Genomic DNA, 49,331 nt, shown 5'->3' on the forward strand with positions numbered 1-49,331 from the left:
CCCCAACGCCGCCGCGGCATCCTTCACCGACACACCGGAATCAACCAAACCCACCAACCGATCACCGAACCGAGCACAGTCCTCCGAAAACGACACGGTCGCCGCAACCCCTCACATCGAGAGTGTTGCGACGACCGCGTGAACCCAAGCTTGGGTACCGGGGGCCTTTCTCCGTGTCCGGGTCTCAGGCGTCGCGCGAGGTGCGCGCGGCCCGTGTCGGTGCGCTGGCATGACTGTCGAGGATCAGTACGGCGGTGTGCAGCGACGTTCGGGACTCGGCGTCGTCGAGGTCCACGCCGAGGAGTCGTTCGACGGTCGCGAGCTTGGCGTACAGGGTGGGGCGCGAAATCCGCAGTCGCTTGGCGAGTTCGGCCTTGTTGCCGCCGAGTTCGAGGTAGGCGCGCAACACGTCCAACAGGTCGTCGTCGTGCCGTGCGCGGTGCTCGAGCAGTCCGCGCAGTTCGGCCTCGGCGAAGGCCTGCACGCGCTGATCCGTGCGGATCAGGGCGATCAGCCCGCGTAGTCGGATGTCCGCGGAGCGGTGACAGACCTTGCCGTCCTGCGGCAGCGACTGCGCGACGTCGGCGATGTGCGCCGACTCGGCGAGGCCCCCTGCCGCGTCCAGCAGGCGCGTCGAGTCCGGGCCGACGCCGACGGTGCACCGCACGACGCCGTCGATCCGGCCGAGCGCGGCGTGGATCTCGGTGCACAAGGAGTGCAGGGCGTCGGGGCCGGAGCCGCTCGGGGGTTGCGAGACCAGGAGGTCGAACCATCCGGTCCGGGGATTGGTCGTGAGCGCCGTCAGCCGTGACGTCCGCACGGCGTGACGGATGGCGTCGAGCATCCGAACCCGCCGGCGCTGTGTGAAAACCTGGTCGGCGCTGGGTGTTTCACTGACGCGGATGGTCACGGGCAGATATGTCAGCGCGGGGCGCAGCCCCAGGGCATGCGCGCGGGCGGTGGCCTCGGCTTCGTCCTGGATGCGACCGCGGCGCAGTTCATCGACCAGGCCGCTCTGCGCCTGCTGCTCGAGTGCGGTGCCCTCGCGTTCGACCATCCGGCCGAGTGCGAGTGCCTGCGCCGCGCGTTCGAGGGTCATCCGGGTGCGTGCGTCGTTCCCGATCGGGCGGGGAGCGACCAGTCGGCCCCACTCCTGGCGATGGGCGCCCACCGGGGTGGTGATCCAGGATTCCGGACCGCAGACCTCGGTCTCGTGCGAGACGGGCGTCAGTCGCGACCGGCGTTCCCAATCCGACAGCAGTTCCGCGGTCTCGACGTCCTGCGCGGCGAAGGCGAGGACCTGCCGTGCGAGGTCCTCGAGGACAACCGGTGCATCGAGGATGTCGGCGGCGGCATCGACGATCTCGCCGGGCGACGCCCGCTTCATGCTCAGGTCGGTGAACGCCTCGTGCGTGTTGCGGGCGAAGGCCACCTCCGCGTACTGGTCGGCCACGATCGAGCGATGCACCTCCTCGGTGACCTCGACGAATCGGACCTCCCGGTGCAGTGCGACGACGGGCAGAGCGAGTCGGTCGGCGGCCTCGGCGGCCTCCGGCGGGATTGCGTCGACGTGCAGACCGAGCTCGACGACCAGGCCGATCGCGTTGGCGGCGGCCAGGCCTTCGAGGTAACCGACGGGGTCGTCGACGAGCGCGCGCCCCGTGGTGAGGACCAGTTCACCGCCCTGGAGCAGGTTCGAAAGGTCGTACAGATCGCTGACGTGTACCCATCGGACCCGGCGGTCGAGGGAGCCGCCCCCGACCACCTCCGGTTCGCCCCGCTGGAGGACGGGGAGGTCGAGAATGTCGCGGACCGTCGGCTGCATTTACGAAGTGTAAAGCGCAAGTCGGATTCTCTTACAGAGTGCAGGCCTGCGGGAGGCGGTGAAGCGCAGACAGTGGAAGCAGCACGCGTGATCGCGCGTGTCGATCCACTCAGACAGGACTCCATTCATGACCCACAGCGACGGCGCGGCACGGACGATCGCGCACTGGTCCGACGGCAAGAGCTTCGCCGGTACGAGCGGCGACACCGCCCCGGTCACGAATCCGGCGACCGGCGCCGTGACGGGCCGGGTCGCGCTCGCGAGTGTGGCGGACGCGCGCACGGTGATCGCGGCGGCGTCGGCGGCGTTCCCGGCGTGGCGGGACAGTTCGCTCGCCAAGCGCACCGCTGTGCTGTTCAGGTTCCGGGAGCTGCTCAACGAGCGCAAGCACGAGCTCGCCGAGATCATCACGGCCGAGCACGGCAAGGTGGTCTCCGACGCGCTGGGTGAGGTGACTCGCGGCCAGGAGGTCGTCGAATTCGCCTGCGGCATTGCGCATCTTCTCAAGGGTGGGATGACCGAGAACGCGTCCACGTCGGTGGACGTGGCGTCGATCCGTCAGCCGGTGGGCCCGGTCGCGATCATCTCCCCGTTCAACTTCCCGGCGATGGTCCCGATGTGGTTCTTCCCGATCGCCGTCGCGACCGGCAACACGGTGGTCCTCAAGCCGTCCGAGAAGGATCCGACCGCATCGATCTGGATGGCCGAGCTGTGGGCCGAGGCAGGTCTGCCCGCCGGTGTCTTCAACGTCTTGCAGGGCGACAAGACCGCGGTCGACGAGCTGCTCACCTCCCCGGACATCAAGGCGATCTCGTTCGTCGGCTCGACCCCGATCGCGCAGTACGTCTACGCCACCGGCACCGCGCACGGCAAGCGGGTGCAGGCGCTCGGCGGCGCGAAGAACCACGCGATCGTGCTGCCCGACGCCGACCTCGACCTGGCGGCGGACGCGATGGTGAACGCCGGCTTCGGGTCTGCTGGTGAGCGCTGCATGGCCATCTCCGTGATGGTCGCGGTCGGTGACGTAGCCGACGAGTTGGTCGGCAAGATCGCCGAGCGCACGCGGGCCCTCCAGACCGGTGACGGCACCCGTGCGGTGGACATGGGTCCCCTGGTGACCAAGGCGCACCGCGACCGCGTCGCGTCGTACGTCGACGCCGGGGAAGCGGCCGGCGCGGCCGTCGTCGTGGACGGTCGCGGCATCGAGGCGAACGGGGGAGCGGACGGCTTCTGGCTCGGCCCCACGCTGCTCGACCACGTCACCCCCGACATGAGCGTCTACACCGACGAGATCTTCGGCCCGGTGCTCTCGGTGGTCCGCGTCGAGTCCTACGACGAGGCCCTCGCTCTGGTGAACTCGAACCAGTACGGCAACGGCACCGCGATCTTCACCAACGACGGTGGTGCGGCACGCCGCTTCCAGAACGAGGTCGAGGTCGGCATGGTCGGCATCAACGTCCCGATCCCGGTTCCGATGGCGTACTACAGCTTCGGCGGCTGGAAGAGTTCGCTGTTCGGCGACACCCACGCCCACGGCGCCGAAGGCGTCCACTTCTTCACTCGCGGCAAGGTCGTCACCACCCGTTGGCTCGACCCCAGCCACGGTGGCATCAACCTCGGCTTCCCGCAGAACAACTGAGCCGGAAAGGGACACCCGACATGACGATGACAACCGACGGCCCCGTCGTTCTTCCGTCCGGCCAGGATCTGTCCGCCGCGCGCGCCGACGGCGAGCGTGCCTACGCGCTCGACCGCGCGCACGTCTTCCACTCGTGGTCCGCGCAGGCGCAGATCGCGCCGATGACCATCCTCGCCGCCGAGGGCTCGTACGTGTGGGACGGCGCCGGAAACCGACTGCTGGACTTCTCCTCCCAGTTGGTCAACACCAACATCGGGCATCAGCACCCCCGGGTGGTCGAGGCGGTGCAGCGCCAGGCTGCGAAGCTGTGCACCATCGCTCCGCAGTACGTCAACGACGCGCGTTCGGAGGCCGCCCGGTTGATCGCCGAGCGCACCCCCGGCGACCTGGACAAGGTGTTCTTCACCAACGGCGGCGCCGATGCGAACGAGCACGCGGTGCGGATGGCGCGGCTGCACACAGGCCGCTACAAGGTGCTGTCGCGGTACCGCTCGTACCACGGCGGCACCGACACCGCGATCAACCTCACCGGAGATCCCCGCCGCTGGCCCAACGACTACGGCAACAGCGGTGTCGTGCACTTCGACGGCCCGTTCCTCTACCGGTCGGCGTTCCACTCGGAGAACGAGGCGCAGGAGACCGAGCGCGCCCTCGAGCACCTCGATCGTGTCGTCCGACTGGAGGGCCCCGACACGATCGCGGCGATCGTCCTCGAGTCGGTCCCCGGCACGGCCGGGATCATGGTCCCGCCGCCGGGCTACATGGCCGGGGTCCGGGAGATCTGTGACCGCTACGGGATCGTCTTCATTGCGGACGAGGTGATGGCCGGATTCGGGCGGACCGGAAAGTGGTTCGCCATCGATCATTTCGACGTGGTGCCGGACCTCATCACCTTCGCCAAGGGTGTCAACTCGGGGTACGTCCCGCTCGGTGGCGTGGCGATCAGCGCGAAGATCGCCGCCACGTTCGCCGATCGTGCGTACCCCGGCGGCCTGACGTACTCGGGTCACCCGCTGGCGACGGCAGCGGCCGTCGCGACGATCGAGGCGATGGAGGACGAGGGCGTCGTCGACAACGCCGCCCGGATCGGCGCCGAGATCCTCGGCCCGGGTCTGCGCGCACTCGCGGAGCGGCACCCGTCGATCGGTGAGGTGCGCGGGCTCGGTGTGTTCTGGGCGATCGAACTGGTCGCCGACCGCGCCACCAGGGAACCGCTGGCACCGTACGGCGGGTCGAGTCCGGCGATGAACGAGGTCATCGCGGCGTGCAAGTCCGGCGGACTGCTGCCGTTCGCCAACTTCAACCGGATCCACGCGGTACCACCGTGCACCGTCACCGAGACCGAGGTGCGCGAGGGGCTCGCGATCCTCGACGCCGCGTTCGATATCGCGGACAACCACGCCGGTCGGTGATCCGACCGGATCAGTGATCCAGCCGATCCGCCCCTGGAGTCCATGGCGTCTCCAGGGGCGGATCGGCCTGTCGCCCGGGCTATCCGGTGGAAGGAGGAAGGCAGACACGGCACATCGGTGCAGGGCAGCCTGCCGGGCTGCCCCAGGAAGTTCTGAACAAGATCGAAGACAGAAGGAGTAATTCCATGGGTTCGTCCACCACTCAGCTCGGTCAGATCGGCGCTGTCGCCGGCCTCGTCTCGGCGATCGCTGCCCTCGTGGGAGCTGCCATCGGCGCCGCGACTCTGTTCATGTAGTCCGGGCACACAACGAAGAAGGCCGGAGGCAGAGCCTCCGGCCTTCTTCGTTGCGTTGTCGGGTCAGGCCGTGAACCCGATGTACTTGGTGTCGAGGTACTCGTCGATGCCTTCGACGCCACCCTCGCTGCCCAGCCCGGACTGCTTGACTCCGCCGAACGGTGCGGCGACGTCGGAGACGACGCCGCGGTTGACTCCCACCATGCCCGACTCGAGCGCGTCGGCCACCCGCAGGGCCCGGTCGAGGTTCTGCGTGAAAATGTATGCGGCGAGACCGTATTCGGTTTCGTTGGCCGCGGCGATCGCCTCCTCTTCGGTGTCGAACCCGGTGATCGCGGCGACCGGACCGAAGATCTCGTCGCGGACGATGCGCGAGTCGGTCGGCACCTGGTCGAGGACGGTCGGCTCGAAGAAGAAGCCGGGGCCGTCGACGGTCCGGCCGCCGGTGCGCACCCGGGCGCCCGCCGCGACCGCCTCGTCGACGAGTGCCGCCACGCTCGCGCGCTGCTTGGCGCTCACGAGCGGTCCGACGTCGACGCCGGGCTCGTGCCCGGGGCCGAGCTTCAGTGCGGCGATCCGCTCGGTGAGCCTCGCGGTGAACTCCTCACGGACCGAGTTGGCCACCATGATTCGGTTCGCCGCGGTGCACGCCTCGCCGCCGTTGCGCATCTTGGCGGCCATCGCCCCGTCGAGCGCCGCGTCCAGGTCCGCGTCGTCGAACACGATGAACGGCGCGTTCCCGCCCAGCTCCATCGACGTGCGCAGGACGTTGCGGGCGGACTGCTCGATGAGCACGCGGCCCACGGGGGTGGAGCCGGTGAAGGTGACCTTGCGCAGGCGGGGATCGGCGAGCAGCGGCCCGGACACCGCGGCGGCGTCCGACGTCGGCAGCACCGAGACCACACCGGCCGGCAGACCCGCTTCGGCGAGGATCTCCGCGAACGCCAGCATCGTCAGCGGCGTCTCCGCGGCGGGCTTGACGATCATCGTGCAGCCCGCGGCGAGCGCGGGGCCGATCTTGCGGGTGCCCATGGCGAGCGGGAAGTTCCACGGGGTGATCGCCAGGCAGGGGCCCACCGGCACCTTGTTGACGAGGATTCGGCCGGCGCCGCCCGGCGATCGCGTCGAGCGGCCCTGGATTCGAACCGCCTCCTCGCTGAACCAGCGCAGGAACTCGGCCCCGTACGCGACCTCACTGCGGCTCTCCGGCAGGGCCTTTCCCATCTCGGCCGTCATCAGCAGTGCCAGTTCCTCGGTCCGCTCGACGACGAGTTCCCAGGCCCGGCGGAGGATCACGGATCGCTCGCGCGGGGAGGTGGCCGCCCACTCGGCCTGGACGCGGCACGCCACGTCGAGTGCGCGGATGGCGTCGTCGGCGCCGGCATCGGCAACCGTCGTCAGTGCCTCACCGGTGGCCGGATCGAACACCGGGAACGTGCCGCCGCCGACCGGCGCGGTGGACTCGCCGTCGATCCACAGCCCGGTCGGGACGCGGGAGACGAGGGTGGAGACATCAATCATCGTTCTGCTTCCGGTAGGTCCAAAGTGGAGTGAGCGTCAATGACGTTCGGTGATCACACCGAGGCGCGGACGGCGTCCTCGATCACGTCGAGCGCGTCGGTGAGCAGATCGTCGCCGATGACGAGCGGCGGCAGCAGGCGCACCACGTTGCCGTACGTGCCGCAGGTCAGCAGGATGACGCCCTGTTCGAGCGCGTACGCGACGACCTTGCGCGTCAACTCGGCATCCGGCTCGGTGGTGCCCGGCACCACGAACTCCATCGCCAGCATGGCGCCGCGGCCGCGGACCTCGCCGATCGCGGGGATCTCCTCGGCCAGCTTCCGCAGGCGGGTCGTCACGACCTCCTCGATGTGGCGGGCCCGCGCGGGAAGGTCGAGTTCGCGCATCGTGTCGATCGCCGCGAGCGCCGCGGCACACGCGATCGGGTTGCCGCCGTAGGTGCCACCGAGGCCGCCGGCGTGCACCTTGTCGAGCAGTTCGGCGCGGCCCGTGATCGCGGACAGCGGAAGTCCGCCGGCGATGCCCTTGGCCATGGTGATGATGTCCGGCACCACCTCTTCGTGGTCGCACGCGAACCACGACCCCGTGCGGGCGAACCCGGTCTGGACCTCGTCGGCGATGAAGACGACTCCGTTGGCGCGCGCCCACGTGGCGAGCGTCGGCAGGAATCCCTCTGCGGGAACGATGAACCCGCCCTCGCCCTGGATCGGTTCGATGATGATCGCGGCGAGCGAATCAGCACCGATCTGCTTCTCGATCTGGGTGATCGCACGCTGCGCCGCCTCCGGGCCCGTCAGTCCGCGCTCGTCCCGGAACGGGTACGACATCGGCATCCGGTACACCTCGGGGGCGAACGGACCGAAGTGTGCCTTGTACGGCATCGACTTCGCGGTCAGCGCCATCGTCAGGTTGGTGCGGCCGTGGTAGGCGTGGTCGAACGCGACGACGGCGGTGCGCCCGGTCGCCAGACGCGCGACCTTGATCGCGTTCTCCACGGCCTCGGCGCCGGAGTTGAACAGCACGGTGCGCTTCTCGTGGTCGCCCGGCGTGAGCGCCGCAAGCTCCTCGGCAACCTGCACGTATCCCTCGTAGGGCGTGACCATGAAGCACGTGTGGGTGAAGCGTCCGGCCTGGTCGCGCACGGCATCGACGACGGCGGGATTCGACGCGCCGACATTTGTGACCGCGATGCCCGAGCCCAGGTCGACGAGCGAGTTTCCGTCGACGTCGACGATCACACCGCCGTCGGCGTCGGCGGTGTAGACCGGGACGCTGGACCCGACCCCTGCCGCGACGCTGGCGCGGCGGCGCTCCGTGAGTGCTCGCGAGTTCGGACCGGGCAGTTCGGTGACGAGGTTGCGCTTCTGCGGAAGCCGGTAAGCGATGGTGGTGGTGTTCATATCGTGGAGGACCCCTGTCGTGAAGATCTGACTGGTTCTATTCTGGGTCGCCGTGGAGCGCGGATCACCTGCCAGAATGGAGTGGGGGACTGCCCACGATTCACCATTTCGGACCGCACTCGGGCCGGGTCAGGAGTTGAGATGAGCGTGACCGTCCGGTGGGTGCTGGCGCAGCCGGAGTTGTCCCTGCGCCTGCGCGGTGGTGCTTCCGGACTCGACCGCGACATCGAGTTCGCGATCACGACCGAACTGTCGGACCCGTCGCCGTGGCTCTCGGGTGGCGAATTGCTGCTGACGACGGGGCTCGGGGCTCCGTCCGCGGTGGACGGCTACCGGGACTACCTGCGCCGTCTGTTCGACGCCGGGGTTGCGGCGGTCGGCTTCGGGGTGGGACTGACTCACTCCGAGATCCCGGAGGCGCTGATCGCGGCGGCCGACGAGACCGGACTGCCGCTGCTGGAGGTGCCGCTGCCCACTCCGTTCGCGGCCGTCACGAAGCGGGTCATGGACTGCCTGGCCGAGCAGCGTTACGACGCACTCCTGCGAGCGTCCCGCGCCCAGCCGCGGATGACGCGGGCCGTGGTCCAGGGCGGCGCCCGTGCCATCGTGCGGGAGCTCGCCGTGGCGACCGATGCGACGGCCCTGCTCTTCGACCGCCGCGGTCGGCTCCTCGAGCGCCATCCGACGAACGTGGACGGTGAGACGGTGACGGAGGTGTCCGACCTGATCGACTCGGTGTCGGAGGCTGCGTCGAGCATTGTCGCCCAAGCACATTCGGGCCACTCGATGACCGTTCAACGGATCGGGCTGGGCAACAGCCTCCACGGCTGTCTCGCGGTGGTGAGCCCCAAGCCGCTCGGCTCCGTCGACCAGGTTCTGCTGGGCCACGCCAACTCGTTGCTGGCGCTCGACTTCGAGAAGCCGGTGCGGCTGCGGGCTGCCCAGAACCAGCTCAACAGTCAGATCCTCGGGCTGCTGCTCTCGGAGGACATCGATCTGGAGCCGGCCCGTGAACAACTCGCGCCGGCCGCGGACGACCGTGGCTTCGTCCGCGCCCTGGCCGGGGTCTGCCCGTCGTCGGGGGACGCCGAGGCGGTCGCGTCCTCGATCGCCTCGGCCATGAACGAGGCGGGTCGACCGCTGTTCCTGCGGCGGACCGAGGGACGAATGACGGTGCTGCTGCGCGGAACCGACGACGTCGCGTTCGCGAGGACACTGCTCGCCGGCGCGGGGGAGTCCGTCCGCCGGTCCGCGCGGATCGGTCTGAGCGGTCCGCTGCCCGTCGAGCGCTTCGCGGAGGCGATCGACCAGGCGCAGCTGGCGGCATCGGCGGCCGGAGCCGGCGCCGCACCGCTCGAGTTCTCGGCACTGACGGGCAGCGCGCTGCTCACGTTCGACTCGACCCGTCAGGTACTGCGGTCGGTCGCCGACACGATGATCACTCCGCTCGCCGACCACGATCGTGACCACGGAACCGAACTGGTCGCCTCGCTGCGTGCGTTCCTCGAGGCGAACGGGCACTGGGAGTCGGCGGCAAACGTGCTGGGCGTCCATCGGCACACCCTGCGGAGCCGGATCGCGAAGATCGAGTCCCTGCTGGACTGCCGACTCGACGTCGCCCGGGTGCGCGCGGAGTTGCTCCTGGCGATCATCGCGTCCCAGGCGTAGCGCCCGGACCGAGGTTCCGGGCGCCACGCGGGCAGTGGACTACTGCGCTACCGCGGCGAGCGCGGTCGCGAGCTCCGCGCTGATCGTGCACGCCCGCGCCAGGTCGATGTCGCCGTCGGCCTGGGCCTCGACCACGATCCGGCGCAGCCGGGCGACCACCGGCTCGTGCTGTGCGCGCCACCGCGCCGTCCGGTCGCCGGGGGACTCGCCGTCGCATCCGTGCGTCGCGACGGAGCCGGCCAGTGCGTGCAGTCGCCCGGAGATCTCGTCCCGCAGCGCCGCCGTTGCGAGCGTGTCCCAGTACGCCCGCCGGGGCCAGTGCTCCAGGCGATCGACGACACGGAAGATGCCCAGGTCGTCTCCCAGCGTCAGGTAGGCGTCTGCCACCCGGTCGATCGGAACCCCCAGTGCGAGAGAGCTCTCCGCGAACGGGAGCGCCTCGGCGAGCAGCGGCAGCGAGGTGCCGGCGATCGTGCCGTCGACGACGGTCGCGGGCAGGGACTTCGCGAGCAGTTGACGGACGCCCTCGCGGTACCGCCGTACCTCCGACTGCGGGTCGAGAGGCACGGGCCGGTTGCGCAGCAGCCACGAACACGCGCGCTCGATGAGCGCCTGCACCGCGTGCAGCGGACCCCACGCGTCGCGGTCGGCGGGGTCGACGACAGAGGTGGCGCGGGCCCACATCGCGTCCACCTCGAACAGCTCCGCCACCACCGCGTACGCCAGCGCGACCTGGGGTGTGCTCACCCCGAGTCGCTCCTCGAGCCGGTAGATCAGACCCGGCCCGACGTGATTGATCAACTGGTCCGCGATCTGCGTCGCGATGATCTCTCGGCGCAATCGGTGCTCGTGGATGTGACCGGGAACCCGGTCACGGAACGACGGCGGGAAGTAGTCGACGAGCAGGTGGGCGAAGATCGGTTCGTCGGGGACCTCGGAGCGGAGCAGGTCGTCGCGCACGGTGTTCTTCGAATGTGCCAGCAACGTAGCGATTTCGGGTCGGGTCAGGCCGAGTCCGGCTTCGGTGCGCAGCCGCAGTTCCTGCTTGCTCGGCAGCACCGCGCGGGTTCTGTCCAGCCCGCCGACCGCCTCCAGGTTGACGATCAGGCGATCGTGCCGTCCGAGCAGCGACACGGCCTGCGACTCGGCGAGGCTGATTGCCAGTGTCTGGCTCGCGCAGTCGTCGAGGACAGCGCCCGCCACGTCGGCGGTGCACTCGGCCAGCAGTGCGTGGCGCTCGTCCTCGCTCACCTCACCCKCCGCGACGGCGCCGTCCAGCGCGATCTTGAGATTCACCTCCCGGTCGGAAGTGGCCACGCCGGCGGCGTTGTCGATGAAGTCCGCGTTGATGCGGCCGCCGTGGACGGCGAACTCGATCCGAGCCCGCTGGGTGAAGCCGAGGTTGCCTCCTTCACCCACCACCCGGCAGCGCATGTCGGCTGCATCGACGCGGACGGTGTCGTTCGCGGGATCGGCTGCATCCCCATCGGTTTCGGTCGAACACTTGACGTATGTTCCGACCCCGCCGTTCCACAGCAGATCCACYGGCGCTCGGAGGATCGCCCGGATCAGCTCGGCCGGCGCGAGTGCGTCGGCGTCGATGCCGAGTCGCGCCCGAACGGCCGGCGACAGCGGTACCTGCTTGGCGGATCTCGGCCAGACGCCGCCGCCCTCGGAGATGGCGTCGCGCGGGTAGTCGTCCCAACTCGAGCCCGGCGTCTCGAACAGTGTGCGGCGCTGCTCGAATGAGGCGCCCGGGTCCGGATCGGGGTCCAGGAAGATGTGCCGGTGGTCGAAGGCCGCGATTAGTCGCAGTGTGCGCGAGAGCAGCATCCCGTTGCCGAACACGTCGCCGGACATGTCGCCGATGCCCGCGACGGTGACCGGGTCCGTCTGGGTGTCGACACCCAGTTCGGCGAAGTGCCGACGGACCGACAGCCAGGCGCCCCGGGCGGTGATGCCCATCGCCTTGTGGTCGTAGCCGCGGGAGCCGCCGGAGGCGAACGCGTCACCTAGCCAGAAGTCGTACTCGGCGGCAACCGCATTCGCGACGTCCGAGAACCGGGCCGTGCCCTTGTCGGCCGCGACCACCAGGTAGGGGTCGGCGTCGTCGTACATGACGGTATCGGCGGGCGGGACGACGCGGCCGTCCACCAGGTTGTCCGTGACGTCCATCAGCCCGCGGATGAACGCGGCGTACCCCTCGGCGGGTGCGACGCCGCCGAGCAGCACGTACGACCCCTTGGCTCCGGTCGGGACGATCGGCGAGTTCTTCACGGTCTGGGTGGTCATCAGCCCCAACACCTCGGTGCGGTAGCTCTCCGGTCGGTCCGACCAGCGCAGTCCACCGCGGGCGACCTCACCGGCCCGGACGTGGACACCCTCGACGCCACCGCCGCGGACGAAGATCTCGCGGTGCGGAACGATGCGACCGGGCTGCGTCAGCCGCGACGGGTCGAGCTTGAACGAGGCGTGCTCCTTCACCCGGCCGTCCGCGGTGCGCTGGTACCAGTTGGTCCGCAGCACCGCCCCGACGAAACCCGTCAGCGCGCGCAGGATCCGGTCCTCGTCGAGGGTCGCCGCCTCCTCGACGAGCGTGCCCAGTCGTGTCCGCAACTCGGTGACCCCGCGGTCGCGATCGGCCAGTGCAGGGTCGAACCGGGCGTGGAACAGTGCCACGACACTGTGGGTGAAGGCGTTGTGGCGCAACAGGGTGTCGACGAGGTAGGTGTCGGAGAACCCGAGACCGACCTGCTGGAGGTAGCGGACCATGCAGCGAACCAGCACGACGTCGCGCCAGCTGAGGCCGGCGACGGGGGTGAGCATGCAGAACCGGTCGATCTCGAGGCCGTCGGCGGTCGCGGTCTCGAACGCGTCGACGAGCAGTGCGGTGGCGTCGACCGCCCACGTCCGGTCGGGGCTGCTGAAGCGGAATCGGTCCGCGGGGGCATGCTCGCCGCTCGGCCGCGGGGCGGCGATCGGTTCGTGTTCCTCGATGCGAAGGCCGAAGCACTCGAAGTCCCTCGCGACGTCGGACAACGGCGGTCGTGCGCCCGGCCACACCACGATCGCGTCCATGGTGTCGGGGGCGTCGGGGGCGTCGGGAGCGTCGCGGGGAGCGACCAGTTTCATGCGGGGGCGGTTGTCGGCGTTCGGAGCGGAGGGGAGCGTCATCGATCCCTTGCTGATGGTCATCACACACCTTGTTCGGTCGGCGGAGTCTGAGTCGTCGGGCCTGGACGCTCTGAGTGTGCCGTGCTCGCAAGGATTTTCGACTGGACAGTTTGTCGAGGCTGGAGGCTGCGATCCACCGAAACGCACATCCGCGTTCCGATGGTTCGGCAGGTACGGCCGGTCCCGGACGCGCCGTCCGGCCACCGGAGATAAACAAGCATGAGTGCTTGCTTTCTCGGGTGTCGAGTGAAATGCTGGCCCGCAGCCCATCGGAAGTGATCTATCTCACGCCCTGTTCGGTGTCGTGGATCGGGTCGTTTGTTCGTGGGTTTGCTCGGGTCCGCTTCTGCCGAAGAAAGGTCGCGTCAGTGAAATCCAATCTGTCCGGTATCGATTCGTTGGAGTTGAATCTCGCAGCCCGGGTATGTGTGGGGGATGCGTTGACGCGGGTCGCGCGCGTGCTCGGAAGCCGTGAGGCGGTCATCGATCGTGGGCGGCCGGTCACCTACCGCGAACTCGACGATGCCGCGGAGGCCCTGGGACGCGCATTTCTCGACGCCGGGATCGAACGGCAGCAGCCGGTGGCGATGCTGATGGCCGACGGCTGGAAGCTCCTGGCCACGTATTTCGCGTGCGCGAAGTCGGCGCTGGTCGCGATGCCCGTGAGCATCGCACTGACGGCCGAGGACATCGAATGGATCCTGTGCGACGCGGGCGCCGCCGTCGTCGTGGCCGACGCCGCGTTCGTTCCGCTGCTCGAAGCGGCGCTGCCCCGACTCGACTCGGTGCGCACGGTGGTGGTCGTCGATGCGGCGGTCGACGAGATCGCGGGCCGCGCCGTCCAGCGTTGGGAAACAGTGGTCGACCGCGGTGCCGACGGCCGCCTCGAGGTGATCGTCGAGGATCGGGACCTGGTCCAGTGCCTCTACACTTCCGGTACCACATCCCATCCGAAAGGTGTTCTCACCAGCCATGTCTCGGTGATGGTTGCCGGCCTGACGAACGCGCTRATGCAGGGTAGTTCGTGGGGGAACTCGCCGTCGACCCTGCTGAACGTGCTGCCGCTGTTCCACACCACTGGACTCAACACCCTCGTGCTCCCGATGCTCATGACCGGCGGGCGGGTCGTTCTCCCGGGACGGTTCGATCCAGCCGTGGTACTCGACGCGATCGAGAAGCACGATGTCACGCACGCGATGCTGCTACCGATCATGTGGAAGGCGCTGGTCGACGTGAACGCCGCCGCTCCGAGGAACCTCGAGTCGGTCCGACTGTGCATCTACGCGATGGCGCAGATGCCGGCCGAGGTCCTCGACCGAGTGGACGCCGCCTTCCCGAACGCGGCGGTGATCCTCGGGTCGGGGCAGACCGAGGTGGTGCCGGCGACGGTGCTGCAGTGGCCCGAACATCGGACCACCAAGCCCGGCTCGTGGGGGCCGCCGGTACCGACGGTAGAGGTGGCGATCATGGACGCCGACGGAACCCTGCTGGCGTCCGGGGAGACCGGCGAGATCGTCTACCGCGGACCGCACGTGTGCAGCGGCTACTGGAACAACATGGAGGCGAACACGAAGGCATTCGCCCACGGGTGGTTCCACAGCGGCGACATAGGCCATATCGACGAGGAGGGCGTCGTGTGGTTCACCGACCGACTCAAGGACATCATCAAGTCCGGCGGCGAGAACGTCTCGTCGCTCGAGGTCGAACGCGTCGTCGCCAATGTGCCCGGAGTGCTGGAATGTTCGGTGATCGGGGTGCCGGACGAGCGGTGGGGAGAGGCGGTGTGTGTGGCCGTAGTCCCGGTACCCGATACCGGCGAGGACGGACTCGAGGCCCGGATCCTCGACCACGCGCGGCAGCAGTTGGCGGGCTTCCAGGTACCGAAGCGTGTCATCGTCGTCGAGGCGCTGCCCAAGACCGCGACCGGCAAGACCCGCAAGCACGAACTACGGACCGCGGTGCAGTCCCGGGTGTGACATCAGACCGCGACGAAGCGGACCGCGGTACCCGGCTGCAGCAGTGCGGGCGGGTCGCGGTCCACGTCCCACATCCGTTCGGGGGTGGTTCCGATCAGTTGCCAGCCACCCGGTGACGAACGCGGATAGATCCCCGTGAACTCGCCGGCCAACCCGACGGCGCCGGCGGGGACCTCGGTGCGGGGCGACGAGCGGCGGGGGACGTGCAGGCCGGTGTCCTCGCCGCCGACGAGATAGCCGAAGCCGGGGCTGAAACCGACGAAGGCCACCGTCCAGGTCCGCTCGGTGTGGGCGGCGATCACCCCGTCGACACTGAGACCGGTGCGATCGCCGACCTCGGCCAGGTCGGGCCCGTCGTAGCAGACGGGGACCGCGACTGGATCGGCCGCGGACATCGCGTCGTCCGCGATCGGCGCGGTCGAGCGCACCCAGGTCGCGATGCTGTCGGGGCGCGCATCGCGGAACCGCACCAGGATCGTGCGGGCCGCCGGAACCAGATCGGTGACGGCGGGGTGGCGGTGCGCCTCGAGTCCACAGAAGTGCGCGACCGCCGCGTCGAGTCCGTCGTACTCGACCAGCAGCGCCCGGTCGCCCATGCCGAGGATCCGCATCAGATGAACGGTTTCACATGGATCTGTTCGGTATCGAGGCGGGCGCGGATGGCCGCTGCCATCGCGACTGCCTCCGGTGTGTCGCCGTGCACGCACACGGTTTCCGCCGCGATCGACACCTGCGAGCCGTCGACGGCGTGCACCCTGCCGCTCGTGACGAGCTGGACCACTCGGTCGGCCACAACATCCGGGTCGTGCAGCACGGCACCGGCCTCGGTCCGGGGAACCAGGATGCCGGCGGGCGTGTAGGCGCGGTCGGCGAAAGCCTCGGTGACGGTGCGCAGCCCGGCCTTCTCGGCCTCCTCCAGGAAGACGGAGCCGGGCAGTCCGAGTACCGGCAACGACGCATCGACCGCGCGGACTGCAGCCACCACGGCACGCGCCTGTTCGCGGTGGTGGACGATCGCGTTGTACAGCGCGCCGTGCGGTTTGACATAGGTGACCGACGAGCCGACAGTACGGGCCAACGCGTCGAGAGCCCCGATCTGGTAGATCACCTCGGCGGTGAGGTCGACGGGTGCGATGTCGATGAAGCGGCGTCCGAAGCCGGCGAGGTCACGGTAGCCAACCTGCGCGCCGATCCTCACACCCTGCGCGACGGCCTCGCGGCATGTGCGGAGCAGCGTCGCGGGATCGCCGGCGTGGAACCCGCTCGCGATGTTGGCGCTCGTGACGAGGCCCAGCATCGCCGCGTCGTCGCCGAGCGTCCACGCGCCGTAACTCTCGCCGAGATCGCTGTTGAGGTCGATGTATGCCACAACTCGATCCTAGTTCCGCGGCCGACGCGCGGCGGACCTGCTTCTACCGTGCGGTCGGCCGGACGGTGAGGATCTGCGACGACGTCCCGATCGGGCCGCGGACGTCACTGACGACGCTGTGCGTGAGTCCGATGCCGGTTGCGCCGAAGCTCACGTTCGTGTCGAAACCGACCCATTCCCCGTGTGGTTCGGCGAACAGGTGGAAGGTGAGGTCCAGATTGGGGAAGGCCACGTCGGTCGGGCTGATACGCGTGGTCATGCCGTTGGCGATGTCGAGCAGGCCGGCGGTCCGCGCGACGGAACTGACCTGCTCGTTCGCGACGAGGTCCGCCGGGGTCCGCACCCAGAACGACGCGCGACCGGGTTCGATCTGGTCCCGCCGTACGTCCGCGGACTCGATGAATCCTCCCGGCCAGACCGTCGTCGCGTCCCACGACGGCATGTCCTCGGGCGCGGCGATGACGGGGAACGGACTCGCGTGGAACGGCTGCGTCTCGAAGGCCTGCATCAGCCACGCCCGCGCGACGACGGCGGCGCGGCCGTCGTGGCCGAGCGTCGCCTCGACCAGTTCGATCGTGCGCCCGGCACGGATCGTGCGGACGGACGTCTCCACGACGCCGATCGGGAGGGTGCCGAGGATGTCGTAGGACAGTCGGCCGATGGCAGGGCGGTCGTCGCGGCGCCGATCGCGATCGGTCTCGATTGCGTGCGCCAGCAACCCCAGGGCAGGTGCGATGTGCTGTTCCTCGGTGTTCCAGGCGCCGCCGGTGTGGCTGGTTGCGAGGAAGGCCGTCTCGGACAGTCGCTCGAAGTAGTGAATCGGTCTCTCCCTACGGGTTCGGGGTCGCGGCGGATCGGTACTGAATCTAGGACTGCAGTACCGATCCGGGCACCCCCGATCGGGGGTGAGGCGGAGAACGTCGCGTCGGCCCGGCCGGATCCGACTACCCGGGTCGGGCTCAGGGGCGGTAGAACGCAGCCGGGTTGTCGTGCAAGACGAGATCGAGACTAGTTCCAGTTGTCGATCTTGACGTCCCGAGGATCTGGTGCGCCCGTGCCGGTTTCGACCATCGCCTTCAGGCTCATCAGGAAGAGTGCCCATTTGGTGCTGCAATGGTGCATGAACTCCACGGGTTCCTTCCACCCTTCGTGTGTGAAGAGGACGACCGTGTAGTCGCCGTCGCGTCGGAGGTCCCACACCACTCGGGTGCCGACCCATTCCTCGGGCCCTTCGATCACCTCCCAGAGCACTCGCTTCGCGGGCTGGAGCTCGATCACCTTCATATCGAAACCGTCTGCTCCGAAGCGGAACTGGAGTGTCCCTCCGACGTTCGCGTCTCCGTCTGTGTCGCTGGCCCACCAGCCGGCAAGCCCGTCGACCGTCGTCAACGCCGCGTAGACATCGTCGACGGAAGGCGACTTGATCCCGACCCTGTGCAGAATGTCAACCATCTCGAGTCCCTCTCTCTTCTCACTTTTGTCTGTTGCGTTGGATTGCTTCTGCGATCCGCTTGATGCGCTGCAGCCTGGCGTCCCATGTCGACCCGACGGCATTGAGCTGCTCTACGGCGCGGGCGAGTTGTGCGTCATCGACCCGGTAGAGCCGCTCCCGGCCCGCGGGCGTCACATGCACCAAACCGACGCGGTCGAGAACACCGAGGTGTTTCGCGACAGCTTGACGGGTCACGGGTAGCTGCTCACTGAGACTGGTCGCCGTCCCCTCGCCGTCTGCCAGCAGCAGGTCGAGCATTCGTCGCCGTGTCGGGTCCCCGATCGCGGACCAGAGCCCGTCGTCGACAACGGAGTTCATCGGCTCGCACCCAGTCGGCTGATGTACTCGACGAGGCGCGGCAGATGCTGGTCCCATCCCTCGATGTGCGAGTTGTACTGCTCCTCGAGAACAGCGATCTCCCAACCCATCTCACGGAAGCCGGTTTCCGTCATGCGGACCGTCGTGCCCTCTCCCGAGGGGATGAGCTCGAATGTCACCAACAGGGAGTTGCCGGGGGCCGCTGCCTCGTCGGCCGGGTGAACCCAGCGGAAGGAGAACAATCGGGGTGGCTGAGCGTCGATCACCGTGATCGGGGCGACATGTCCGTCGGGGGAGGTCCTGTCGCCCCACACGAGTTCGCCGACGGAGCCCGGGACCGGTTCCAGGTCGACGACCTCGTCGGGCCACCACTCCTTCAGGTGCTCGGGACTGCTGATGACCTCGTAGACCACGTCGGGCTCGGCTTCGACGTATATCGAGCGCTCGATTCGTCCGTACTCCATGCCGGCTCCTCTATCGCAACGTTTGGTTGCACATGAGGGTATCCGGCCGCGGGCCGTATGCGCAACCAATCATTGCGCTTTGTTCTGGTGGTCGGATGGTTTACCGCAGGGCCGGATCGCCGAGGTGGAGTACACGTGCCCCGGATGACTCGGTCATCCGGGGCAACTGCAACACCCGGCACTACGGGAACGTCGCACCCGCGATCACGCAGTGACGAGTACCCGCCCGGCGGATCGGCGCCGTGACGCACCGATCGCCCGGCACGCCAGGTAGATCACGAACGAGATCGCGGTGACGAACGTCGAGACGGGCACGCCGGGTGCGAGCGAGAGCAGGATGCCGCCGACTGCGGCCAGTTCGGCGAACAGGACCGCCAGCACCGTGGCCCGCAGTGGGCTCGCCGTGACGTGTCCGGCTGCGGCGGCCGGGGTGATCAGCAGCGCCATGACGAGCAGTGCGCCGACGATCTGGACACCGAGGGCGGCGGTGATGCCGACCAGGACGGCGAACACGATCGACAGGCCGCGCACCGGGACACCGCGCGCGGCGGCCACATCGGAGTCGGTGCTCGCGAACAGCAGGGGACGGTAGATCACGGCGAGCGTGCCGATCACCACGACCGCGCAGCCCAGGAGCAGCGCCAGGCCGGAGTTGCCGGGGGCCACGATCTGTCCGACCAGCAGCGAGAAGCTGGTGCCGGTGCGGCCGTCGTATGCCCACAGGAACAGCACCGACAGGCCCAGTCCGAAGGCCATGATGACGCCGATCACCGAATCGCGTTCACGCGCTTTCGTTCCCAACAGCCCGAACAGCACTGCGGCGACGACGGATCCGACGACGGCGCCGATACCGACACCGACTCCGATCAGGAGGGCGGCCGACGCGCCGGTCAGCGACAGTTCCGACGTCCCGTGCACCGCGAACGACATCTGCCGGCTCACGATCAGCGGACCGATCACGCCGGCGAGCAGGCCGAGGATCGCGCCCGCGATGAGCGCCTGCTGGACGAAGTCGTACCGCAGCAGATCCGCGGTGGCGGAGAAGTCGAACATGTGCGACATCGCCTCAGTGAACTTGTTGCTCATGCGTGGTCCTCGGTGTGGTGGACGCCCTCGCCGGGGCGGGGTCCGCCGCCGCTGCCGAGCGCGTCGATCGCGTCGCCGGTGCCGACGACCACCAGGCGGCCGCGCACGTGCAGCACCTCGACGTCGGTGCGGTACAACTCGGACAGGACCTCGGAGGTCATGACCTCGGCGGGGGTGCCGATCCGGAACTGGCCGTCGACGAGGTACAGCACGCGGTCGACGAGGGGCAGGATCGGGTTGATCTCGTGGGTCACGAACAGCACCGCGGTGTCGTGTTCGCGGCGACGCCGATCGATCAGTTCGGAGACGCGGTGCTGGTTGGCGAGGTCCAGGCTCAGCAACGGTTCGTCGCACAGCAGCACCTTGGGGTCGCCGACGAGGGCCTGCGCGATCCGCAGCCGTTGCTGCTCGCCGCCGGACATCGACCCGATCGGGGCGTCCGCATAGGACTGGGCACCCACCTGCGCGATCGCGGAGTCCACGACCTTGCGCCGCTCGGCCCGGCCGAACAGCCCGGTACCCCAGCGGTGCCCGTCGTAGCCGAGGCCGACGAGGTCGCGACCGCGCAGGGGCAGTCCCTCGTCGAGCGACTTCTGCTGCGGGACGTAGCCGACGTGCGAGTTACCGGTCCTCGCCGTGGTCCCGGCGATCCGCACGGTGCCGGAGGTGGGGGCGAGCTGGCCCAGCAGGATCTTCATGAGCGAGGTCTTGCCGGAGCCGTTGGGGCCGAGGACAGCGACGAACTCGCCCTGCTCGATCGTCAGGTCCAGGCCCGACCACAGCGTGCGCTCACCGAACGACAACCGCGCGTCGCGCAGTTCGACGGCGGGTGCGGCGACCGCGCCGGTCGCGGTGCTCACCGTGCTCATGATCCGGAGTTCAGGGCGTCGGCCAGCGACTGCGCGGTCTGTGCCTGCCACTGCACGAAGTCCGTGCCCTCGGGCAGGGTCTCGGTGATCTCGACGACGGGGATGCCGGCGCTCTCGGCTGTCTCGCGCATGTTGCGGGTGACCTTGTCCTCGGTCTGCGAGTTGTAGACCAGCACGCGGACCTTCTTGTCGGTGAACAGCTGTCGTGTCTCGGCGATCGCGGCCGGCGCCGGATCGGTGCCGTTCTCGACGGCGCTCGTGAAGGCCTCCGGCGTGAGGTCCTTCAGCTCGGCGGCCTGCAGCAGGTAGTGGGCGATCGGCTCGGTCTGCGCGACGGGAGCGTCGCGGTGTGCGGCCGCGATGCCGGCGGACGTCTCGGACACCTGGCGCAGCTGCGCACGGAACGCCTCGGCGTTGCCGGTGTAGACGTCGGCGCCCTCGGGATCGAGCTTGCCCAACTCCGCGGCGATCGCGTTGGCAGTCGCGGAGACCGTGGGGATGTCGTACCAGACGTGCTCGTTGACCGAGCCGTGCGAATGGCCCGCGTGCTCGGAGTCGGACTCGGTCGCGTGCGTGCCGGTGCGCTCCTCGTAGAGGTCGAACGCGTCGACGGTGGGCTTGGAGCCGGTGGACTCGATGATGTCTTCGACGAACTGGTCGTAGCCGCCGCCGTTGAGGATCACCAGCGACGCATCGCTGATCTTGGCGGCGTCGGCCGGGCTGGCCTCGTACGAGTGCGGATCGGCCGAGGGTTCGGTGACGATCGAGGTGACCTCGAGGCGGTCGCCGGCGACGGCCTGCGCCACGCTGCCCCACACGTTGGTGGAGGCGACGACGCGGATCTGGCCGTCGGACCCGGGGGAGCTGCCGCACGCCGTCAGTGTCACCGCGGCGAGGGCCACCCCGATGGCCGCCGCGGCGGAACGTAAGGCATTGGACATGCCGGACATGCGCACAACTACTCCTGGTCACGAATCGGATGATCGGGTGGCCCGGTGGCGGGCCCTTAACGTTATTGGTAACCGTTTCCGTTTACACTTTAGCGGAAGTTTGCAGGTCGCGTCCCTCCAGGTGGTATGTGAGGTGCGTCCGAGTTCGCCGTGTGGCCTCCGAACCGCTACCGTCCCGTTATGCCAAGGTCTCGACAGCCACGCCGCCAAGCCACTCTGGCGTCGCTCGCCGCCGAGCTGAAGGTCTCGCGGACGACCGTCTCCAATGCCTACAACCGTCCCGACCAGCTTTCGGCCGAACTCCGCGAACGTGTGCTGCTCGCGGCCAAGCGTCGCGGATACCCGGGCCCCGACCCGGTGGCCCGCTCGTTGCGGACCCGCCGCGCCGGCGCTGTCGGCCTCCTTCTCACCGAGGCGCTCAGCTACTCCTTCCGGGATCCTGCGGCGATGAGCTTCCTCGCGGGACTCACCGAGTCGTGCGAGGAGGCGGGCTACGGCCTGCTGCTCATCCCGGCCGGCCCCGGCCGCGACGAGGTGGAAGCCGCGGCGGTGGTCCAGCAGGCCGGCGTCGACGGATTCGTCGTGTACTCGGTCGCCGCCGACGACCCCTACCTGGCAGCGGTGCGGGAACGGCATCTGCCCACCGTCATCTGTGATCAGCCGCGCGAGATGCCGGGCGCATCGCTCATCGGCATCGACGACCGTGGTGCCATGCGTAAGGTCGCTGATTATCTGATCTCATTGGGCCACAAGGAGATCGGTGTGCTCTGCATGCGTCTGGGGCGGGACCGCTCGGACGAGGTCGTGGACAGTGGACGCCTGCAGGCGTCGAACTTCCACGTCCAGCGCGAGCGTATCCTCGGCATCCACGACGCCATGCAGGCGGCGGGACTCGATCCGGAGGGGCTCACGGTCGTCGAACGCTACGAACACACGGCTCAGGACGGATATTCCGCTGCCGCACAGGCTTTGGCGGTCAATCCGCGCATCACCGCGCTGGTGTGCACCACCGACGTCCTCGCCCTCGGCGCACTCGACTGGGCGCGCTGCGAGGGTGTGGACGTCCCCGGACACCTGTCGATCACCGGATTCGACGGTGTCGAGGATGCACTCCGGGAGGGTCTGACGACGGTGCGCCAGCCGGGTGAGGACAAGGGCAGGCGCGCGGGAGCGCTGCTGCTGTCCGGCTCGGACTCGGGCGTCACCACGGTCGAGATGCTCGAGACGGAGCTGTTGCGCGGCCACACCGCGGCCTCCCCGCCCGAGCCCTGACCGGTGCTCAGCCCGTGATGTCCGCGCTGAGCAGCTGCGCGCACCGCAGCAGCCCCAGGTGGCTGTACGCCTGCGGATGGTTGCCCAGTGAGCGTTCGGCGACGGGGTCGTACTCCTCGGCCAGCAGTCCGGTCGGTCCCGCGGCGTTCACCAACTGCTTGAACAGGGCCTCGGCGTCCGACCGCTGACCGATCAGCAGGTACGCCTCCACCAGCCACGCGGCGCACAGGTGGAAGCCGCCCTCGGTGCCGGGCAGCCCGTCGTCGTGGTGGTAGCGGTACACGGTCGAGCCGCTGCGCAGTTCGGCCTCCGTCGCGACGACCGTCGCGGCGAACCGCTCGTCCTTCGGGTCGATCAGCCCGGACAGTCCGATGAACAACGTGGCCGCATCCAGGTCGGTGCCGTCGTAGGCGGCGGTGTACGACTCGACGTCCGCGTTCCACCCCTTCTCGGTCACTTCCTCGCAGATTTCGCTGCGCAGCGCCGCCCAGTTCTTGCCGGGTTCCCGGCCGAAGTTCTCGGCCAGCGTGAGCGCGCGGTCGATGGTGAGCCAGCCCATCACCTTCGAGTACACGTGGTGCCGGGGGTTGTCGCGGATCTCCCAGATGCCGTGGTCGGGTTCGCTCCAGCGCCGCTCGACCGCCTCGACCATCGCGGACACGAGTTCCCAGTCGCGGTCGGTGAGTGCGTCGGCCCCGGTGATGCCCTTCCTCTGCCGGGCCAGTGCCAGGTTGGAGACCAGGTCGACGATCGGGCCGAACACGTCCAGTTGCACTTGCTGATTCGCGGCGTTGCCGACGCGCACCGGACGGGATCCGGCATAGCCGGGCAGTGAGTCGATGACCGCCTCCGGCGGCAGGCCGGTTCCGTACAGCGTGTAGAGCGGGTGCAGCCGCTCCGGGCCGTGCAGCGTCTCGAGCACGCCGTGCACCCACTCGAGATAGTTCTCGGCCTCCTCGAGCGACCCGAGGCTCACCAGCGCAGACGCGGTCAGCGCCGCGTCGCGCAGCCAGCAGTAGCGGTAGTCCCAGTTGCGGACGCCGCCGATCTCCTCGGGCAACGACGTTGTCGCGGCGGCGAGGATCGACCCGCTCGGCGCGTGCACCAGCCCGCGGAGGGTGAGCGCCGATCGCTTCATCAGATCCGGCTTGAGCGGCGGCAGGTCGAGCGTTTTCACCCAGTCTCGCCAGTACGATTCGGCGATCTCCCGGCGCTCCGGCTCCGAAAGCTGTGAGGGTCCCAGATCTTCGGTGCCGCAACGTAATTCGAGAACGATGGGGCCCTGCGACGGGTCGACGACCGCGAGCGCGGTCTGCTGGGTGCCGTCGGTGGTGATGTCCCAGTGCACGCCGGGGGAACGCAGCACCATCGGCTCGCTCGTGCCGGAGACCCGGAGCCCGTCGGCGTCCGGCTCCAGCTGCACGGGAACCTGACCGAACTCCGGCCGGGGTGCGAAGCTGACGACCGCCTTCGCGCGGCCCGTGATGACGCGGGTGAGGTCGGTGCGGCTCGGCTGGACGTCGTGCGGCAGGTAGTCGGTGACCGTGAGGCTGGCCCAGCGGGTCTGCACGGTCATGGTGCCGTCGAGGTACTGCTGGCTCAGCGGCAGCGCCTCGCGCTGGGGGCCCACGCTGAAGTGGCCGGCCTCGGTGCCGCCGAGCAGGTGTGCGAACACCGCGGCCGAATCCGGTTCGGGGTGGCACAGCCACGTCATGTTGGCGTCGGGCGTGATGAGCGCAACCGAGCGGGGGCTCGCCAGCATCGTCAGCCGCTCGATGGGCGGCGCGTCCGCGCCCGACAGCCACGTCCGGCGCTCCTCGAGCAGGAACGCCAGCGCCGCGGCCACGTCCTCGGTGGAGTCGACGCGGTATTCGGCGAGCGTGTCGCCCTCGCCGACCTTGATGCCGATGTCGGGACCCTGCAGGCGGTCGAACGCCTTCTCGTCGGTGACGTCGTCGCCGAAGAACACGGCGGCCGTCGCCGCCTCCTGGTGACGCAGGATGTCGAGCGCGTTGCCCTTGTCGGTCGCGACGACGGCGAGTTCGATGACGGCTTTGCCCTCGGTGACCTGTACGCCGGTCCACAGGGCGGCCTCGGCGTGCACGGCCGCGAGCGCCTTGGCACCCGCCTCGGGGCTGGCGTTGCGTACGTGCAGGGCGGCGCTGGCCGGCTTGGTCTCGATGGTGACGCCGGGGTGCAGGTCCGCGATGCGGGACAGCTCGGACGTGACCTCGCCCAGGAGCTTGCGGGCATTCGCGTCGATCGCGTGCACGAACCCGACGTCGAACTCGGAGCCGTGGCTGCCGACCAGCTGGACCTCGGCGGGCAGCCGGGACAGCGTCGCGAGGTCCTTGAGCGCGCGACCCGAGATCACGGCGGCCGTGGTGGCGGCCAGTCCGGCCAGCGCACGCAGGGCCCGGACGGACTCGGCGTGGGGGTACGCCTTCTCCGGATCCGAGACGATGGGCGCCATCGTGCCGTCGTAGTCGGACGCCACCAACAGGCGGGGTGTCCGTGCCACGGTGGCCAGGGCTCGGCGGAGTTCGATCGGCAGATCCAGAGCGCTCACAGGTTCAAACCTAAGCGATTACGGGCGCGCTGGCGCGCCGCCCTCGAAGTGCCGGCTGCCACACCGGGTCACACGGGTGTCCGGGACCCGTCGCCGAGGAGCAGTTCGACGGTCAGTTCCAGGCGCTTCGCGACGTCGGTGGCCGACGAGCGACGGGTGAGCCAGGCCACCAGATTCGACAGCCACACGTCGCTTATGACGCGGGAGATTGCGAGCTCGTCCTCGGTGGGTTCGCCGTCGGTCATGGCCCGCGCGAACAGCGTGTCCATGAGCTTGCCGACCTGGTCCACCTCGGCGGCCGCCGAGGCGTCGGCGAACATGAACGCCCGGGTCATGGCCTCGGTGAGGAGGGGGTCGCGCTGCATCGCCTTGGTGATCTGGCCGAGAATGAGCTGCATCCGCTCGAGCGGGCTGCGGCCCGGGGGGATCTTGCCCTTGGACTCGATCCGCTCGAACTCACGCGCGAGGGCGGACACCAGCAGGTGCACCTTCGACGGGAAGTATCGGTAAAGGGTGCCCACCGCGACGTCGGCGCGTTCGGCGACGGCACGCATCTGCACGGCCTCGTAGCCACCCTTGGAAGCGAGTGCGAGGGTCGCATCGAGGATCCTCTTGCGGCGCTCGCGCTGAGCGTTGGAGCTGAGATCGTCCTCGCTGAGGGTCGTGACCGTGCCCCCTGTAGAACGGGATCGGGATGAGGTGGTCATCGACAGTTTCCTTCACGCCTTGACTCTTGACGGCCGAGCATATTAGAACACGTTCTAGATGAAAATGTCATCTATGAGAGGCGGGTAGACGTTGTGACAATCGCCACCACCGACGAGCAGAGGGCCGTCCAGGAGTCGATTCAGGCGTGGGCCCGCTCCGCGGCCCCACTGACCATTTTACGTGAAGGACCTGCGGATTTCTGGCGTCGTACGTGGCCCTCGGTGGCATCCCTGGGGCTGTTCGCCGTGGGTGTTCCGGAGTCCGTCGGTGGGGTCGGCGGACAGGTGGTCGACCTGGCCGCGATGTTGGAGCAGGCGGCCACGGAACTGGTGGGCGGTCCTGTTCTACCGACCGCGCTCGCGGGGCTGGTCCTCGGGCGCGCCGACGGCGCCGTGGCGAAGCAGTGGGCCGCGCAGATCGCCGAGGGCGAGTTGCCGTGTGCGGTCGTCGTCGACGGTCCCGCGGTCTCCGCGGTCCCGGACGCCGACGGCGGTCTGGTCCTGACCGGCGACGCCGGGAACGCGCTGGGCGGCGAGCCGGGTGTCGCGGTGCTGGTGTCGGCGCGTTCCGGCGACTCCGCCGACGGCACCGTGTGGTGCCTCGTCGACGGCGAGGCGCCGGGACTGACCGTCGAGCCGCTCGACATCCTCGACAAGAGCCGCGGCACCGCCCGGGTCCGTTGTGAGGGTGTGGCTGTCTCCGCCGATCGCATCGTCAGCGGTGTCGCTCCGGGACTGGTGCGCGACCTCGCCGCGACCCTCGCGGCCGCCGAGGCCGCCGGCGTCGCGGGCTGGAGCCTGCGGACCGCGGTCGACTACGCGAAGATCCGCGAACAGTTCGGCAAGCCGATCGGCTCCTTCCAGGCGATCAAGCACCTGTGCGCCGAGATGCTGTGCCGTGTCGAGCAGGCGCGCGCGGTCGCGTGGGACGCGGCCGTCGCCGCCGAGGACGCCCTGCCGGACCCGGACACGGGCGGCGCCGGAACCTCGGAACTGCCGATCGCGGCCGCGGTCGCGGCGTCGATCGCGCTCGACGCCGCGGTGCAGACGGCCAAGGACTGCATCCAGGTCCTCGGCGGCATCGGGTTCACGTGGGAGCACGACGCGCACTTCTACCTGCGGCGTGCGGTCTCGCTCAAGCAGATCCTCGGCGGCAGCAACGTGTGGCGCGCGCGGGTCGCGGTCCTGACGCGGGAGGGCGCCCGCCGGCACCTCACGATCGACCTGTCCGAGCTCGATCCGCAGGCCGAGTCGGGGCGCGCCGCGATCCGCGACGAGGTGACCGCGCTGGCCGCCGTCCCGGAGTCGGAGCGTCGGGTGGCGCTCGCCGAGTCGGGCTACGCGGCACCGCACTGGCCGCGCCCGTACGGACGCGGCGCGTCGGCGGCCCAGCAGATCCTCATCGGCGAGGAGATGGCCGCGGCCGGCATCGAACGCCCCGACCTCGTGATCGGCTGGTGGGCCGTGCCGACGGTTCTCGAGCACGGGAGCCCCGAGCAGATCGAGCGGTTCGCACTGCCGACGTTGCGCGGTGAGATCACGTGGTGCCAGCTGTTCAGCGAGCCCGGTGCGGGATCGGACCTGGCGTCACTGCGGACGACGGCCGAGAAGGTCGACGGCGGCTGGAAGCTCAACGGCCAGAAGGTGTGGACGTCGCTGGCCCGCGAGGCGGACTGGGCGATCTGCCTGGCCCGAACCGACAAGGACGCGCCCAAGCACAAGGGCATCACGTACTTCGTGCTCGACATGCGTACCGCCGGGATCAACATCTCGCCGTTGCGAGAGATCACCGGTGACGCGCTGTTCAACGAGGTGTTCCTCGACGACGTCTTCGTCCCGGACGACTGCGTCGTGGGGCAGGTGAACGGCGGTTGGAAGCTGGCCCGCACGACGCTCGCGAACGAGCGGGTCGCGATGAGTGGTGGGTCGTCGCTCGGCAAGGCCGTCGAGGAACTGCTCGAGCTGGCCGGCGATCCCGATCCGGTGACCGCCGACCATCTGGGTGCGCTGATCGCCGAGGCGCTCGTCGGGTCCCTGCTGGAGCTGCGTACCACGCTGCGCCAGCTCGACGGCCAGGATCCGGGGCCCGCGTCGAGCGTCCGCAAGCTCGTCGGTGTCCGCAACCGTCAGGCGGTCGCGGAGTTCGCCGTCGAGCTCGCCGGTGAGGCCGGGTGGGTCGAGGGGCCGCTCACCCGCGAGTTCCTGAACACGCGGTGCCTGTCCATTGCGGGCGGGACGACGCAGATCCTGCTCACGGTGGCTGCCGAACGCCTGCTGGGGCTGCCGCGCGACTGACGGTTTCCCGTCCGGGCCCGGCGTGGCGAGAACGTGATGAACGTGTTCTCGCCACGCCGGGCCTTTCGTCATTCACCTGCAGGTGATAGAACAGGAACACGTTCTAGATCACAGGCGGGATTGGCAGCGTGGACTTCTCTCAGGATCAGACTCAGGAAACGGTGGCGGAGATAGTCGTGGGCCTGTTGGCTCGCGAGCACTCCGATCCCGCCGACACCGGTGGTTTCAACGCCGAGTTGTGGCAGGCGCTCGCGAAGGCGGACCTGCTTTCGCTCGCGGTGCCGGAACGGCTCGGCGGTGACGGGTTGGGCGTCGCCGAGGTGGCGACCATGCTCACCGAGATCGGCCGCGGCGCGGCGCCGGTTCCGGCGCTCGCCACGTTGGGCTTCGGCCTCCTCCCGGTTCTCGCATTGGGGACCACCGAGCAGCAGGACGCCCTGCTCGACGGAATCGCGGGCGGACGGATCCTCACCGCGGCCGTCGCGGAACAGGGTTCGGCGTTCCCGGCGAAGCCGTCCACCATCGCGGTCGCGGACGGCGACCACGTCGTCGTGACCGGGCACAAGGTCGCGGTGCCGTTCGCGGACATCGCACACCGGATCCTGGTGCCCACCGACGCCGGCGTTGTCGTGGTGGCCCCGGACGCTCCCGGCGTCACGCTCACCAAGAGCGCGACTTCCGCGGGCGGACCGGAGTTCTCGGTCCGGCTCGACGGGGTGCGGGTGCTGTCCGCCGACGTCCTGGGTGACGGACTCGACGGTGTCGCGAGCCTCAACCGGATCGCGCTCGCGAGCCTCGGCGCGTACGCCGACGGACTGCTCGCCGGCGCCACCGGCCTGGCGGCCGACCACCTGACCACCCGCGAGCAGTTCGGCAAGCCGCTCGCCGCGTTCCAGGCGGTGGCCCAGCAGATCGCCGATGTGTACGTCACGTCCCGTACGCTGCACGTCTCGGCGCTGGCGTCCACGTGGCGGGTGTCCGAGGGCCTGGACTCCGAGGACGATCTCGACGTGATGGCGTACTGGATCGCGGCCGAGGTGCCCGCCGCGATGCGCACGTTGCACCACCTGCACGGTGGGCTCGGCGTCGACGTCACCTATCCAATGCACCGCTACTTCTCCATTGCCAAGGATCTGGCCCGTCTCGTCGGCGGCGCCTCGTACCGACTCGACCTCGTGGGGGCCCGGTGTTCATCGATCTGACACCCGAACAGCGTGAGCTGCAGGCGGAACTGCGCCGCTACTTCTCCGGACTGATCTCGCCGGCCGAGGCCGAGATCATGCTCACCGAACGCCACGGCCCCACCTACCGGGACGTGATCCGCCGCATGGGCAAGGACGGCTGGCTGGGCGTCGGCTGGCCCGTGGAGTTCGGCGGCCGCGGCTTCGGTGAGATCGAGCAGCAGATCTTCGTCAATGAGGCTGTGCGAGCAGATGTTCCGTTGCCGTCGGTGACGTTGCAGACCGTCGGACCGACGCTGATGACGTACGGCACCGAGGAGCAGAAGCGCAAGTTCCTGCCGGCGATCCTGGCCGGCGAGGTGCACTTCGCGATCGGCTACTCGGAGCCCGACGCCGGCACCGACCTTGCGGCCCTGCGCACCACCGCCGTCCGCGACGGCGACGACTATGTCGTCAACGGGCAGAAGATCTTCACGACCGGTGGCCACGACGCCGACTACATCTGGCTCGCGGTCCGCACCGGCGACGCYGAATCGCGGCACCGGGGTATCTCGATCCTCATCGTGGACACCAAGGACCCCGGGTTCACCTGGACGCCGATCATCACCGCCGACGGCGCGCACCACGTCAACGCCACGTACTACTCCGACGTCCGGGTGCCGGCGAGCATGCTTGTCGGCGAGGAGAACAAGGGCTGGAAGCTCATCACGACCCAGCTCAATCACGAGCGCGTCATGCTCGGGCCGGCCGGCCGCGTCGCCGGGCTGTACGAGAAGGTGTACGAGTGGGCCGCGAAGCGGGATCTGTTGTCGCTGCCGGACGTCCGACGTGGGCTCGGCGAGATCCACGCGACGTACCGCCTCAACGAGCTGCTGAACTGGCAGGTCGCTGCCGCGACCGGTGACGTCGACATCGCCGACGCGTCGGCCACCAAGGTCTTCGCCACCGAGCGCATTCAGCGGGTGGGTCGGATCGCCGACGAGATCGTCGGCGCGCACGGCGACCCGGGTGATCCCGAGACCGCCGCGCTGATGCGCTGGCTGGACGTCCAGATCAAGCGCAATGTCGTCATCACGTTCGGTGGCGGTGTCAACGAGGTCATGCGCGAGTTGATCGCGGTGGCCGGTCTGGGACTGCCGAGGGTGCCGCGATGACCGATACGACAGATTCGACCGCACAGATTCTGGCCGGGGCCGAGCAGGTCAACGCCGGGGGTGCCAGTAAGCCCCGCGCCGGGCGCGATCCGGTGAACATGCCGATGATCCGCAACTGGCTCGAGGCGATCGGCGACGAGAACCCGATCTATGTCGACGAGAATGCGGCTGTCGCAGCGGGTTACGACGGAATCGTCGCGCCTCCGGCGATGGCGCAGGTATGGACCATGCGCGGCCTCGGAGCGGTGCGCGAGGAGGACGACCCGCTGGGTCGGATGACGCAGATCCTCGACGACGCCGGTTTCACGTCGGTGGTCGCGACCAACTGTGATCAGATCTACCACCGCTATCTCCGTCCCGGCGAGGAGGTGACGATCGAGTCGAACCTCGAGGACGTGGTCGGGCCCAAGAAGACCGGGCTCGGCGAGGGCTGGTTCTTCACCACCCGCAACTTCTGGAAGGTCGGCGACGAGATCGTCGCCGAGATGCTCTTCCGCATCCTCAAGTTCGCGCCGCCCGCCAAGGCGCCGCAGGCGCCGGAATCATCTTCCGTTCCCGAGGATCTCGATCCCTCGCGGATGCTGCGCCCCACGCCGTCGCGCGACACCCAGTTCTTCTGGGACGGTGTCGCCGCGCACGAGTTGAGGATCCAGCAGCGCCCCGACGGCAGTCTGCAGCATCCGCCGGTGCCGGCGCTGTGGAAGGACAAGACCGAGACCACCGACTATGTCGTCGCGTCCGGCCGCGGAACCGTGTTCAGCTTCGTCGTCCACCACGCGCCCAAGGTGCCCGGTCGGTCGCTGCCGTTCGTGGTGGCCCTGGTCGAACTCGACGAGGGCGTGCGCATGCTCGGTGAGTTGCGCGACGTCGACCCGTCGGAGGTCGCGGTCGGCATGCCGGTGCAGGCCCAGTTCCTCGACTTCCCGGGCGATGACGAGACCGGGAACGAACCCTGGACGCTGTACGCGTGGCGTCCGGTGAAGGAGTCGTAAATGACCAGCGCACTCGACATCTCCGTCGGCGACACGCTGCCGGGTCTCTCGATCCATGGTGATCCCACGTTCATCGTCTCGACGGCGTTGGCCACCAGGGACTTCCAGGACGTCCACCACGACCGGGACAAGGCGCAGCAGCGCGGGTCGAAGGACATCTTCGTCAACATCCTCACCGACACCGGCCTGGTGCAGCGCTTCGTCACGGACTGGGCCGGTCCGCGGGCGCGGATCACGTCGATCAAGCTGCGACTCGGGGTGCCGTGGTACGCGTACGACACGCTGAATCTCTCGGGTGAGGTGGTGGCCGCCGAGGACGGGCTGATCACCGTCAAGGTGGTCGGCAAGGACAGCCTCGGCGACCACATCACGTCCACGGTCACCCTGGTGATGAACGACGACTCGGATGGAGCACGGGCATGAGCGGGTTGTCCGGGAAGGCCGCGATCGTCGGCATCGGCGCCACCGACTTCTCCAAGGACTCGGGCCGCAGCGAGCTCCGGCTCGCGGCGGAGGCGGTGCAGGCCGCACTCGACGACGCGGGTCTGAAGCCGTCCGACGTGGACGGCCTGACGTCGTTCACGATGGACACCAACACCGAAGCGGCGGTCGCCCGTTCGGTCGGTATCCCGAACCTGAAGTTCTTCAGCCGCATCCACTACGGCGGCGGCGCGGCGTGCGCCACCATCCAGCAGGCGGCCATGGCCGTCGCCACCGGTGTCGCCGACGTCGTGGTGGCGTACCGCGCGTTCAACGAGCGCTCGGGCGCACGCTTCGGGCAGGTCAACGCCGGCCTGGTGCAGCAGGTGAACTCGTCGGGCACCGACAACGCCTTCTCGTACCCGCACGGGCTGGGGACGCCGGCGTCGTTCGTCGCGATGGTCGCGCAGCGGTACATGCACGTGTACGGCGCCACCAGTGAGGATTTCGGCCGTATCGCGGTCGCGGACCGCAAGCACGCGGCGGTCAACCCCGCCGCGTTCTTCTACGGCAAGCCGATCACGCTCGAGGACCATCAGAACTCGCGGTTCATCGCGGAGCCGCTGCACCTGCTGGACTGCTGCCAGGAGACCGACGGCGGCATCGCGATCGTCGTGACGTCGCCCGAGCGAGCGAAGGACCTGCCGAACAAGCCGGCGATCGTCGCGGCGGCCGCACAGGGCAGTGGGCCGGACCAGTACATCATGACCAGCTACTACCGCGACGGGCTGACGGGTCTGCCCGAGATGGGCCTGGTCGCCGACCAGTTGTGGGAGCAGTCCGGGCTGCGGCCGTCGGACATGCAGACCGCGGTGCTGTACGACCACTTCACGCCATACGTGCTGATGCAGCTCGAGGAACTCGGCTTCTGCGGGCGCGGCGAGGCCCGGGACTTCATCGCCGACGGCGCGATCGAGCTGGGCGGGCGCCTGCCGATCAACACCCACGGAGGCCAGCTGGGTGAGGCGTACATCCACGGTATGAACGGCATCGCGGAGGGCGTGCGGCAGATCCGCGGCACCTCGGTGAACCAGGTTCCGGACGTCGAGAACGTGCTCGTGACCGCCGGCACCGGTGTTCCCACCTCGGGACTCGTGCTCACGGCGTAGGCGCCTGCGGCGCCCGTGCGCTTTTCCGGTAGTCGGCGCTATCGGAAAAGTGCACGGGCGCGAAGCGCCTAGTGGGTCGCGAGGGCGACTCGGCGCCGTTCCTCCGCCGTCTCCGGTCGGCCCTCTCCGGGCAGGTCGATGCGGACGTGGTGGAGGCGTCCGCTGAATTCGAACCGGCCGTCGACCTCGTCGCACACCGGGCTGCCGCGGTTGATGCCGATGTCGAGCTGCTCGTTCATGCTGAAGATCGCGCGGGTGGTCTTCTCGATCCGTCCGGTACCGACGACGACACCGTCGACGGAAAGCGTTGCCGTTCCGCCCTTCCCGATCCCACCGCCGTCGTATTCGAACGCGACGGACACCTCGCGGTTCTCGGCGGTCAGGGGTACCTCGCCGCGCACGAACGTCAGGCCGCCGCCGCTGAAGTTGTAGCAGAACACGGGCTTCGAATCGAGAACGTAGAGGGCCAGGCCGCCGAACCGGCCGCCCACGCTCGCCAGCGTTCCCTCGCACGGGTTTCCGCCGGTCTCGAGCGTGGCCGTGATCCTGTACGAGCGGTTGAAGAACGGCGGTGCCGCCTTCTCCGGCAGGCCGTTCATGTGCGGGTACAACGTGATGCTCGTCCGTCCGCGCAGCGGATGCGGCGGGCGGTCCTTGGGTGCAGCGTTCCTCGTCACGGTGCGGTCGTCGAGGGGGAGCACCTGGTAGCGCGCCGCCTCGACGAGGAACTTCTGCTTGAGTTCCTCGAGCTTCTCCGGGTACTCGGCCGCCAGGTCGCGGGCCTGCGACCAGTCGACGGTGGTGTCATACAGCTCCCATCGATCCTCGTCGAACGCAGGGAGCTGCAGTCCGTGCGTCGCCATCAGCCACGGTGCCCGGTGCAGCGTCACGGCCGTCCACCCGTGGTCGTAGATGCCGCGGTTGCCGTAGATCTCGAAGTACTGCGTGGTGTGCCGGTCCTCGGCGTCGGCGTCGGCGAACGTGTAGTTCATCGCGACACCCTCCATGGGCTTCTGCGGCACGCCGTCGACGGTGTCCGGCGCCGGCACGCCCACCGCCTCGAGGATCGTCGGGGTGATGTCCACGCAGTGATGCCACTGGTCGCGGATGCCGGACTCGGCGATCCCCTCGGGCCAGTGCGCGATCAGCCCGTTGCGGGTGCCGCCGTAGTGGGAAGCGGCCTGCTTGGTCCACTGGTACGGGGTGTCGAGCGCCATCGCCCACGACGCCGGGTAGTGCGGGTAGCTCGTCGGGGTGCCCAGTTCGTCGAACTTCTCGAGCACCTCGGCGGTGGTCTGCTTGTAGCCGTTGAGCCCGGCGAGGTAGTTGAACGAGCCCTCCATGCCGCCCTCGGCGGACGCGCCGTTGTCGCCGAGCATGTACAGCACCAGGGTGTTGTCGAGTGCGCCCGTCTCCTGCAGCCGGTCGACGAGCCGGCCGACCTGGTCGTCGGTGTGCTCGAGGAAGGCCGCGTACAGCTCCATCAGCCGGGCCGAGACCTTCTTCTGGTCGGCGTCCAGATCGTCCCAGTGCGGCAGGTCCGGCGCCCACGGGGCGAGCTCCGTGTCCGGCGCGACCACCCCGAGCTGCTTCTGCCGCTCGAGGGTGATCTCCCGCTGGCGGTCCCAGCCGTGGTCGAACTCGCCGCGGTACTTGTCGAGATAGCTGTCCGGCACCTGCAGTGGGGCGTGGCACGCGCCGAACGGCAGGTAGCAGAACCACGGCTTGTCCGGGTCCATCGTGCCGACCGACTCGATCCACTCCATCGCGCGGTCCACCAGGTCCTCCGACATGTGGTAGCCCTCTTCGGGCGAGCACGGCGGATCGACGACGGTGAAGTCGCGGTACAGAACCGGGGAGAACTGGTCGGATTCGGCGCCGAGGAAGCCGTAGAAGCGATCGAAACCCTCACGGGTGGGCCATCGGTCGAACGGCCCCGCCTCACTGATCTCCCACGTCGGCGTCTGGTGCATCTTGCCGAACGCGCCGGTCGCGTACCCGTTGCCCTGCAGGATTCACGCCACCGTCGCCGCCGAGGCCGGACGGGTCCCGTTGTAACCCGGTGCCGCCGTGGCCTGTTCGGCGATCACGCCGAAGCCGACGCTGTGGTGGTTGCGTCCGGTGAGCGTCGCCGCGCGGGTCGGCGAGCACAGCGCCGTGGTGTGGAAGCGGGTGTACTTGACGCCGTCCGCGGCCAGTCGATCGGCGGTGGGCGTGCGGCACGGACCGCCGAATGCCGACGCGGTACCGAAACCGACGTCGTCGAGCATGATCAGCAGGACGTTGGGTGCGCCCTCCGGTGGGCGCACCGGTTGCGGACGTGTGAACGGTTCCTGCTGATCGCGGTAGTCGACCGCGGCGGAGATATGCGGGTCGGTGCGGACGATAGGAATCGAATGCCGATTCATGGTGCGCCTCTCTGGATGATGGAACGGGGAAACGCGTTCGGTTTCGTTGCGGCGAAGCTGGTTTCGTCTCGAGYGTGTGGGCAGCAGGTTGAGCAGCGGTTCTCCGTCGTGCCGGAGATGCGGGGGAGCGTACCCGCAACGCCTTGACCGTTAAAGCGCCGACTTACTAGTCTCGCGGCGTGTCGAATCCCGGAAATGCGAAGAGCGCGATGATCGAGGTCGCCGAGCGGATGTTCGCCGAGCGTGGCATCGACGGCGTGTCGATGCGCGACGTCGCCGCCGCTGCCGGCCAGAAGAACAACTCGGCCGTGCAGTACCACTTCGGCGGGCGGGACGGTCTCGTTCTCGAGGTCTTCCGTAGGCGCATGCGGGAAATCAATCTCAGTCGCGCGGCCTTCCTGGCGAAACTGGACGAGGAGGGACTCGGGCACGACGTGCGTGGACTCGTCGAGGCCGTCGTCGTGCCGCTCGCCGACTATCTCCGGACCTCCGGGACCGATTCGTACTACGCACAGTTCATCGCTCGCGTATCCCCGTCGGTGGACATCGCGAACACGGAACTGTCCGACGTCACGGAGGTCAGCCGCGAGGTGTCCACCAGGCTGATGCGAGCACTCGGTCACCTGCCGCGCCGTGTCGCGGTCGTTCGTGTCGATCTGATGCTCAACATGGCTGTGTCGGCGCTCGCGGTGTTCGAGCAGCGGCGCAACAGCGGGAACCCGGTCGTGGACACCGACTTCGACGAGACCGTGCGTCATCTGATCGACATGTCGGTGGGGGCGTTGGAGGCTCCGGAATCGGCCTCGGCCTGAAGTCCGGCGGGGGCCGGGGTCGCCAGTCCACCGGTGGCAGGCTTGCGACCGTGCTTCATCACGAGCGCGACGGCGATGCCCACGAGCCCGACGGCTCCCGCGTACAGGAAGCCGCGTGAGAGCGCCGTGTCCGCGTAGAGGACGGCGTGGATCGCCATGAACCAGAAGATCCCGTGGAAACCGAACCCGTCGATCAACCAGCCGGCGATGAACGGTCCTGCGACGGCGGACATGCCGATACCCGTCGCCACCATGCCCAGAGCGACAGGGACGAAGTCGCGGGGCATGATGTCGCGCACGAGGCTGTACGAGAGCGCGACGATCCCGACGAGAACTCCCTGCAGTGCGCGACCGGCGAGCAGGACGGCAAACGAGTCTGCAGTTGCACAGACAACGCTGCCGAGCACGAAGACGCCGGCCAGGCCGAGGATCACCCGCTTCTTGCCGATCTTGTCCGACGCCTTCCCGATGAGCGGCATGAGCGTTGCCCCGGTGAGCGTGACGATCGAGACAACCCACGCGATATCGAGGGTCTGGAACGTCGGCGCCATGTGCGGCATCGCCGGGTAGACCATGAGGATCTCGAAAGTCGCAATCTCGGAGAAGAAGATGATCACGGCGAGAACGGCAAATATTCGGGCTCGAGGAACATTGCCTCGAACTGAAGTGAGAGCGAGCGCCATCGTTGTCCTTTGGGTCGGTAGAGATCGACGACACATGCGCTCGGTGATATTGGGGCGCAGATAATTTCGTCGTCGAGTGAGAGTGCCAGGCGGCGGCGCGTTCAATGAGGAATGGGGCGGGCGGGTGGGCGCCCCAGGGGGGGCTTAGTCACAGTGTCGGGACGCGTGTGATCGCGGTCCCGCTCAGTGGAAACGGGAGGATCGCCTTCGTGGTACGGGTTCGAGTGGCCACTCAATAGTGTTCCTGTGCAGCTAGTTTCAAGAATTAAGTCAGTGTCTTGACGAGTTAAGTCACTGACTGATAGTTTGCCGAGGATGTCCCTCGTCGGATCGACCGGGCGGCGGACGTCGGCGGTGGTGTGTTCAGGGCGGGAACCCTCAGTAACAGGAGTCTTGTATGACGGCGCTGACGAGTAGTCGCACGGTGGCGATCGGTGGCCATTCGATCGAATTCGGACCTCGCGGAATGCGTAGGTGTGCAGATGGATTCGAGTCATTACCGTATGAGCGATTCGAGTTGCGGCCTGTGACGCCATACATCGGCGCGGAGATTCGCGGCGTGGATCTGCGCGATCCGAGTATCGACGTCATCGAGGATTTGCGGCGCGCGCTGCTCGAGTGGAAGGTCGTGTTCTTCCGGGGTCAGCAGATCACGGGCGCGCAGCACCGAGACTTCGCTCGCCACTGGGGCGACCTCGAGATCCACCCGCTTCTCCCGCAGGGTGAGGTCCCCGAGGTGGTTCATTTCGAGCGCGGTGAGGGCAACCCCGGCACCGAGAACATCTGGCACGTGGACGTGACGTGGCAGAAGCGTCCCCCGCTCGGTTCGGTTCTGCGCGCGCTCGAGGTCCCGCCCGCCGGCGGCGACACCCTGTGGGCCGACATGGGGCAACGCGTACGACTGCCTGTCCGACGAGGTCAAGGCGAAGATCGAGGGCCGGGTCGCGATTCACGATTTCGTGCCGTCCTTCGGCCGCTCGATGGGTCCCGAGAAACTTGCACAGATGAAGGAGGCGTATCCGCCGGTCGCACACCCGATCGTGCGGATCCATCCCGAGACCGGGCGCAGGACCCTGTTCGTCAACAGCCTGTTCACGACGCACATCCCGGACATGGATCCGGCCGAGGGTGAGGCGCTGTTGCGGCACCTCTTCGACCAGGCCAAGGTCCCCGACTTCCAGTGCCGATTCAAGTGGCAGCCCAACTCGATTGCCTTCTGGGACAACCGCGCAACGCAGCACTATGCGGCCAGCGACTACTTCCCGCACCGCCGGGTCATGGAACGCGTGGCCATTCTCGGAGATGTTCCCGCCTGATCTCGAGTCCTCCGACGAACGCCAGGAGTGTGGATATGGTTCGACCTCTCGACGAGCTGGGCCGCCGGCTACCGCTACCTGCTCAACCTTCTCAATGCAGGACTCGAGCAGGTCGTCTTCAGTGCGGATCCGGAGTATCCGGAAGTTGTTCACCTGCAGGACAATACGAAGTGGTAGGCGACCGAGTCGCCGGACTGTCTCTTCGGCCATGCCGTCCTCGACCCCGAGGGGACCTACCGGCTCACCGGGACCGGCGGCCGGGTCCGGTACATCGGGCTGACGCTGTACGACACCCACGATCTCTACGAGAAGGCGCAGTCCGGCGACGGCGGGCCGAAGGACTACCGGGCGGCGTTCAAGGCGGCCACCGGATCCGGGCTGGGTGCGACGTCGAACCCGGGTGGAATCACGTTGCAGGACAACGGCGATTTCGAGGTCGTCATCAGCGCGCAGCCGCACGAGGGTAACTGGCTGCCGATGGATCCGCGGACCCTGCGCGACGCCGAACGCAACGTCCTGCGGACACAGCCTCCGGTCAGTTCGACGTATGCGAGAGACGGCGGCCATATCGCTTACGGTGGTGGATCTTTCGAGATCGGTCCCGACGAGGCCCTGATTCTCGAGGTCACGCCGCCGGACTGCCACTTCTGGAACATCCACGTCGGGGACTACTGGGGTCAGTCTCTCGGCTACACGTATCGGCAGACCTCGCTCAACGGCCATCAAGCCGTGCTCGACGAGGACGGGGTGTTCAGGGCCGTCGTGGCGCATCGCGATCCCGGCGTCGCGAACTGGCTCGACACGGCGGGTAACACCTTCACCCGCTGCGTGTACCGGTGGTGGCTCGCGTCCACCCAGGATCTGCCGGCGCCGACGGTGCGTAAGGTGATGTTCGACGACGTGCTCGCAGCACTGCCCGCCACGACCGCGCGTGTCGGGGTGGGGGAGCGCCGCGAGGTACTCGGTCGGCGGCGTGCAGCGGTGCTGAAACGCTACTTTCGTTGAACCACAGAGTGAGTGAGAAGGGACCGTCACGTGACACTGCGCGGCTGGCGTCCGAGAGCGTTCCGGGACGGGGATGATCCCGATCCGCGGTTCACATTGGCCAACGAACGCACGTTCCTGGCCTGGGTTCGCACTGCGCTCGGACTGATTGCGGCGGCAGTCGGTCTCGAGGCGTTCGGAGCCGACGTCGTCGGCCCGAACGTCCACACGGTGCTGGTGGTGGGCCTGCTCGTCGGCGCGATCCTGCTCGTGGTGTTCGCGTTCCTACGCTGGATGGGTGTCGAGGCGGCGATGCGGATGGGCCGGAGCCTGCCGGTGCCGGCCCTCGCGGCGCTCCTGGTGGGGTTGATCGCGGGTGCCGGTGTCACGCTGCTCGTCGTGTTGGTGAGCAGGTGATGTCCGCGGCCGCCGCACACCGGGATCCGGGACTTCAGCCGGAACGGACAACGCTCGCGTGGGTGCGCACCGCGGCGAGCCTGGCGGCGGTCGCGTTCCTCTGTCTGCGCTATGTACCCGGATCCTCCGTCGTCGTCCAGGTGGTCGGAACGTGGGCCATCGTGTCGTCGTCGGTGGTGGTGGTGACCGCTCGGCGCCGCTACGAGCGCATGAGTACCGCGTTCGGGGACGAGCGGGCGGTCTATCCGTTCGCGCTGATGGCGGGGCTGGCGGTCACGGTCGTCGTGCTTGCGGCGGCGTCGGCGGTCGTGATCCTCGTCGTCGGTCGGTGACGATCCCGTCGCATCCCGCTGTCACACGCGGTGGCCGGTGGTTGTGTGGACGGGGACGTCTGCGCCTCCCACTGGCCGGGATCTGTGCGCGTCGTCACAGCGGTAGCAGGTAGGGATAGTTTCGGACTTGCGTGATTCGCGGTCCCCGATCTCGAGGAGAGCAGCAATGGAGGAGTTCGAAGGCTTCGAAGGCCGAGTCGCACTGATCACGGGCGCCGCCCGGGGACAGGGGCGCTCGCACGCCGTGGCGTTCGCCGAGCGCGGCGCCGACGTGGTCATCTGCGACCGCTGCGAGGACAGCGATTCGGTGTTCTACCCCCTCGGGACCGAGGAGGACCTGGCCGAGACCGTGCGCCTCGTCGAGGCCACCGGCCGCCGCGTCATCTCGGTCAAGGCGGACACCGCCGACCGCGACGCGATGGACGCCCTCGTCGCCCGCGCCGAGTCCGAGTTCGGCCGCGTGGACATCGCGGTCGCCAACGCAGGCGTGTCCGTGGCGGCGCCGATCCAGTCGATGACCTCGGCCCAGTGGAACGAGGCCATCAACTCCAATCTCACCGGCGTCTTCAACACCCTCGGCGCCGTCTCGCCCGGCATGATCGAACGCGGCTACGGCCGGATCGTGACGATCTCGTCGATGCTCGGACGCGCGGGCAACACCAACATGGCCGCCTACGCGGCCTCCAAGTGGGGCGTCATCGGCATGACGAAGAGTGCCGCGCTCGATCTGGCGCAGAACGGCATCACCGTCAATGCGATCGCACCCGGCAACATCTCGACCGGGATGATCCACAACAAGGCGCTCTACTCGATGATGCGACCGGACCTCGCAGAGCCGACGATGGACGACGTCGCGCCCGTGTTCCAGAGTCTGCACGCGCAGCCGGTGCCGTGGCTCGACCCGTTCGAGATCACCCGGGCCGTCCTCTTCTTCGCCGCCGAGGCCAGCGCGCACATCAGCGGCACCGTCCTTCCGATCGACGCCGGTAACGCAGCACGCGTCACCGGGTGATCGCGGTACCGACACCCGCTCCGAGTACTGCCCGGAGCGGGGTCGTCATCGCGGCCCTGAGCCTGAGCGGGATCCTGGTCGCGCTCCTGCAGACGCTGGTGGTGCCGGTTCTGCCGGCGTTCGCCGTCGATCTCGGCGTGCCGCCCACCAGCGCGTCGTGGCTGGTCACGATCACGTTGCTGACCGGTGCCGTCGGCACGCCGCTGATCGGTCGGCTGGCCGACATGTTCGGTAAGCGCGCGATGATGCTGGTGTGTCTCGGGCTGATGGTGGCGGGCTCGGTGCTCGCCGCCGTGGGACCGGGCTTCGCGACGGTGGTCGCCGGGCGTGGGCTGCAGGGTTTCGCGATGGCGTTGCTGCCGGTCGGGATCAGCATGATGCGCGACGTGCTTCCGCCGGAACGACTCGGCAGTGGTGTCGCGTTGATGAGCGCGACGATCGGCGTCGGCAGTGTGCTCGGAATGCCGCTGTCCGGTGTCCTCTACGAGCACGCCGGCTGGCAGTCGCTGTTCTGGCTTCCGGCAGGGTTCGCGGTGGTGATGGCGGCACTGTTGCCGTTCGTGGTCCCGGAGTCGACCACCCGCGCGTCCGGACGGTTCGACTATCGGGGCGCGGTGCTGTTGACCGCAGCATTGACCGCGGTGCTGCTCGCGATCTCCAAGGGCGGCACGTGGGGATGGGGGAGCTGGCCGATCGTCGGCCTGGCCGTCGGCGGCATCGTCGGGATGGCGGTATGGGTTCCGTTGGAGCTGAGGATGTCCCACCCGCTCGTCGATCTCCGGACGTCGATGCTGCGCCCCGTGTTGGTGGCCAACATGTGCGCGCTGCTGCTCGGATTCGCGATGTTCCTCAGTTCGTATGCCTCCACGCAGGAACTGCAGGTGCCCGCGTCGACCGGGCACGGCCTCGGCCTGAGCGCGGCGACGGCCGGGCTGGTGATGCTGCCGGGCGGCCTGGTGATGATCGTCCTGGCCCCGGTGTCGGCGGCGATGATCCGCGGTTGGGGTGCCCGGGTGACGCTCGCCGTCGGCGGCGGGGCCATCGCTCTCGGGTTCGTCGAACGTGGTGTGTTCGGCACCGGCGTCATCGTCATCGGCGTCAGTGCCTTCGTCGTGTCGGTGGGCGTGGCTTTCGCGCTCGCGGCGATGCCGGTGCTCATCACGACGGCGGTGCCCCGCGACCAGACGGCGTCGGCGAACAGCGTCAACAGCCTGATTCGGGCCGTCGGAACCTCCGCCGCGAGTGCGGTGGGCGCGGCGGTGCTCGCCGCGTCGACCGTGATGGCGGGGGCCGTCGTGGTTCCGGCTCAGATCGGGTTGGACCGGCTGTTCTGGCTCGGGGCGGCGGTGGCGGCGGTGGCGCTGCTCGTCGTCACCTGCGTGCCGATCCGGACCGACCGCACTACCGCCCGGGTTGGCGTCGTCGTGGATTCGGACGGTGACGCTGTCCGGGTGCGGTGAGCGGCTACCAGTCCATCCGGCCGCGGTGCCAGTTGTCGTCGTATCCGCCGTGCGAGATCCACACCGCCGCCATCACGATGTAGGCGATGGCGATCAGCACGAGGATTCCGGCGAGGATCCACAGCGAGAGTTGGCCGAGCTTGCGGACGCGGTCCGATGCGTACTGGGCTCCGGCGAAGTCGCCCCGGGCCCAACGCGGATACACCTCGAACGCGTTGTTGAACGCGGCGAACGCGAGCGGCCAGAACGCGACGAGCGCCGCGACGGCCCAGCCGGCATTGGTCGGGGGTGGCGGGGGCGGCGCGGGCGGCTGTGCGGGGGCCGGCGGCACGGGAGGAGTCGGCTCCGGCGGGGGCGGAGTGGGATCCGGCGTGGATGCGGTCATGACAGCGCTCCCTAGGCTCAGGTCACCATCGGTTGTCGTGCATCACCTTCGACGGTACTCCGAATGCGGGTTCGGCCCCGCCCACGAGAACGCCGGTGGTGCCTGGCAGCTGGCCAGGCACCACCGGCGTCGGTGGATCGGGATCCGGCAACCTTACGGCAGCAGCTGATCCATGAAGTCGTTGCTGAAGACGCGGTGCGGGTCGATCTCGTTGTACCGCGCCCGGGCCGTGTCCCAGTTCTCGTCGGCCGGCACGCCGTCCATGTAGGTGGCCCGCATCTTGTTCTTGACGATGTCCTCGTCGGTGTACGGGTCCGGGCCGAACGCCCAGCCCTTCGACCACTCGGGACGGAACGTGGCGGCGTTGTTGTTGTAGTGCGACCGCATCCACTGCTCCATCTCCTGATAGAACTCGAACATGCCGGGGGTGCCCGGAACGCCGAGAACGTTCAGCCAGATGGCGACGTCCCAGTCGGGATGATCGGGACGCTCACGAGTCGCCGAGATGGTCGGCGGGCCCGCCGAATCGACCTTGACGTCCTCCGGCCGATCGAGGCCGCAGCAGCGGATCTCGACCGGACCGTTCAGCGGATACTGACCCTTCGCGCGGTAGAACTCGATGCGCTCGTTGAACCACTGGGTGAAGTCGTGGATCACGGTCGCGATGTTGGCGCGGCTCGTGACGACGGCGCCGCCGCCCTCGGTGAGCCGCAGCGTCGTGGCCTTGATGTAGAACTGGACATCCTTCGACCAGCCCCAGATGTCGGACGAGTTCGTCGCGGCCAGCCCGAGCTTGGTGATCTCGTACATCGCCGGACCGAACTGCGCCGCAATCGAGGGGTTTCCGGCGTTGATCGCGCCGATCATGTCGGTGAGCGGCTCCGGCAGGTTGTCCGAGAAGACGTAGTTGTACGGGCCGGTGACCTCACGCGACTGCGGGGGCTTGCCCGCGAGCGAGCCGAGCGAGCCGAGCGAGCCGAGGCTGCCGGACGCCCCGTCCGGCTTGGTCGGCGAGTTCGACCAGACCTTCATCCACGGCTTCTCGGTGAAGGGATACCAGATCGCCTCCGCGCGACCGGATTCGGCAACGAAACTCTCGAACGTCCGGCCCGAGGTGCCCTTCGGTGCGAACAGCTCCTGCCAGGTGATGTCGGTGAAGCTCTGGCACCGCTGCCGCACGTTCGGGCCGGCCTGCATCGTGACCGAGGTGAGGAAACAACGCCCGAGGTTGGTGAGCATCGGAGTGATCTTGGGGTCGTTGCGCCGGTACGTCTTCAGCGCGTACTTGCTGCCGTCCCACACGACCGCGGTGAGTTCGGTGACGAGGTTGCTCAGCGAACCGAACGTGTGGCCGGGCAGCGTCTCTTCGCCTTCAGCAGGGAGGGCCGCGCCGTGGGCGTTCACCGCGAGGGCGCCGCCGATGGACAGCACGCCGGGAGCCGGCAGGTTGGCCCAACCGAGGCCGTGCTCCTGCAGCTCGGTCACGATCGCCTCGATGCTGGCGCCGGCACCAGCGGTGACGGTCGCAGGAGACCCGTCCGGATGCACCGTGACGTCGTTCAGGTGCGTCATCGTGTCGGCGAGGATCACCTTCTCGACGTTGGAGCCCTTCACCACGGTCAGCGGGGTCCAGCCGTGCATCGCGCCGCGGGGACGGACCTTGTAGCCGTTCTCGTGCGCCCAATTGACGAGGGTGACCACGTCGTCCGCCGACTTCGGCGAGCAGACCCAGGTGGCGTCCAGCATGATCTCCTTGGACCAGTTCTGGTACGCCTGCTGGAACAGTGCGATGCCCTGCGGGAAGTTCGGCGGCGTCGGGAGCGGTGCGACGGGGCCGGAGGATCCCAGGGACCCGAGGGATCCCAGGGACCCGGAGGATCCGGCGGGAACCGCGAAGGCGGGCGTCCAGCCGCCGACCACGGCACCGGCGGCAAGGGCACCGGCGCCCGCCGCGAGGAATCCTCGCCGCGACAGCCGGGGCTGCTCGTCGTTGAGCGTCATTCGTGTACTCCAAGGTGTGTGAGGGGGAATGAAGTCCGGGTGCAGATATGCCCGGCCGGGTCGACGAGCACATCGACCCGACCGGTACAGCTTCGTGTTCGCTACGCGACGGTGAGCACGACGTCCGCCAGCGCCGGCGAGTCGTCCCGCTCGGGAACAGTTGCAGAGATGAGTAGCCTGTCGGCCTCTCGCCAGATTCGTGTCCGAAGCGTTTCGCCGGGAAAGACTACCCCCGCGAAACGGGCCCGGAATCCCTTGACACGATCGGCATTTCCGTCAAGGACGGTGTCGGTCGCAGCCTTGCAAATAATCCCGTATGTGCACAGTCCATGCAGGATAGGCGCAGGAAAGCCCGCAGCGGAGGCAAATTCGGGATCCGAATGGAGCGGATTGCGATCCCCGCACATCCGATACAGCAGGGCCTGCTGCGGTAGGACCTGCGAGACAACCTCGGCGTCGGGAGCCCGATCGGGTAGCGCGACCGACTCCGACGGGCCACGTTCACCCCCGAAATCACCCTCACCACGCGCGAAGATCGACGATCGGGCCGTCCACAGCGGAGAGCCGTCGAGTGCGACGGTCGACGACTCCTGGACGATCACCGCAGCCTTGCCCTTGTCCCACACCTCGGTGATCCGAGTGGTGGTCCGAGCCGAGCCGCTCGCCGGAATCGGCTGGTGGACGGTCACTTCCTGGCTGCCGTGCACGACCTTGGCCAGGTCGATCTCGACGCCCGGGAACGACACGCGCGGCGCCTCGGTCGCATGGATGTTCGCGACCACCGTCGCGAACGTCGGCAGGACCTGAGGCTTGGCGTCGTCGAGGTACCTCAGTTCGCGGGGATCGAGMGGACGCGCGCCCGCGCCGATACCCAGGTGGTACAGCTGGACATCCGACGGGGTCCAGGAGAACTCCTGTGCGGGGAGCTCGGCTCCGATCGCGATCGACGGATCGATGGGCACTGGCTTCTCCTGTCAGTTCGTCACGGACTGCGCTGCGGCACGGGCGCGGTCGGCGATATCGAGCACGGCCAGGTACGCGAACGTCATCGCGGGGCCGATGGTCGCGCCGGGGCCGGCGTAGGTGTGGCCCATGACGGGGGAGCTGCAGTTGCCCGCGGCGTACAGGCCCTCGATCACCGAGCCGTCCTCACGGACGGCGCGTCCGTTTACGTCGGTGACGATGCCGCCCTTGGTGCCCAGGTCGCCCGGGACCATCTTGATGGCGTAGAACGGCGCCTTGTCGATCTCGGCGAGGCTCGGGTTCTTCAGACGCGGATCACCGTAGTAGTGGTCGTAACCGCTGTCGCCGCGACCGAAGTCCTCGTCCTTGCCGTTGCGCGCGAACCCGTTGAAGCGTTCCACCGTCTCGGTGAGGGCCTCGACCGGCAGGCCGGTCTTCTCCGCGAGTTCGGCAATCGTGTTCGCCTTGACGACGACTCCGGCCTTGAGCCAGCGGCCCGGGAACGGCGAGCGCGGCGTGATGCCGGCGAACGTGTACCGGTTGCGGTAGCGCTGGTCGAGGATCATCCAGGTGGGGATGTTCTCGCCCGGGCCCTCGCCCTGACCGTATTCGCCGCCGTACATCATGTGGGTGGCCTCGACGTACGGCGCGGCCTCGTTGCCGAACCGCTTGCCGCGGGTGTTGACCATCATCGAACCGGGCAGCGTCCGCTCGGACAGCGCGAACCACGGTCCACCGGTGAGCGGGATCGACGGACCCCACCACGCGTCGTCCATGAAGTCGACTGCCGCGCCCAGCTTCTGGCCGGCGACGATGCCGTCGCCGGTGTTGGCCTTGGCGCCGACGGTCCACTCGGTGCCGATCGGGCCGCGCTGGTACTTCTTGCGCATCTCGTCGTTGTGCTCGAAACCGCCCGAGCCCAGGACGACACCGTGGCGGGCGTGGATGATCTGCTCGGTGGCTCCGTCGGGGCCGTCGACGAGAACCTTCACGCCGCGCACGACGCCGTCCTCGGTGTAGAGATCGGTGAGCGGGGTGTTCAGCAGGATCGGGACCCCGGCGTCACGCAGGCCCAGACGCAGTCCGGCCATGAGGGCCTGTCCGCGCACCAGCAGGTCCTTGCCCCGCAACTTGGCGGCGAGGAACCGGGTGCCGACCTTCATCGCCCGCAGCGGTCCGCGGCGGTTGCGCATCAGCAGATTGAGCCAGCGGTAGTCGGCCTGTGTGATGACGAAGTTCTTGGGGGCCTTGACGTAATCGGGCTCGAGGTTGTCGCGGTCGTCGCCGAGGCGGTTGCCGTCGAACGGCACGGGCTCGACCGAACGCCCACCGAGGCGTCCACCCGGCGCCTCCGGGTAGTAGTCCGAGTACTCCGGAACCCACTGCAGTTCCAGCGCACTGTTCTTCAAGACGAACGACAGCATCTCGGGGCCGCGGTCGATGTAGGTGTCGATCTTCTCCGGGGCGACGACGTCGCCGATGATGCTGTGCAGATAGGTGCGTGCCGCGTCCGTGGTGTCGGTGACTCCGTCGCGCTGCAGCACCTCGTTGTTCGGGATCCAGACACCTCCGCCCGATCGCGCGGACGAGCCGCCGTAGTGGGCTGCCTTCTCGACGACGACCACGCTCAGGCCCTGGTGTGCGGCGGTAAGGGCGGCGGTCATGCCGGCAGCACCACTGCCGACGACGACGATGTCGTATTCCTGCTTGCTCATGTAGAACACGTTATAGAATGAGGTGGCTGACAGTCCATGCTTTCTGCCAGGAAGTATTGCTGGCAGCTCGCGATGGTGATGTTGACAAACGAACACACGTTGCAGTCGACGCCGAAGAGGTGAGTTCACATGACCAAGGCAAGTGTCGCAATTGTGGGTTCAGGCAACATCAGCACCGATCTCCTCTACAAACTGCAGCGATCCCCGTGGCTCGAGCCGCGCTGGATGATCGGSATCGACCCCGCCAGCGAGGGTCTCGCGCGCGCCCGCGCGATGGGCCTGGAGACCTCCGCGGAGGGGGTCGACTGGCTGTTGCAGCAGGCGGAGAAGCCGGACATGGTGTTCGAGGCGACGTCGGCATACGTGCACCGCGAGGCCGCGCCCAAGTACGCCGAACACGGCATCCGCGCAGTGGACCTCACCCCGGCCGCGATCGGACCGGCCGTGGTGCCGCCCGTCAACCTGCGCGAGCACCTCGACGCGCCCAACGTCAACATGATCACGTGCGGTGGGCAGGCGACCATCCCGATCGTGTACGCGGTCTCGCGCGTCGTCGACGTCCCCTACGCCGAGATCGTCGCCTCGGTCGCGTCGGTCTCCGCCGGACCCGGTACCCGCGCCAACATCGATGAGTTCACCAAGACCACCAGCCGTGGTGTCGAGGTGATCGGTGGCGCCCGCAAGGGCAAGGCGATCATCATCCTCAACCCGGCCGATCCGCCGATGATCATGCGCGACACCATCTTCTGCGCCATCCCGGAGGATGCTGACCGGAACGCGATCATCGAATCGATCCACCGGGTGGTCGCCGACATACAGCAGTACGTGCCGGGGTACCGGCTGCTCAACGAGCCGCAATTCGGCGAGCCGAGCGTCGTCTCCGGCGGGCACGCGACGGTGACCACGTTCGTCGAGGTCGAGGGTGCGGGCGACTTCCTGCCCCCGTACGCGGGGAACCTCGACATCATGACCGCGGCGGCAACCAAGGTGGGCGAGGAGATCGCCCAGCAGTTTCTCAGCGTGAGGGCGTGAGCGACATGGGCGACAGGACCGACAGCAGGGCCGACTGGACCGACGATCTCCACTTCGACGGCTCGTGGGACATCCGGATCACCGACACGTCGCTCCGTGACGGCTCGCACCACAAGCGCCACCAGTTCACCGGCGACGAGGTGCGCTCGATCGTCGCCGCGCTCGACGGCGCCGGCGTCCCGGTCATCGAGGTCACCCACGGTGACGGTCTCGGTGGTTCCTCGTTCAACTACGGGTTCTCGAAAACGCCCGAGCAGGAACTGATCACGATTGCGGTGGACACCGCGAAGCGGGCGAAGATCGCGTTCCTCATGCTGCCGGGTGTCGGCGTCAAGGAAGACATCATCGAGGCGCAGGACAACGGCGCGTCGATCTGCCGCATCGCGACGCACTGCACCGAGGCGGACGTCTCGATCCAGCACTTCGGCCTGGCCCGTGACCGGGGCCTCGAGACCGTCGGCTTCCTGATGATGGCGCACACCATCGCGCCCGAGCAGTTGGCCCAGCAGGCCCGCATCATGGCCGATGCCGGTTGCCAGTGCGTGTACGTCGTCGACTCGGCCGGTGCGCTCGTGCTCGAACAGGTCTCCGAG

The 49,331-nt window shown here is 68.4% G+C and carries 39 protein-coding genes and 3 pseudogenes; 21 read left to right on the top strand and 21 right to left on the bottom strand.

From position 1 onward, the window contains the following. Positions 1-184 precede the first annotated feature (184 nt). A complete protein-coding gene (locus AB4Z09_RS20390) occupies positions 185-1,825 on the bottom strand; it encodes a PucR family transcriptional regulator (protein WP_174908014.1) in 1,641 nt (546 codons plus the stop codon). Positions 1,826-1,952: 127 nt separating this feature from the next. Between AB4Z09_RS20390 and AB4Z09_RS20395 the strand changes: the two genes are divergently transcribed. Both AB4Z09_RS20395 and AB4Z09_RS20400 read left to right on the top strand, forming a co-directional pair. After that, positions 1,953-3,464, top strand: a complete 1,512-nt coding sequence (locus AB4Z09_RS20395; protein ID WP_114723389.1) for a CoA-acylating methylmalonate-semialdehyde dehydrogenase — start codon at positions 1,953-1,955, stop codon at positions 3,462-3,464. 20 nt (positions 3,465-3,484) lie between these two features. Next, positions 3,485-4,876 carry an aspartate aminotransferase family protein gene (locus AB4Z09_RS20400; protein ID WP_174908016.1) on the top strand — a complete coding sequence of 464 codons (1,392 nt, stop codon included), beginning with the start codon at positions 3,485-3,487 and terminating at the stop codon, positions 4,874-4,876. 359 nt (positions 4,877-5,235) lie between these two features. On the opposite strand, the gene AB4Z09_RS20405 is transcribed toward AB4Z09_RS20400, so the two are convergent. Further along, positions 5,236-6,693 (bottom strand): NAD-dependent succinate-semialdehyde dehydrogenase, encoded by a 1,458-nt coding sequence (locus tag AB4Z09_RS20405; RefSeq protein ID WP_174908018.1) that lies wholly within the window; start codon positions 6,691-6,693, stop codon positions 5,236-5,238. A 53-nt stretch (positions 6,694-6,746) separates the two neighbouring features. Further along, on the bottom strand, positions 6,747-8,093 hold the full coding sequence (gene gabT, locus AB4Z09_RS20410) for a 4-aminobutyrate--2-oxoglutarate transaminase (RefSeq protein ID WP_114723387.1): 1,347 nt from the start codon (positions 8,091-8,093) through the stop codon (positions 6,747-6,749). A gap of 141 nt (positions 8,094-8,234) precedes the next feature. Here gabT and AB4Z09_RS20415 point away from each other — a divergent pair, with 141 nt between their 5' ends. Then, complete coding sequence (locus tag AB4Z09_RS20415) at positions 8,235-9,761, top strand: PucR family transcriptional regulator (RefSeq protein WP_174908020.1); 1,527 nt, start codon at positions 8,235-8,237, stop codon at positions 9,759-9,761. A 39-nt stretch (positions 9,762-9,800) separates the two neighbouring features. Here the strand turns inward: AB4Z09_RS20415 and AB4Z09_RS20420 are convergent, their stop codons facing one another. Beyond that, positions 9,801-12,956, bottom strand: a complete 3,156-nt coding sequence (locus AB4Z09_RS20420; protein ID WP_442240551.1) for an NAD-glutamate dehydrogenase domain-containing protein — start codon at positions 12,954-12,956, stop codon at positions 9,801-9,803. Positions 12,957-13,303: 347 nt separating this feature from the next. Here AB4Z09_RS20420 and AB4Z09_RS20425 point away from each other — a divergent pair, with 347 nt between their 5' ends. Continuing rightward, positions 13,304-14,911 carry a class I adenylate-forming enzyme family protein gene (locus tag AB4Z09_RS20425; RefSeq protein ID WP_254622785.1) on the top strand — a complete coding sequence of 536 codons (1,608 nt, stop codon included), beginning with the start codon at positions 13,304-13,306 and terminating at the stop codon, positions 14,909-14,911. A gap of 2 nt (positions 14,912-14,913) precedes the next feature. Here the strand turns inward: AB4Z09_RS20425 and AB4Z09_RS20430 are convergent, their stop codons facing one another. The 9 genes from AB4Z09_RS20430 to AB4Z09_RS20470 form a co-directional block, all read right to left on the bottom strand. Then, positions 14,914-15,522: a 5-oxoprolinase subunit B family protein gene (locus AB4Z09_RS20430; protein ID WP_114723384.1), complete on the bottom strand. Its 609-nt coding sequence runs from the start codon at positions 15,520-15,522 to the stop codon at positions 14,914-14,916. Beyond that, on the bottom strand, positions 15,522-16,280 hold the full coding sequence (locus AB4Z09_RS20435; protein ID WP_114723383.1) for a LamB/YcsF family protein: 759 nt from the start codon (positions 16,278-16,280) through the stop codon (positions 15,522-15,524). Before AB4Z09_RS20435 ends, AB4Z09_RS20430 begins: the two co-directional genes overlap by 1 nt. Before the next feature lie 43 nt (positions 16,281-16,323). After that, positions 16,324-17,100, bottom strand: coding sequence for a thioesterase family protein (locus AB4Z09_RS20440; RefSeq protein ID WP_442240555.1), 777 nt, complete (start codon positions 17,098-17,100; stop codon positions 16,324-16,326). A gap of 188 nt (positions 17,101-17,288) precedes the next feature. Beyond that, entirely contained in the window at positions 17,289-17,732 is a 444-nt protein-coding gene (locus AB4Z09_RS20445) for an SRPBCC family protein (RefSeq protein WP_174908023.1), read from the bottom strand. Between the two features lie 19 nt (positions 17,733-17,751). After that, positions 17,752-18,090, bottom strand: coding sequence for an ArsR/SmtB family transcription factor (locus AB4Z09_RS20450; RefSeq protein WP_114723668.1), 339 nt, complete (start codon positions 18,088-18,090; stop codon positions 17,752-17,754). Next, entirely contained in the window at positions 18,087-18,554 is a 468-nt protein-coding gene (locus AB4Z09_RS20455; protein WP_174908025.1) for an SRPBCC family protein, read from the bottom strand. The genes AB4Z09_RS20450 and AB4Z09_RS20455 overlap by 4 nt, the downstream gene beginning before the upstream one ends. Positions 18,555-18,758: 204 nt before the next feature. Next, positions 18,759-19,640: a metal ABC transporter permease gene (locus AB4Z09_RS20460; RefSeq protein ID WP_174908027.1), complete on the bottom strand. Its 882-nt coding sequence runs from the start codon at positions 19,638-19,640 to the stop codon at positions 18,759-18,761. Beyond that, on the bottom strand, positions 19,637-20,509 hold the full coding sequence (locus AB4Z09_RS20465) for a metal ABC transporter ATP-binding protein (RefSeq protein ID WP_174908029.1): 873 nt from the start codon (positions 20,507-20,509) through the stop codon (positions 19,637-19,639). The genes AB4Z09_RS20460 and AB4Z09_RS20465 overlap by 4 nt, the downstream gene beginning before the upstream one ends. Then, positions 20,506-21,459, bottom strand: a complete 954-nt coding sequence (locus tag AB4Z09_RS20470) for a metal ABC transporter solute-binding protein, Zn/Mn family (protein ID WP_442240552.1) — start codon at positions 21,457-21,459, stop codon at positions 20,506-20,508. The genes AB4Z09_RS20465 and AB4Z09_RS20470 overlap by 4 nt, the downstream gene beginning before the upstream one ends. 180 nt (positions 21,460-21,639) lie before the next feature. On the opposite strand from AB4Z09_RS20470, the gene AB4Z09_RS20475 reads away from it, so the two are divergent. Next, complete coding sequence (locus AB4Z09_RS20475) at positions 21,640-22,731, top strand: LacI family DNA-binding transcriptional regulator (RefSeq protein WP_442240553.1); 1,092 nt, start codon at positions 21,640-21,642, stop codon at positions 22,729-22,731. Between the two features lie 7 nt (positions 22,732-22,738). On the opposite strand, the gene otsB is transcribed toward AB4Z09_RS20475, so the two are convergent. Beyond that, entirely contained in the window at positions 22,739-25,300 is a 2,562-nt protein-coding gene (gene otsB / locus AB4Z09_RS20480; RefSeq protein WP_174908033.1) for a trehalose-phosphatase, read from the bottom strand. A gap of 68 nt (positions 25,301-25,368) precedes the next feature. After that, positions 25,369-26,007 (bottom strand): cholesterol catabolism transcriptional regulator KstR, encoded by a 639-nt coding sequence (gene kstR, locus AB4Z09_RS20485; protein WP_114723662.1) that lies wholly within the window; start codon positions 26,005-26,007, stop codon positions 25,369-25,371. Between the two features lie 93 nt (positions 26,008-26,100). Here kstR and AB4Z09_RS20490 point away from each other — a divergent pair, with 93 nt between their 5' ends. The 6 genes from AB4Z09_RS20490 to AB4Z09_RS20515 all read left to right on the top strand — a co-directional run bounded on the left by AB4Z09_RS20490 (position 26,101) and on the right by AB4Z09_RS20515 (position 33,218). After that, positions 26,101-28,302 (top strand): acyl-CoA dehydrogenase, encoded by a 2,202-nt coding sequence (locus tag AB4Z09_RS20490; RefSeq protein ID WP_174908035.1) that lies wholly within the window; start codon positions 26,101-26,103, stop codon positions 28,300-28,302. 128 nt (positions 28,303-28,430) lie between these two features. Beyond that, positions 28,431-29,504 carry an acyl-CoA dehydrogenase family protein gene (locus AB4Z09_RS20495; protein ID WP_174908037.1) on the top strand — a complete coding sequence of 358 codons (1,074 nt, stop codon included), beginning with the start codon at positions 28,431-28,433 and terminating at the stop codon, positions 29,502-29,504. Beyond that, complete coding sequence (locus tag AB4Z09_RS20500) at positions 29,489-30,637, top strand: acyl-CoA dehydrogenase family protein (RefSeq protein WP_114723659.1); 1,149 nt, start codon at positions 29,489-29,491, stop codon at positions 30,635-30,637. The genes AB4Z09_RS20495 and AB4Z09_RS20500 overlap by 16 nt, the downstream gene beginning before the upstream one ends. Beyond that, positions 30,634-31,629 (top strand): bifunctional MaoC family dehydratase N-terminal/OB-fold nucleic acid binding domain-containing protein, encoded by a 996-nt coding sequence (locus AB4Z09_RS20505; RefSeq protein WP_174908039.1) that lies wholly within the window; start codon positions 30,634-30,636, stop codon positions 31,627-31,629. Before AB4Z09_RS20500 ends, AB4Z09_RS20505 begins: the two co-directional genes overlap by 4 nt. Then, positions 31,630-32,052, top strand: coding sequence for a MaoC family dehydratase (locus AB4Z09_RS20510; RefSeq protein ID WP_114723657.1), 423 nt, complete (start codon positions 31,630-31,632; stop codon positions 32,050-32,052). Next, positions 32,049-33,218, top strand: coding sequence for a lipid-transfer protein (locus AB4Z09_RS20515; protein WP_174908041.1), 1,170 nt, complete (start codon positions 32,049-32,051; stop codon positions 33,216-33,218). Before AB4Z09_RS20510 ends, AB4Z09_RS20515 begins: the two co-directional genes overlap by 4 nt. A gap of 68 nt (positions 33,219-33,286) precedes the next feature. Here the strand turns inward: AB4Z09_RS20515 and AB4Z09_RS20520 are convergent. Further along, positions 33,287-35,626 (bottom strand): annotated as a pseudogene (locus AB4Z09_RS20520) (arylsulfatase). Positions 35,627-35,805: 179 nt separating this feature from the next. Here AB4Z09_RS20520 and AB4Z09_RS20525 point away from each other — a divergent pair. Further along, positions 35,806-36,438, top strand: a complete 633-nt coding sequence (locus tag AB4Z09_RS20525; RefSeq protein WP_254622787.1) for a TetR/AcrR family transcriptional regulator — start codon at positions 35,806-35,808, stop codon at positions 36,436-36,438. Here the strand turns inward: AB4Z09_RS20525 and AB4Z09_RS20530 are convergent. Further along, positions 36,381-37,055 carry an MFS transporter gene (locus AB4Z09_RS20530; protein WP_442240554.1) on the bottom strand — a complete coding sequence of 225 codons (675 nt, stop codon included), beginning with the start codon at positions 37,053-37,055 and terminating at the stop codon, positions 36,381-36,383. The genes AB4Z09_RS20525 and AB4Z09_RS20530 overlap by 58 nt on opposite strands. 463 nt (positions 37,056-37,518) lie before the next feature. Here AB4Z09_RS20530 and AB4Z09_RS20535 point away from each other — a divergent pair. From AB4Z09_RS20535 to AB4Z09_RS20565, 7 genes and pseudogenes are all read left to right on the top strand, one after another. Beyond that, a pseudogene (locus AB4Z09_RS20535) lies at positions 37,519-38,437 on the top strand (TauD/TfdA dioxygenase family protein). 27 nt (positions 38,438-38,464) lie between these two features. After that, a complete protein-coding gene (locus tag AB4Z09_RS20540; protein WP_254622789.1) occupies positions 38,465-38,614 on the top strand; it encodes a hypothetical protein in 150 nt (49 codons plus the stop codon). A 234-nt stretch (positions 38,615-38,848) separates the two neighbouring features. Further along, on the top strand, positions 38,849-39,442 hold the full coding sequence (locus AB4Z09_RS20545; protein ID WP_254622790.1) for a DUF1214 domain-containing protein: 594 nt from the start codon (positions 38,849-38,851) through the stop codon (positions 39,440-39,442). A 30-nt stretch (positions 39,443-39,472) separates the two neighbouring features. Continuing rightward, positions 39,473-39,838 (top strand): YidH family protein, encoded by a 366-nt coding sequence (locus tag AB4Z09_RS20550; RefSeq protein ID WP_114723652.1) that lies wholly within the window; start codon positions 39,473-39,475, stop codon positions 39,836-39,838. Further along, entirely contained in the window at positions 39,838-40,170 is a 333-nt protein-coding gene (locus tag AB4Z09_RS20555; protein WP_254622791.1) for a DUF202 domain-containing protein, read from the top strand. Before AB4Z09_RS20550 ends, AB4Z09_RS20555 begins: the two co-directional genes overlap by 1 nt. 166 nt (positions 40,171-40,336) lie before the next feature. Then, positions 40,337-41,182 (top strand): mycofactocin-coupled SDR family oxidoreductase, encoded by an 846-nt coding sequence (locus tag AB4Z09_RS20560; RefSeq protein WP_174908045.1) that lies wholly within the window; start codon positions 40,337-40,339, stop codon positions 41,180-41,182. Beyond that, positions 41,179-42,642 carry an MFS transporter gene (locus AB4Z09_RS20565; RefSeq protein WP_174908046.1) on the top strand — a complete coding sequence of 488 codons (1,464 nt, stop codon included), beginning with the start codon at positions 41,179-41,181 and terminating at the stop codon, positions 42,640-42,642. Before AB4Z09_RS20560 ends, AB4Z09_RS20565 begins: the two co-directional genes overlap by 4 nt. A 4-nt stretch (positions 42,643-42,646) precedes the next feature. Here AB4Z09_RS20565 and AB4Z09_RS20570 read toward each other — a convergent pair whose 3' ends face one another. The 4 genes from AB4Z09_RS20570 to kstD form a co-directional block, all read right to left on the bottom strand. Then, entirely contained in the window at positions 42,647-43,027 is a 381-nt protein-coding gene (locus tag AB4Z09_RS20570) for a CD225/dispanin family protein (RefSeq protein ID WP_114723648.1), read from the bottom strand. 153 nt (positions 43,028-43,180) lie between these two features. Further along, positions 43,181-45,028 (bottom strand): cholesterol oxidase substrate-binding domain-containing protein, encoded by a 1,848-nt coding sequence (locus AB4Z09_RS20575; protein WP_174908048.1) that lies wholly within the window; start codon positions 45,026-45,028, stop codon positions 43,181-43,183. Between the two features lie 101 nt (positions 45,029-45,129). Next, entirely contained in the window at positions 45,130-45,990 is an 861-nt protein-coding gene (locus tag AB4Z09_RS20580; RefSeq protein ID WP_114723646.1) for a MaoC/PaaZ C-terminal domain-containing protein, read from the bottom strand. A gap of 12 nt (positions 45,991-46,002) precedes the next feature. After that, entirely contained in the window at positions 46,003-47,706 is a 1,704-nt protein-coding gene (gene kstD, locus AB4Z09_RS20585; RefSeq protein ID WP_174908050.1) for a 3-oxosteroid 1-dehydrogenase, read from the bottom strand. A gap of 129 nt (positions 47,707-47,835) precedes the next feature. Between kstD and AB4Z09_RS20590 the strand changes: the two genes are divergently transcribed. Both AB4Z09_RS20590 and AB4Z09_RS20595 read left to right on the top strand, forming a co-directional pair. Further along, positions 47,836-48,738, top strand: coding sequence for an acetaldehyde dehydrogenase (acetylating) (locus tag AB4Z09_RS20590; RefSeq protein WP_174908052.1), 903 nt, complete (start codon positions 47,836-47,838; stop codon positions 48,736-48,738). A gap of 5 nt (positions 48,739-48,743) precedes the next feature. Continuing rightward, a pseudogene (locus AB4Z09_RS20595) lies at positions 48,744-49,331 on the top strand (4-hydroxy-2-oxovalerate aldolase); the annotation flags it as partial.

It is taken from the genome of Rhodococcus sp. TAF43, from assembly GCF_052113525.1.
GTDB lineage: Bacteria > Actinomycetota > Actinomycetes > Mycobacteriales > Mycobacteriaceae > Prescottella.

Bases quoted from the DNA above. Each gene is read 5' to 3' on its own strand.
- AB4Z09_RS20390 (WP_174908014.1), bottom strand. From the start codon at position 1,825: ATGCAGCCGACGGTCCGCGACATTCTCGACCTCCCCGTCCTCCAGCGG.
- AB4Z09_RS20395 (WP_114723389.1), top strand. From the start codon at position 1,953: ATGACCCACAGCGACGGCGCGGCACGGACGATCGCGCACTGGTCCGAC.
- AB4Z09_RS20400 (WP_174908016.1), top strand. From the start codon at position 3,485: ATGACGATGACAACCGACGGCCCCGTCGTTCTTCCGTCCGGCCAGGAT.
- AB4Z09_RS20405 (WP_174908018.1), bottom strand. From the start codon at position 6,693: ATGATTGATGTCTCCACCCTCGTCTCCCGCGTCCCGACCGGGCTGTGG.
- gabT (WP_114723387.1), bottom strand. From the start codon at position 8,093: ATGAACACCACCACCATCGCTTACCGGCTTCCGCAGAAGCGCAACCTC.
- AB4Z09_RS20415 (WP_174908020.1), top strand. From the start codon at position 8,235: ATGAGCGTGACCGTCCGGTGGGTGCTGGCGCAGCCGGAGTTGTCCCTG.
- AB4Z09_RS20430 (WP_114723384.1), bottom strand. From the start codon at position 15,522: ATGCGGATCCTCGGCATGGGCGACCGGGCGCTGCTGGTCGAGTACGAC.
- AB4Z09_RS20445 (WP_174908023.1), bottom strand. From the start codon at position 17,732: ATGGTTGACATTCTGCACAGGGTCGGGATCAAGTCGCCTTCCGTCGAC.
- AB4Z09_RS20450 (WP_114723668.1), bottom strand. From the start codon at position 18,090: ATGAACTCCGTTGTCGACGACGGGCTCTGGTCCGCGATCGGGGACCCG.
- AB4Z09_RS20455 (WP_174908025.1), bottom strand. From the start codon at position 18,554: ATGGAGTACGGACGAATCGAGCGCTCGATATACGTCGAAGCCGAGCCC.
- AB4Z09_RS20460 (WP_174908027.1), bottom strand. From the start codon at position 19,640: ATGAGCAACAAGTTCACTGAGGCGATGTCGCACATGTTCGACTTCTCC.
- AB4Z09_RS20465 (WP_174908029.1), bottom strand. From the start codon at position 20,509: ATGAGCACGGTGAGCACCGCGACCGGCGCGGTCGCCGCACCCGCCGTC.
- AB4Z09_RS20470 (WP_442240552.1), bottom strand. From the start codon at position 21,459: ATGTCCGGCATGTCCAATGCCTTACGTTCCGCCGCGGCGGCCATCGGG.
- AB4Z09_RS20475 (WP_442240553.1), top strand. From the start codon at position 21,640: ATGCCAAGGTCTCGACAGCCACGCCGCCAAGCCACTCTGGCGTCGCTC.
- kstR (WP_114723662.1), bottom strand. From the start codon at position 26,007: ATGACCACCTCATCCCGATCCCGTTCTACAGGGGGCACGGTCACGACC.
- AB4Z09_RS20505 (WP_174908039.1), top strand. From the start codon at position 30,634: ATGACCGATACGACAGATTCGACCGCACAGATTCTGGCCGGGGCCGAG.
- AB4Z09_RS20510 (WP_114723657.1), top strand. From the start codon at position 31,630: ATGACCAGCGCACTCGACATCTCCGTCGGCGACACGCTGCCGGGTCTC.
- AB4Z09_RS20515 (WP_174908041.1), top strand. From the start codon at position 32,049: ATGAGCGGGTTGTCCGGGAAGGCCGCGATCGTCGGCATCGGCGCCACC.
- AB4Z09_RS20555 (WP_254622791.1), top strand. From the start codon at position 39,838: ATGTCCGCGGCCGCCGCACACCGGGATCCGGGACTTCAGCCGGAACGG.
- AB4Z09_RS20560 (WP_174908045.1), top strand. From the start codon at position 40,337: ATGGAGGAGTTCGAAGGCTTCGAAGGCCGAGTCGCACTGATCACGGGC.
- AB4Z09_RS20570 (WP_114723648.1), bottom strand. From the start codon at position 43,027: ATGACCGCATCCACGCCGGATCCCACTCCGCCCCCGCCGGAGCCGACT.
- AB4Z09_RS20575 (WP_174908048.1), bottom strand. From the start codon at position 45,028: ATGACGCTCAACGACGAGCAGCCCCGGCTGTCGCGGCGAGGATTCCTC.
- kstD (WP_174908050.1), bottom strand. From the start codon at position 47,706: ATGAGCAAGCAGGAATACGACATCGTCGTCGTCGGCAGTGGTGCTGCC.